The organism is Pseudomonas sp. MWU13-3659 (genome assembly GCF_023757525.1).
GTDB lineage: Bacteria > Pseudomonadota > Gammaproteobacteria > Pseudomonadales > Pseudomonadaceae > Aquipseudomonas > Aquipseudomonas entomophila_E.
Genome location: NZ_JAMSHW010000007.1, coordinates 55649 through 112147, shown reverse-complemented (window position 1 = coordinate 112147; position 56499 = coordinate 55649). Strand labels below are relative to the sequence as shown.

Sequence of the window (56499 nt, the reverse complement as noted above, 5' to 3'; positions counted from 1 at the left end):
GGATGCTCCTGGCACTGCCCGCCGCAGGGCGGTTCGGCTGGCCACTGCAAGGGGCGGCGCGGTTGCTGCTCAATGGATTGCGGGCGATCCCCGAGCTGGTCTGGGCGGCATTGACCGTGCTTGCGGCCGGCCTCGGCCCCAACGCCGGCACCCTGGCGCTGGCGCTGCACACGGCTGGCGTGCTGGGGCGGTTGTTCGCCGAAGCGTTGGAGAACGCGCCACCGGAACCGGCCGCGGCGATTCGCTTGCAGGGCGGCAGCCAGGTCACGGCATTCTGTTTCGGCACCTTGCCCAACCTCTGGCCGCAGTTGCTGGCGTACAGCTTGTATCGGTGGGAGAACAACATCCGCATGGCCAGTGTGCTGGGCTTTGTCGGCGCGGGCGGTTTGGGGCAGATGCTGTACGCGACCCTGAGCCTGTTCCAGGAGGCCCAGGCCAGTACGGTGATCATCGCCATGCTGGTGTTGGTGCTGTTGGTGGATGCGCTGAGCGATGTATTGCGCCAGCGCTTTGTCAGGGCCTAGGTGTTATCCCTGTAGGAGCCGGCCTTGCCGGCGAACACCGGCGTCAGCCGGTGCCATGCACCACGCTGCCGGCTTCGCCAGCAAGGCTGGCGCCTACGGTATGGCGTTTGCCGCAGACACCTGCTCCCCACGCTGCATCGATTCCAGATTGCGCTCGATGGTCTCGCAGATCGTATCCATCGGAATCTGATGCTCACTGAAGCGGAACGGACTCTGCAGGTCCGTGCCGATCCGTTCGATCGCCAGCAGCATGAACCCCACCACCGTCGACGCCAGCGGCGTGAACCACCCCAGCGACTCCACCAGCCCCACCGGCACGATCAGGCAAAACAGCGTGATGAACAGCCGCGGAAAGTACACATAAGGGTAGGGCAGCGGCGTGTTTGCAATCCGCTCCATACCGCCTTGGGCATTGGACAGGTCCACCAGCGTCGACTCCAACCGCGCCAGGCGGATGCTGTCCAGGCGTCCGGCCTGATACTCCCGGGCCAGCAACGCCGCCGAGCCGCCGAGGATGTCGTTGGCGAAGTTGTTCGAGCGATTGCGCCGCTCGAACTCCTGGGGCGGGATGAAGGCCATCAGTTCACCCGGGCACGGCTCCCCCTTCAAGTGAGCCGCCAGGCAGTTTACATAGGCGATATGGCGGCGCAACAACGTGGCCTTGACCGGGTTCGGCCCGTCAGCCGGATCATCGACCAGCGTCAGTACCTGGCGGGCGAAGCTGCGTGAACCGTTCACCAGCGCCCCCCACAACGTGCGCGCCTCCCACCAGCGGTTGTAGGCGCTGCTGTTGCGAAAACTCACCAACACCACCAGTGCCGAACCCAGCAGGGTGAGCGGGATCAGCGGCAGGGTGAACTTGCTGTTGAAGAACAGCATGAAGTCGATGGTGACCAGCACGTCCCAGATCAGCAGCCAGAACAGCGACCAGCCGATGTAGCCGATGGTCTTGACCACCAGGCGGTATTTGCGGGCGAGGAGGGCTTTCACGTGGGGGAACCTCGAAGGGGAGATGTAGGTTCCGACGTTGGATCAAGGGCAAGGTTCGGTGGGGGCCTTAGCAGGGTGTAACGTAAGTTTTCTGATCGAACGTCGAGAAGAGGCCTACAGCAAGCGGTACAGAGTCCCAGTTAGTGATATCTGCCACAGGTCCTGGCCGGCGGTGACGTTGAGGAATGATCCAAGCCCTTGCTCATGTTCAGGCTGCGCGTGCGCGAAACGCTGGCTCCTGGAATAAACGCGAGCCCTGTAGGAGCGGGCTTGTCCCGCGATGGGCCGCAAAGCAGCCCCAACCCATGCACCACCGAACACAGGCGATCCGCATCAACGTTAGCCCAGTATCTGCCTCATCTGCACCAACGCCACTCTGGCCCCATCTGATGTCTGCCGCTCCTCGATCCCGAATGGCACGAATCCCAGCTGTGGATAAAGCAGCAATCCCGCCGTGTTGTGGTTGAAGCACGACACCCATACCTCTCGCGCTGCGAATTGTTCACGCGCCAGCCCGATCATGCACTGCACCAGGTATCGAGCTACGCCCTGGCCCCGTGCCGCCGGTGCCACCACGACATTGCCCAGCGCGCAGATACCGCCTTGTTCAGCCTTGTAGAAGTTGGCAAAGCCAACGATCGCGCCATCGGCCTCAACTACCGTGGAACCGCTGCGTTGGGCGATGGCTTCGCTCAATTGCGCGGGTGTCAGTGGGTAGGTGGCTTTGGGGAACATGTAGAACAGCTCTTCCGGGCCTTGGGGGAAGCTGCAGATGGCGGGGATATCAGTGGCTTGTACTGGGCGAGAGGTCAGAGTCATGGCAGGCTGGATTTTTGAGGTTTTGCGCCAGCTTAGCCTTGGTGCTTGGCTTCTGGTACCTGCCGAGTTTTGCGCTGGACGGGGATCACCTATCCCTTCAAGCTCATTGAGCTGCATTGAGCTGCATTGAGCTGCATTGAGCTGCATTGAGCTGCATTGAGCTGCATTGAGCTGCATTGGTGGCCTGACCCTCCATTCGCCAGCAAGGCTGGCTCCTACAGGGGGAGGGGCGGGGGAGAAACTGCGGGCACAAAAAAACCGACCATAAGGTCGGTTTTTTCTGGATCTTGGTGCCCCGAGGGAGACTCGAACTCCCACTCCTTTCGAAAACGGATTTTGAATCCGCCGCGTCTACCAATTCCGCCATCAGGGCTTGTGGCGCCGCAGTATAGAGAGGTCGCACAAGCCGGTCAATCGGCTTTCATGGTCAATTTTCACGCATTGGGCTAAACTTCCCGGCCCTGTCGAACCGAACATCATCATGCGCGTCGCCGATTTCTCTTTCGAACTCCCTGACTCACTCATCGCCCGCCACCCACTGGCCGAGCGCCACGGCAGCCGTCTGCTCGTGCTCGACGGCCCCAGCGGCGAGCTGGCCCACAAGCAGTTCACCGACCTGCTCGAGTACCTGCGCCCGGGCGACCTGATGGTGTTCAACAACACCCGGGTGATCCCGGCGCGGCTGTTCGGCCAGAAAGCCTCCGGCGGCAAGCTGGAAGTGCTGGTCGAGCGCGTGCTCGACAGCCACCGTGTGCTGGCCCACGTGCGTGCCAGCAAGGCGCCGAAAGAGGGCGCGCAGATTCTCATCGACGGCGGTGGCGAAGCTGAAATGGTCGCTCGCCACGACACGCTGTTCGAACTGCGCTTCAGCGAAGAGGTGCTGCCGCTGCTCGAACGCGTCGGCCACATGCCGCTGCCGCCGTACATCGACCGCCCGGACGAAGGCGCCGACCGCGAGCGCTACCAGACCGTCTACGCCGAGCGCGCCGGCGCCGTGGCCGCGCCCACCGCCGGCCTGCACTTCGACGAGGCGCTGCTGGAAAAGATCGCCGCCAAGGGCGTCGAGCGCGCCTTCGTCACCCTGCACGTGGGCGCCGGCACCTTCCAGCCGGTGCGGGTCGACAAGATCGAAGACCACACCATGCATAAAGAGTGGCTCGAAGTGAGCCAGGACGTGGTCGACGCGGTCGAGGCCTGCCGCGCCCGTGGTGGCCGGGTGATCGCCGTGGGCACCACCAGCGTGCGTTCGCTGGAGAGCGCGGCGCGCGATGGCGTGCTCAAGGCCTTCAGCGGCGACACCGACATCTTCATCTTCCCGGGCCGGCCGTTCCACGTGGTCGACTGCCTGGTCACCAACTTCCACCTGCCGGAGTCCACGCTGCTGATGCTGGTCTCGGCCTTCGCCGGTTACCCCGAGACCATGGCCGCCTACGCGGCGGCGGTCGAGCAGGGCTACCGCTTCTTCAGTTACGGTGATGCCATGTTCATCACCCGCAATCCGGCGCCACGCGGCCCAGAGGATCAAGCATGAGTCGCACCTGTCGAATGTCGTTCGAACTGCTGGCCACCGACGGCAAGGCCCGTCGCGGCCGGCTGACTTTCCCCCGTGGCACCGTCGAGACCCCGGCCTTCATGCCGGTGGGCACCTACGGCACGGTCAAGGGCATGCTGCCGCGCGACATCGAGGCCATCGGCGCCGAGATCATCCTCGGCAACACCTTCCACCTGTGGCTGCGCCCAGGTACCGAGGTCATCAAGAAACACAACGGCCTGCACGACTTCATGCAATGGAAAGGCCCTATCCTCACTGATTCCGGTGGTTTCCAGGTGTTCAGCCTGGGCGCCATGCGCAAGATCAAGGAGGAAGGCGTGACCTTCGCATCGCCTGTGGATGGTTCGAAAGTGTTCATGGGCCCGGAAGAGTCCATGCAGGTGCAGCGCGACCTGGGCTCGGACATCGTGATGATCTTCGACGAGTGCACGCCGTACCCGGCCGAGCACGATGTGGCGCGCACCTCCATGGAGCTGTCGCTGCGCTGGGCCCAGCGCTCGAAGAACGCCCACGGCGACAACACCGCGGCGCTGTTCGGCATCGTCCAGGGCGGCATGTATGAAGACCTGCGCATGCGCTCGCTGGAGGCGCTGGTCAACATCGACTTCGACGGCCTGGCCATCGGCGGCCTGTCGGTGGGCGAGCCCAAGCACGAGATGATCAAGGTGCTGGACTACCTGCCCGCGCAAATGCCGGCTGACAAACCTCGTTACCTTATGGGGGTAGGCAAGCCGGAGGATCTTGTAGAGGGTGTGCGCCGCGGCGTCGACATGTTCGACTGCGTGATGCCCACGCGCAATGCGCGCAACGGCCATCTGTTCGTCGATACCGGGGTGATCAAGATCCGCAACGCGTTCCATCGCCACGATGATTCGCCGCTGGATCCGACCTGCGATTGCTACACCTGCACCAACTTCTCCCGCGCTTATCTGCACCACCTGGACAAGTGCGGCGAAATGTTGAGCAGCATGCTGAATACCATCCACAACTTGCGCCATTACCAGCGCTTGATGGCCGGTTTACGCGAGGCTATTCAACAGGGTAAATTGGCCGCCTTTGTCGACGCCTTCTACGCCAAGCGCGGGCTGCCTGTGCCGCCTTTGGACTGACTGTTCGCACCCATTATTAGAAATTCCATTAGGAGAGCCCAATGAGCTTCTTGATTCCCGCCGCCTACGCGGACGCTGCAGCCCCAGCCGCCGGCCCTGCCGGTACCGGCTTCGAGTGGATCTTCCTGGTCGGCTTCCTGGTCATCTTCTACCTGATGATCTGGCGCCCGCAGGCCAAGCGCGCCAAAGAGCAGAAGAACCTGCTGAGCAACTTGCAGAAAGGTGACGAAGTTGTCACCAACGGCGGCATCGCCGGCAAGATCGTCAAGGTTTCCGATGACTTCGTGGTCCTGGAAGTATCGGACAATGTCGAGCTGAAGTTCCAGAAGGGCGCCATTGCCGCGACCTTGCCAAAAGGTACGCTCAAGGCTATCTGAGTTACCGGTTTCATTTTTCCAGTCGGGGCGCGCAAAGCGCCCCGCGTCTTGAACGGGCGGCGTGATGCTGAACAAATACCCTCTGTGGAAATACCTGCTGATCGTGGTGGTACTGGCGGTCGGCTTCATTTATTCCGCACCCAACCTCTACCCGGATGATCCGGCGGTGCAGATCAGCGGCGCCAGTTCCGCCCTGCATGTCAGCCAGGCCGACCTCGACCGCGTCACCAAGGCGCTGACCGATGCCGGCATCGCCGTCAAAGGCGGCAGCCTGGGCGTGAAGGGCAGTGCGCTGGTGCGCCTGACCAACCAGGAAGACCAGCTGCCGGCCAAGGATGTGGCGCGCAAGGCCCTGGGAGACGACTACGTCGTGGCCCTGAACCTGGCCCAGACCACCCCGCAGTGGCTGCGCAGCCTGGGTGCCAGCCCGATGAAACTGGGCCTGGACCTGTCCGGTGGTGTGCACTTCCTGCTGGAAGTGGACATGGACAAGGCCATGACGGCCCGCATGAAAGTCTACGAAGGCGAGGTCAAGACCTTGCTGCGCAAAGAGCGCGTCCGCTACCGCAGCCTGCCCCAGCAGGACGGCGGCATCATGCTGGGCTTCGCCGATGACGCTACCCGCGAGCAGGCTCGTGCCCTGATCCGCAAGAATTTCAATGATTTCGACCTGACCACCACCGAGCGCAACGAGCTCGCCGTGCTGCGTCTGGCGCTGACTCAGGCGAAAGTCGCCGAGATCCGCGAATACTCGATCAAGCAGAACCTGACCACCGTCCGCAACCGTGTCAACGAGCTGGGCGTGGCCGAGCCGCTGGTTCAGCGCCAGGGCGCCAACCGCATCGTGGTCGAGCTGCCGGGTGTGCAGGACACCGCCGAAGCCAAGCGTATTCTCGGCAAGACCGCCAACCTGGAATTCCGCTTCGGCGCTGAACCCGGTGCGTCGAAAGCCACCACCGAGGTGTTCGAGTTCCGCGAAGGCGGCCGCTCCGCTCCGGTCGAGCGCGGCCTGATCATCACCGGTGACCAGGTCACCGACGCCCAGGCCAGCTTCGACGAGCACGGTCGCCCGCAGGTGAACATCCGCCTGGACGGCCACGGTGGCGAGCTGATGAGCCGCGCCACCCGCACCAATGTCGGGCGCAGCATGGCGGTGATCTTCATCGAGCAGAAGCCGGTCACCCGCTACGTCAAGCAGACCGTCGACGGCGTCGAGAAAGAAGTCGCGGTGCAGACCTTCCAGGAAGAGAAGAAGATCATCAGCCTGGCGACCATCCAGTCGCCGCTGGGCAGCCAGTTCCGCATCACCGGCCTGAACGGCCAGGGCGAATCGTCCGAGCTGGCCCTGCTGCTGCGTGCCGGTGGCCTGGCCGCGCCGATGTACTTCGCTGAAGAGCGCACCATCGGCCCGAGCCTGGGTGCCGACAACATCACCAAGGGTATCGATGCGTCCCTGTGGGGCATGCTGTTCGTCTCACTGTTCATCATCGCCATCTACCGTGGCTTCGGTGTCCTGGCCACTATCGCTCTGGCGGGCAACATGGTCCTGCTGCTGGCGCTGATGTCGCTGCTGGGCGCCACGCTGACCCTGCCGGGTATCGCTGGTATCGTGCTGACCATGGGTATGGCGGTGGACGCCAACGTGCTGATCTTCTCGCGTATTCGTGAAGAGATCGCCGCCGGCATGTCGGTGCAGCGCGCCATCCACGAAGGTTTCAACCGCGCCTACTCAGCGATCGTCGACGCCAACCTGACCACCCTGCTGGTCGGCGGTATCCTGTTCGCCATGGGTACCGGCCCGGTCAAGGGCTTCGCGGTCACCATGTCCCTCGGGATTTTCACCTCGATGTTCACCGCCGTCATGGTGACCCGTGCACTGGTCAACCTGACCTGTGGCGGGCGTGACATCAAGAAGCTGTGGGTTTGAGGGAGCTGCGATGAAAACCATCAACTTCATGGGCGTGCGCAATGTCGCGTTCGCCATCACCTTGCTGCTCACCGTGCTGGCGCTGTTCAGCTGGTGGCACAAGGGCCTGAACTTCGGCCTGGACTTCACCGGCGGCACGCTGATCGAGCTCACCTACGAGCGCCCGGCGGACCTGGAAAAAGTGCGTACCGAGCTGGTCAGCTCTGGCTTCCACGATGCCGTGGTGCAAAGCTTCGGCGCTACCACCGACTTGCTGGTGCGTATGCCGGGCGATGACCCGCTGCTGGGCAACAAGGTAGCCGAAGCCCTGCAGAAGGTGGGCGGCGACAACCCGGCCACCATCAAGCGGGTCGAATTCGTCGGCCCGCAGGTGGGTGAGGAGCTGCGCGACCAGGGCGGCCTGGGCATGCTGCTGGCCCTGGGCGGCATCCTGATCTACCTGGCCTTCCGCTTCCAGTGGAAGTTCGCCGTGGGTGCGATCATCTCGTTGATCCACGACGTGGTGGTCACCCTGGGTATCCTGTCGTTCTTCCAGATCACCTTCGACCTGACGGTGCTGGCGGCGGTGCTGGCGATCATCGGCTACTCGCTCAACGACACCATCGTCGTATTCGACCGGGTGCGCGAGAACTTCCGGGTCATGCGCAAGGCCTCGCTGATCGAGAACATCAACATCTCGACCACCCAGACCCTGCTGCGTACCGTCGCCACCTCGGTGTCGACCTTGCTGGCCATCGCCGCGCTGCTGTTCTTCGGTGGCGACAACCTGTTCGGCTTCTCCCTGGCGCTGTTCATCGGTGTCATGGCGGGTACCTACTCGTCGATCTACATCGCCAACGTGGTGCTGATCTGGCTGAACCTGAACAGCGAAGACCTGATCCCTCCGGTCAAGAACGAGGGTGTGGACGACCGTCCGTAAGGCTTCGTCCTACGCCATTTGGCGTAAAGAGAGGCGCGAGTGTTGAACTCGCGCCTTTTTTTTTGCTCCAAGGCTGGGAAGAAGGCGGGCCGGAGCCCGCAGGTACGATCAGGAGGTTCACGTGAACAAATCAATGCTGGTGGGTGCGGTTCTGGGTGCTGTCGGTGTAACCGCCGGAGGTGCTGTGGCGACCTACAGCTTGGTGAACAAAGGGCCTGAGTACGCCCAGGTCACCGACGTGCAGCCGATCAAGCAGCAGGTGAAAACGCCGCGTGAGGTTTGCAAGGATGTCGCCGTGACACGCCAGGCGCCGGTCAAGGATCAGCACCAGATCGCCGGTACGGTGGTCGGCGCCATCGCCGGTGGCTTGCTGGGTAACCAGATTGGCGGCGGTACCGGCAAGAAGATTGCCACCGTGGCCGGCGCGGTCGGTGGCGGCTATGCCGGCAACAAGGTGCAGGAAGGCATGCAGGAGCGTGACACCTACACCACCACGCAGACGCGCTGCAACACGGTCAACGACATCAGCGACAAGGTCGTGGGTTACAACGTGACCTATACCATCGGTGACCAGGTGGGCAAGGTGAAGATGGATCACGAGCCGGGCTCGACCATCCCGCTGGACAAGAATGGCAAGCTGGTCCTGAGCCAGAACCAGCCGGGGCAGTAAACTGCAGATTGCCTGCAAAAGACGTTTCGCGATAGTGCCAGGTAGACTTGGTACTATCGCGGGGCAACTCCCTCAAGATTCATGGGTACCTGATCGTTGGCGGGATCCTGAGTGATCGGCTCACTAATACGCAGCGTGCAAAGCGACTAGCGTCCATGTTTCTGGATTGGCTGACCAGGTCCTGGTGTCAGCGCTTTGTCCAGCACCCTCCTCGTCGTGATATCTCGCAAGTTACCTCGGTATATGTTGTCTCGGCAGACGCACTAGACGTGGCTCGGGTACGAGTTTCCTAGGGCGAAGATTGTGGTATCTATTCGGTAAAGGCGTAGAAATTCGTCTGCTGTATGCGGCTGTTCTGGTGGTGGCATGGAGGCTTTACGGACGCTTGTTAGCATTTCCTTGGTGTCTATAAAAAAATGCGACGCTAGGTTGAAGTGTGTGCTTTCTGGGTATGCTTTTATGGAGGATTACTCAGTGAGGGTGTGCGATGACATATGTAGGCAGTGAGTCAAAAAAAGTATTGGGTGGTTTTGATTTGCGTAAGGATGATCATTTTGATTCGGCTAGTAGAAAATCGGTATCAAGTGAGAAGAGTCTATTCCAGTCAAATTACAATAAGTATGGCGAGGCCTACGCAGTCAAAGAGTTGAAAAAAATTCTGGAGATGGACCGCAGTCATGTTCGGCGCGTTTGGGACCTTATCGTGAACTGCGTGCCTGGTGGGCGTGGACAGGAAAAAAGCAAGGCTGATTTTATCGATAATTTGCGAGTTGCCAATGCATTGTCTAATAAGGTTGGTTATGAGAATGCTGACCTGACGAAGATGCAGATTAAAAGTATGTCATACGTCCTTTATCACATGGATGCGACTGCTCTGGACTCGGTCGAAGTGATGAATTTCAAGGGGAAAAACCTTTTCCAGTTTAAAGGGGGGGATGGACTCGCTTGTTTCTATTTTTCGGTGGAACTGCTGGCGCTGCTCGACGATAACCTGGGGACGGAACATATAGATCCAAAGTTTATTAATGATTTGGGAGAGCGAATCGACCTGTTGAGGGCGAGGGTGACGGCCTCTGGAGATGTGTTGAATTCCAAGGTGAAGCCCGAGAAGAAAAAGACGCAGGAGTACACTAATGAGCAGATGAAGGCGTTGTTGGCGGCTCGAAGTGGCGCACCCGCAGTGCAGGAAGGGGAGTCATATTATTGGGAGCTGTCGCTGGGGGGCAGTGCTGGGAGGCGAGAGATGAACTGTCAGGTGTCAGATCATTTGGTAGAGGATGTCCAAAAGGTTGATGAGCGCACGTGGGAGGGATCATTCGCCGAGGTGTCAGGAGGCGCTGAAACGTTGGTGGAAGCATCAAAAGGTGGGTTCGGAGGGGTCAAGAGTTTCATGCATCTGGTCGCGAATGCCTCGGAAATCTATGGGGGTGCCTATCGAGATTATGTTCCAGGGGCCAATCGTCGGCGTAGTCAAGAACAGATGGCTGTTACAACCGAGGTTGAGGCGTTCTTGGGCCGACTGGCAGAAGCCGTGACCGCCAACCCCAAGCAAGAATCTTATGTGGTTCGCATCTCTGAGATGGTCGAAGGCAGCAGGGAGACGGTTGACGTGAAACGTTCTGAGTTTCACGGTGTGCTCAGGTTGTTCAGTGCGCATATAAAAAATCCGGACAAGGACTTGTTTGCCTTGTTGTCGGTCGTCACCCGGGCCTTGCCGGATGAGTGTCTTAAGCGTGAGGGGTACACGCGCGTCTGAAGTGCTTGTGCTGATAGCGCCGGCGGCTTATGCAGCCATAAAAAAACCGGTGCCTGAGAGGGCGCCGGTTTTTGTTTCAAGCACGTGTGAGGACTTTGGCTGTTAGGCTGGGGCCGCGGTGGTCAGCGCTTCATGTACTCGGGCAGGTGCGGCTGGATGGCAGTGAGCACGGCCTTGAAGCACTTGATGTTGCCCGCGACGATGTGACCCTTCTCGAGGAAGTCGTGGCCACCGTTGAAGTCGCTCACCAGGCCACCGGCTTCCTGGATCAGCAGCACGCCTGCGGCCATGTCCCAATCGGACAGGCCCGACTCCCAGAAGGCGTCGAAGCGGCCGGCGGCGACATAGGCCAGGTCCAGGCTGGCGGAGCCGGCGCGGCGGATGCCGGCGGTCTGGCCGGTCAGGGCGCGGAACATGCCCAGGTAGTTGTCCAGGTCGGCCATCTGGTTGTCACGGAACGGGAAGCCGGTGCCCAGCAATGCGCCTTCCAGGCTGGTGCGCGAGCTGACGCGGATGCGGCGGCCGTTCAGTTGGGCGCCACGGCCACGGCTGGCGGTGAATTCTTCCTGGCGAACCGGGTCGAGGACCACGGCGTGCTCGAGGCGGCCGCGATATTTGCAGGCGATGCTGACGGCGAAGTGCGGCACGCCACGCAGGAAGTTGGTGGTGCCGTCCAGCGGATCGATGATCCACAGGTAATCCTTGCCTTCTTCGCCTTTGCCAGCGTGCAGGCCGGTTTCTTCACCCTGGATCGAGTGGTTCGGGTAGGCTTTGCGCAGGGCGTCGACGATGACCTTCTCGGCGGCGCGGTCAACCTCGGACACGTAGTCCTTGGCCTGCTTTTCGTCGACTTTGATGCTGTCCAGGCGTTCGATGGAGCGGAAAATCAGTTCACTGGCGCTGCGAGCCGCGCGCAGGGCGATATTCAGCATAGGCTGCATGGGAAGGTCACCTGGAGATGTTAAAGAAGAAAGCCGACCATTCTAGCAGAAAACTTTAACGACTGAAGTGCCACATTTGCTTTCATGGCGTTACGCTGGTCGGTTCTGTAAGATCGAACCCTCATATTATCTGCATCCGAGAGCACGACACCTTGCTGCAAAATATTCGTGTTGTCCTGGTCAATACCAGCCATCCCGGCAACATCGGTGGCGCTGCGCGTGCCATGAAAAACATGGGCCTGTCGCGGCTGGTGCTGGTGCAGCCAAAGGCATTTCCCTCTGCCGAAGCCTCGGCGCGTGCCTCTGGCGCCGATGACCTGCTCGACAATGTCCAGGTGGTCGATACGCTTGAGCAGGCGTTGGTCGGCTGCAGCCTGGTCATGGGCACCAGTGCCCGCGAGCGCAGCATCCCCTGGCCGTTGATCGACCCCCGGGAGTGCGGGGCCAAGGCCGTGGCGCATGCCGTCGGTGGTGAAGAGATCGCCCTGGTGTTCGGGCGCGAGCACGCCGGCCTGACCAACGAAGAACTGCAGCGATGTCACTTTCACGTGCACATTCCCTCGAACCCCGGCTTCAGCTCGCTGAATCTGGCCGCCGCCGTCCAGGTGCTCTCTTATGAGGTGCGCATGGCCTGGCTGGCAGGGCAGGGCGCGGCGACCAAGGTCGAGAAGGTCGACGCCAGCGAGCTGGCGACCATGGACGAAATGGAGCTGTTCTATGACCACCTGGAGAAAACCCTGGTGGACATCGGCTTCCTTGACCCCGAGAAGCCCAAGCACCTGATGGCGCGCCTGCGCCGGTTGTATGGGCGAAGCTCGGTCGAGCGTCCGGAAATGAGCATTTTGCGCGGCATCCTCACCGAGACCCAGAAAGTCGCACGGGGCGAGCCGCATAAACGGAAGGACTGAACAGATGTTCGAGCGTCTGCGTGAAGATATCCAGAGCGTTTTCCATCGTGACCCGGCGGCGCGCAATGCCTTTGAAGTGCTGACCTGCTACCCGGGCATGCACGCGATCTGGCTGCACCGGCTGGGCCATGCCCTGTGGGTCCGCGATTTCAAGTGGCTGGCGCGCCTGGTGTCGAACTTCGGTCGCTGGATGACCGGTATCGAGATTCATCCCGGTGCCACCATCGGCCGGCGCTTCTTCATTGACCACGGCATGGGCATCGTCATTGGCGAGACCGCCGAGATTGGTGATGACGTCACGCTCTACCAGGGCGTGACCCTGGGTGGCACCAGCTGGAACAAGGGCAAACGCCACCCCACGCTGGAGAATGGCGTGGTGGTGGGCGCGGGCGCCAAGGTACTGGGGCCGTTCACTGTCGGTGCTGGCGCCAAGATCGGCTCCAACGCGGTGGTCACCAAGGCGGTGCCGGCCGGCGCCACCGCGGTCGGCATTCCCGGGCGGATCATCGTCAAGACCGAAGACGACGCGGTCGAGGCCAAGCGCAAGGCGATGGCCGAGAAGATCGGCTTCGACGCCTATGGCGTCAGCGGCGACATGCCCGACCCGGTGGCGCGGGCCATCGGCCAGATGCTCGACCACCTGCAGGCAGTCGACGAGCGGCTGGAGGGGATGTGTGGCGCGATGACCAGGATGGGTAGCGACTACTGTGCCAAGGAGCTGCCAGCACTGCCTGCCGACGACTTCGCTGAAGTGAAGCAGGTGGCCCGGGGCGACACTCAGTCGCATTGATTCCGCCGGCCTGACACAAGGGGCGTGTGCTTGCGCCCCTTGTCTGCTACACTCGCGCCCGCCTTCCACATGCATACCCGACTAAAGCACTAGGTCTAATAGTTGACTTAAATGCTCGGGAATCGCATACTCGCACACATCTTGTAACTCCCGTGGTAACCACACGCCATGCGACTGACTACCAAAGGCCGATACGCCGTGACCGCCATGCTCGACCTGGCGTTGCACGCGCAGCATGGGCCGGTGTCTTTGGCCGATATTTCCGAGCGCCAGGGCATTTCCCTCTCTTATCTGGAACAGCTGTTTGCCAAGCTGCGCCGCAGCAGCCTGGTTTCCAGCGTTCGCGGCCCAGGCGGCGGCTACCAGCTGTCGCGCGGCATGGAAACCATCCAGGTGGCCCAGGTCATCGACGCGGTCAACGAATCGGTCGATGCCACCCGTTGCCAGGGCCTGGGGGATTGCCATGCCGGTGATACCTGCCTGACTCACCACCTGTGGTGCGACCTGAGCCAGCAGATCCACGAATTCCTCAGCGGCATCAGCCTGGCCGACCTCGTCATGCGCCGCGAGGTGCAGGAAGTCGCCCAGCGCCAGGACTTGCGCCGTGTCGCCGGTCGAATTGCCCAGCTGGACAAGATTGAGACGTCCGCCGTCGACTGAAACTGCAGCGACGAGCGACGCCACCGCCTGATAGGAGATACTCAATGAAGTTGCCGATCTACCTCGATTACTCCGCGACCACCCCGGTCGATCCCCGTGTCGCCCAGAAGATGGCCGAGTGCCTGCTGGTCGACGGGAACTTCGGTAACCCGGCCTCGCGCTCCCACGTGTTCGGCTGGAAAGCGGAAGAAGCAGTCGAGAACGGCCGCCGCCAGGTCGCCGAGCTGATCAACGCCGACCCGCGCGAAATCGTCTGGACCAGCGGTGCCACCGAGTCCGACAACCTCGCTCTGAAAGGCGTGGCACACTTCTATCAGACCAAGGGCAAGCACATCATCACCTCCAAGATCGAGCACAAGGCGGTCCTGGACACCGCTCGCCAGCTCGAGCGTGAAGGTTTCGAGGTCACCTATCTCGAGCCGGGCGAAGACGGTATCGTCACCCCGGCCATGGTCGAAGCCGCCCTGCGCGACGACACCATCCTGGTCTCGCTGATGCATGTGAACAACGAAGTCGGCTCGATCAACGACATCGCCGCCATCGGTGAGCTGACTCGCTCCCGCGGCGTGCTGTTCCATGTCGACGCCGCCCAGTCGGCGGGCAAGGTCGAGATCGACGTGCAAAAACTGAAAGTCGACCTGATGTCGTTCTCGGCGCACAAGGTCTACGGCCCCAAAGGCATCGGCGCGCTGTACGTCAGCCGCAAGCCGCGGGTACGCCTGGAAGCCATCATTCACGGCGGTGGCCATGAGCGCGGCATGCGTTCGGGCACCCTGCCGACCCACCAGATCGTCGGCATGGGCGAAGCCTTCGCCATCGCCAAGCAGGAAATGGCCGCCGAGAACGTGCGCATCAAGGCCCTGAGCGACCGCTTCTTCAAGCAGGTCTCCGACCTCGAAGAGCTGTACGTCAACGGCAGCCAGACCGCCCGTGTACCGCACAACCTGAACCTGAGCTTCAACTACGTCGAAGGCGAGTCGCTGCTGATGTCCCTGAAGGATATCGCCGTGTCGTCCGGTTCGGCCTGTACCTCCGCTTCGCTCGAGCCGTCCTACGTCCTGCGTGCCCTGGGCCGCAACGACGAGCTGGCGCACAGCTCGATCCGCTTCTCCTTCGGCCGCTTCACCACCGAAGAAGAAGTCGACTACGCCGCGCAGGAAGTCTGCAAGGCAGTCAACAAGCTGCGTGAATTGTCGCCGCTGTGGGACATGTACAAAGACGGCGTCGACATCTCCAAGATCGAGTGGGCCGCCCACTAAGCAGTCGCCGGCAAGAGCGGCTCCCTGATGAGGAAGGAATTGCACCATGGCATACAGTGAAAAGGTCATCGACCACTACGAAAACCCGCGCAACGTCGGCAAGATGAACGCCGACGATCCGGATGTCGGCACCGGCATGGTCGGCGCCCCGGCCTGCGGTGACGTGATGCGCCTGCAGATCAAGGTCAACGAGCAAGGCATCATCGAAGACGCCAAGTTCAAGACCTACGGCTGCGGTTCGGCCATCGCCTCCAGCTCCCTCGCCACCGAGTGGATGAAGGGCAAGACCCTGGACGAGGCCGAGACCATCAAGAACACCCAGCTGGCTGAAGAGCTGGCGTTGCCGCCGGTCAAGATCCACTGCTCCGTGCTCGCCGAAGATGCCATCAAGGCCGCTGTTCGCGATTACAAGCAGAAGAAAGGCTTGATCTGAGTCGCCTGACGCAAGGTAAGGAGTTCTGATGGCTATCAGCATGACAGAAGCCGCCGCCAACCACATTCGCCGCTCCCTCGACGGGCGCGGCAAGGGTGAGGGCATTCGCCTGGGCGTGCGCACTACCGGCTGCTCGGGCCTGGCCTACGTGCTGGAGTTCGTCGATGAACTGGCAGAAGAAGACCAGGTGTTCGAGAACCATGGCGTGAAGGTCATCATCGACCCGAAGAGCCTGGTCTATCTCGATGGCACCGAGCTGGACTTCGTCAAGGAAGGGTTGAACGAAGGCTTCAAGTTCAACAACCCCAACGTGCGCGGTGAGTGTGGCTGCGGCGAAAGCTTCAATGTCTGAGGCTTGACGTGGGTACTCCTTGCCATTACGCCCTGTTCGACCTGCAGCCGGCCTTCCGCCTGGACCTCGACAAGCTGGCCGTTCGTTATCGCGAACTGGCCCGCGAGGTTCATCCTGACCGTTTCGCCGACGCCTCCGAGCGCGAGCAGCGGGTCGCCCTGGAAAAGTCCGCCGCGCTGAACGACGCCTACCAGACCTTGCGCAGCGCGCCGCGCCGCGCCCGTTACCTGCTGGCCATCGGTGGCCACGAAGTGCCCCAGGAAGTCACCGTGCACGACCCGGACTTCCTGCTGCAGCAGATGCAGTGGCGCGAAGAGCTCGAAGAGCTGCAGGACGAAGCCGACCTGGACGGTGTCGGTGTGTTCAAGAAGCGGCTCAAGGTCGCCCAGGACACATTGAACGATGACTTCGCCGACTGTTGGGATGACGCCGCCCAGCGCGACAAGGCCGAACGCCTGATGCGCCGCATGCAGTTCCTCGACAAGCTCGCCCAAGAAGTGCGCCAACTGGAAGAGCGCCTCGACGATTAATCCCGGCGTTGCCGTGACGACGCCTAAGGTACTCAGATAAGCATGGCCCTACTGCAGATCGCCGAACCCGGTCAGAGCCCCCAGCCGCACCAGCGCCGCCTGGCGGTGGGCATCGACCTGGGCACCACCAACTCCCTCGTCGCCGCTGTACGCAGCGGGCGCAGCGAACCGCTGCCCGATACGCAGGGCAACGTCATCCTGCCGTCCGCCGTGCGCTACCTCGACAACGCCGTCGAAGTTGGCCTGGCCGCGCGCGAAGCCGCTCCCAATGACCCGCTCAACAGCATCCTGTCGGTCAAGCGCCTGATGGGGCGTGGCCTGGCAGACGTCAAGCAATTGGGCGAGCAGCTGCCGTACCGCTTTGTCGGTGGCGAGTCGCACATGCCGTTCATCGACACCGTCCAGGGGCCGAAAAGCCCGGTGGAAGTGTCGGCTGACATCCTCAAGGTGCTGCGTCAGCGCGCCGAGGAAACCCTCGGCGGCGAGCTGGTCGGTGCGGTGATCACCGTGCCAGCCTATTTCGACGACGCCCAACGCCAGGCCACCAAGGACGCCGCCAAGCTGGCCGGCCTCAACGTCCTGCGCTTGCTCAACGAGCCGACCGCGGCGGCCGTGGCCTATGGCCTGGACCAGAACGCCGAAGGCGTCGTGGCGATCTTCGACCTGGGCGGCGGCACCTTCGATATCTCCATCCTGCGCCTGACCGCCGGGGTCTTCGAAGTGCTGGCCACCGGTGGGGACACGGCCCTGGGCGGTGATGACTTCGACCATGCGATCGCCGGCTGGATCATCGAGCAGGCAGGTTTGTCCGCCGACCTCGACCCGGCCACCCAGCGCCTGCTGCTGCAGACTGCCTGCGCGGCCAAGGAGGCCTTGACCGACAGTGAAGCGGTCAGCGTCCAGCATGGCACCTGGCAGGGCGAGCTGACCCGGGCCGCTTTCGAAGCCATGATCGAACCCATGATCGCCCGCAGCCTCAAGGCCTGCCGCCGCGCGGTGCGCGACAGCGGCATCGAGCTGGAGGAAGTCGGCGCGGTGGTGATGGTCGGTGGCTCGACCCGCGTGCCGCGTGTGCGCGAGGCGGTCGGTACGCTGTTCGGCCGTACCCCGCTGACCTCCATCGACCCGGACCAGGTGGTCGCCATTGGCGCCGCGATCCAGGCCGACACGCTCGCCGGCAACCGCCGCGAGGGTGGCGAACTGCTGCTGCTCGACGTCATCCCGTTGTCGCTTGGTCTGGAGACCATGGGCGGGTTGATGGAGAAGGTGATCCCGCGCAACACCACGATCCCGGTGGCGCGTGCCCAGGAGTTCACCACGTACAAAGATGGCCAGTCGGCCATGATGATTCACGTGCTGCAAGGTGAGCGCGAACTGATCAGCGACTGCCGCTCGCTGGCACGCTTCGAACTGCGCGGCATCCCGGCCATGGTGGCGGGCGCGGCGAAGATCCGCGTCACCTTCCAGGTCGACGCTGACGGCCTGCTCAGCGTTGCGGCCCGCGAACTGGGCTCGGGCGTGGAGTCGAGCATCCAGGTCAAGCCCTCCTACGGCCTGACCGACGGCGAGATAGCCCGTATGCTCAAGGATTCCTTCGAGCATGCCGGCGCCGACAAGCACGCTCGCCAGCTGCGCGAGCACCAGGTCGACGCCGAGCGCCTGCTCGAAGCGGTGCAGGGCGCGCTGGACGCCGACGGCGAGCGCCTGCTCAGCGAAGATGAGCGCGAGGCCATCGCGTTCCAGATGCAAGAATTGCGTGATTTGCTCACCGGTACCGATGGCGCCGCCATCGAGCAACAGACCAAGCGTCTGTCGCAGGTGACCGATGCATTTGCCGCCCGTCGCCTTGATTCGACGGTCAAAGCCGCACTGGCCGGGCGCAACCTGAATGAGATCGAGGAGTAACCGATGCCCCAGGTGATTTTCCTGCCGCACGAGAAGTTCTGCCCGGATGGGCTGGTGGTTGAAGTGGAGCCGGGCACCAATATCCTGGAACTGGCCCACGAGCACCATATCGAGATGGAAAGTGCCTGTGGCGGCGTGTGCGCCTGCACCACCTGCCACTGTATCGTGCGCGAAGGCTTCGACTCGCTCGAGGAAGCCGATGAGCTCGAAGAAGACATGCTGGACAAGGCCTGGGGCCTGGAAGCGCAGTCGCGCCTGGCCTGCCAGGTGATCGTCGGTGATGAGGACCTTACCATCGAGATCCCCAAATACTCGCTCAACCACGCCGCCGAAGCGCCGCACTGAGGGTATCGAGCATGAGCCTGAAATGGATTGATGTACTTGAGATCGCCATCCAGCTTGCCGAAAGCAAGCCCGAGGTCGATCCTCGTTACGTGAATTTCGTCGATCTGCACCGCTGGGTGCTGGCACTGCCCGACTTCAGCGACGATCCGTCGCGCGGCGGCGAGAAGGTGCTCGAGGCCATCCAGGCGGCCTGGATCGAAGAAGCCGACTGAGCGCACGCTGCAGGTTAGGCAATCCCCTGGAACCCGCGTATAATTCGCGGGTTTAATTTTTCGCAACACTCAATATTCTGGAGTTTTCCATGGCTGTTCAACGTACTTTCTCGATCATCAAGCCTGACGCCGTCGCCAAAAACGTCATTGGCAAGATCACCACTCGCTTCGAAGAAGCCGGCCTGAAAATCGTCGCTTCGAAAATCAAGCAACTGTCCAAGGCCGAAGCCGAAGGCTTCTACGCCGAGCACAGCGCTCGTGGCTTCTTCGGTGACCTGGTTGCCTTCATGACTTCCGGCCCGGTCGTTGTCCAGGTTCTGGAAGGCGAGAACGCCATCGCTCTGAACCGTGAGCTGATGGGCGCCACCAACCCTAAAGAAGCTGCTCCAGGCACCATCCGTGCCGACTTCGCCGAGTCGATCGACGCCAACGCCGTTCACGGTTCGGACTCCGAAGCCGCTGCCGCTCGCGAAATCGCTTACTTCTTCGCAGCTACCGAGGTAACCACTCGCTAAGCGAAAGCTTACGGGTGTGAGGGTGAATCCATGACGACATCGACTGGCAAGATCAACCTGCTGGGGCTGACCCTGGCGGAAATGGAACAGTTCTTCGACTCAATCGGGGAGAAGCGCTTCCGCGCCGGGCAGGTGATGAAATGGATTCACCATTTTGGCGTCGATGATTTCGCCGCCATGACCAATGTCGGCAAGGTCTTGCGCGAAAAGCTCGAGGCTGTTGCCGAGATTCGGGGCCCGGAAGTGGTCAGCGAAGACATTTCCGCCGACGGCACCCGCAAGTGGGTGGTTCGCGTTGCCTCCGGCAGCTGCGTCGAAACCGTCTACATCCCCACCGACGACCGCGGTACGCTGTGCGTATCGTCGCAAGCCGGCTGCGCCCTGGACTGCAGTTTCTGCTCCACCGGCAAGCAAGGCTTCAACAGCAACCTCACCGCCGCCGAAGTGATCGGCCAGGTGTGGCTTGCCAACAAATCCTTCGGGACCGTCCCCGCCAAGATCGACCGCGCCATCACCAACGTGGTCATGATGGGCATGGGCGAGCCCTTGCTGAACTTCGACAATGTCATCGCCGCCATGAAGATCATGATGGAAGATCTGGGCTATGGCATCTCGAAGCGTCGCGTCACGCTCTCCACCTCGGGTGTGGTACCGATGATCGACGAGCTGGCCAAGCACATCGACGTGTCGCTCGCGCTGTCGCTGCACGCCCCCAACGATGAGCTGCGCAACAAGCTGGTACCGATCAACAAGAAGTATCCGCTGAAGATGCTGCTGGAATCGTGCATGGGCTACATGTCCACGCTCGGCGGCAAGCGCGTGCTCACCATCGAGTACACCCTGCTCAAGGACGTCAACGACCAGCCCGAGCATGCCGCGCAGATGATCGAGCTGCTGCGCGACGTGCCGTGCAAGATCAACCTGATCCCGTTCAACCCGTTCCCGCACTCGGGCTACGAGCGACCCAGCAACAACGCCATTCGTCGCTTCCAGGACCTGCTGCACCACGGTGGTTTCAACGTCACCACCCGCACCACCCGCGGCGACGACATCGATGCCGCCTGTGGCCAGTTGGTGGGCCAGGTCAACGACCGCACCCGTCGCAGCGAGCGCTACATCGCCGTGCGCCAGCTCGCCGACGAGCCGCAAGACAACGCTGCGCGCCCCTGACGAGCATTCCGCCCATGACCCTGCGCGCCGCGCTGTCGATCCTGACGCTTTCGCTGCTGGTTGGCTGCGTGTCCGGCGGCGCGGGCGATCCCCTGGCCAATCGGCAGGGGCGTGAGGAAGCGGGGCGGGCCTACGTGCAGTTGGGGCTTGGGTATTTGCAACAAGGTTTGACCGAGCAGGCCAAGGCGCCGCTGGGCAAGGCCCTGGCCTTGAACAATAGCGATGCCGATGCCCATGCGGCATTGGCTTTGGTGTTCCAGGCAGAAGGCGAGCCTGCGCTTGCCGACCGGCACTTCGAGAAAGCGCTGGCCATACGCCCGGGCGACACACGAATCCGCAACAACTACGGCAGTTTCCTATATGCTCAGGGCCGCTTTGCCGACGCCCAGGCGATGTTCCGCCAAGCTGCCGCCGATACCCTGTATCCTGAGCGCTCCCGGGTCTACGAGAACCTGGGGCTGACGGCCCTGAAGCTGGGGCAGGGCGAACAGGCCCGCGATCATCTGGAAAAAGCCCTTCGGCTCAATCAGCGGCAACCGAGGGCTTTGCTTGAAATGGCTGAGTTGTCCTACGAAAACAGGCATTATGTGCCGGCCCGGGACTACTACGATCGATTCAGCCAGCTGAGCGACCAGAATGCCCGCAGCCTGCTGCTGGGCAGCCGCCTGGCCCGCGCCCTCGACGACCGGGGCGACGCGGCCCGCCTGGGCCAGCAATTACAACGACTTTATCCCGGTACGCCGGAATATCAGCAATACCTGTCGGAGCAACGATGAAAGCCGCGCACACTGAAGTAGCAGCAGCGACTCGCCAGAACCCCGGTGACGTCTTGCGCCAGGCCCGCGAGAAACGGGACTGGAGCCAGGCCGAGGTCGCTCGCAAGCTCAACCTCACGGTATCTTCGCTGAACAACCTGGAAAACGGCGCCTTCGACAAGCTGCCGGGGCACACCTTCGCCCGCGGTTACATCCGTGCCTACGCCAAGCTGATGGACATGGACCAGGCACCGCTGGTCGAGGCGTTCGACCAGATCACCGGCACCCACGCCAAGGGCAGCGAAGTGCATGCCCTGGGCCGCATCGAGGAGCCGGTGCGCCTGTCCCACAACATCCTGCGCGTGGTCAGCCTGTTGCTGCTGGTGGCCGTGGTCGGGGGCAGCTTCCTCTGGTGGCAGGACAACACCAGCCTGCGCGGCAAGGACCTGGCCAAGATCGCCCTGGAGCATGTCGAGGTCGAGAGCGCCGACGGCACCACCCAGATCCACCCGCTGGACGAGCCGGAAGACCAGGCCGTCAGCGAAGGCCAGCAGCCTGAAAGCGAAGCGCTGTCACTGGAACCGGCGGCCAGCGAGCAGTCACCGGCCAGCAGCGCCGAGGCTCCCGCGGCAGCTGTAGCCACACCTGCGCCGGTCGCACCGGCCGCTGCGCCACAAGCGCCGGTCGTTGCCGCTGCGCCGACCGCTCCGGCAGCGCCCGCCGCACCGGTCACTCCGGCTGCTCCCGTGGCCGCCGCGCCCGCGCCGGTGGCTCCGGCACCCGTTGTCGAAGCCGCGCCAGCCCCGGCCGGCAGCGGCAATGTACACATCCAGTTCACCGCCGATTGCTGGACCCAGGTCACAGATGGCAATGGCAAGGTGCTGTTCAGCGCCATCAAGCGCAAGGGCGACAACCTGGAACTGACCGGCAAGCCACCATTCGCGGTGCGCCTGGGCTTCGCCCGTGGCGCCCAGGTGAGCTACAACGGCCAGGCGGTCGATGTTGCCCCGTTCACCAGTGGCGAAACCGCTCGCCTGAAGTTGGGACAGTAAGTCATGCACGGCGAATCTCCGATCAAACGTCGCGAATCCCGCAAAATCTGGGTCGGCAATGTGCCGGTGGGTGGCGATGCCCCCATCGCGGTGCAGAGCATGACCAACACCGACACCAACGATGTCGCCGCCACCGTGGCGCAGATCCAGCGCCTGGTCGATGCCGGCGTGGACATCGTGCGTGTCTCGGTACCGGACATGGACGCCGCCGAGGCGTTCGGCAAGATCAAGAAGCTGGTCAGCGTGCCGCTGGTCGCCGACATCCATTTCGACTACAAGATCGCCCTGCGTGTGGCCGAACTGGGCGTTGACTGCCTGCGTATCAACCCGGGCAACATCGGCCGCGAAGACCGCGTGCGCGCGGTGGTCGACGCCGCCCGTGACCGTGGTATCCCGATCCGCATCGGCGTCAACGCCGGCTCTTTGGAAAAAGACCTGCAGAAGAAGTACGGCGAACCCACCCCCGCCGCGCTGGTCGAGTCGGCGCTGCGCCATGTCGAGCACCTGGACCGCCTGGACTTCCAGGATTTCAAGGTCAGCGTCAAGGCCTCCGACGTGTTCATGGCCGTCGAGGCCTACCGCCTGCTGGCCAAGCAGATCATCCAGCCGCTGCACCTAGGGATAACCGAAGCCGGTGGGCTGCGCTCGGGGACGGTGAAATCCGCCGTCGGCCTAGGTATGCTGCTGGCCGAAGGTATCGGTGACACCATCCGCATCTCGCTGGCGGCCGACCCGGTCGAGGAAGTGAAGGTCGGCTACGACATCCTCAAGTCGCTGCACCTGCGTTCCCGTGGGATCAACTTCATCGCCTGCCCGAGCTGCTCGCGGCAGAACTTCGATGTGGTCAAGACCATGAACGAGCTGGAAGGGCGCCTGGAAGACCTGCTGGTGCCGCTGGACGTGGCGGTGATCGGTTGCGTGGTCAACGGCCCGGGCGAAGCGAAGGAGTCGCACGTCGGCCTGACCGGCGGCACCCCGAACCTGGTCTACATCGATGGCAAGCCGTCACAGAAGCTGAACAACGACAACCTGGTCGACGAGCTGGAAAAGCTCATCCGCCAGAAAGCGGCCGAGAAGGCCGAGGCCGACGCGGCGCTGATCGCCCGTGGCTGATACACAGAATTCGTAAGGACTACTCGTGAGCAAATCGCTGCAAGCCATCCGTGGCATGAACGACATCCTGCCCGATCAGTCGCCGCTGTGGCGCTATTTCGAGGGCACCGTGGCCGGCCTGCTGGACAGCTACGGCTACAGCCAGATCCGCACGCCGATCGTCGAGTTCACCGAGCTGTTCAAGCGCTCGATCGGTGAAGTCACCGATATCGTCGAGAAGGAGATGTACACCTTCCAGGACAACAAGGACTCGCTGACCTTGCGCCCGGAAGGTACCGCCGCGTGCGTGCGCGCAGTGCTCGAGCACGGCATCATCGGTAATGGCCAAGTGCAGAAACTCTGGTACGTGGGCCCGATGTTCCGCCACGAGCGCCCGCAACTGGGACGCTACCGTCAGTTCCACCAGATCGGTGTCGAGGTGTTCAACCTGGCCGGCCCCGATATCGACGCCGAACTGATCATGCTCACCTGGCGCCTCTGGGCGTTGCTGGGTATTCAGGATGCGGTGACGCTGGAGCTCAACAGCCTGGGCACCAGCGAAGCCCGCGCGCGTTATCGCGATGCGCTGGTCGAGTTCCTCTCCCAGCGCATTGATCAGCTGGACGAAGACAGCCAGCGCCGCCTGAAGAGCAACCCGCTGCGTATCCTCGACAGCAAGAACGCAGGTACCCAGGCCGCCCTGGTGGGCGCGCCGAAGCTAGAAGAGTACCTGGACGAAGAGTCCCGCGTGCACTTCGAGGGCGTGAAGGCCCGTCTTGACGCTGCCGGCATCCCGTTCGTGATCAACACCAAGCTGGTACGCGGCCTGGATTACTACAGCAAGACGGTGTTCGAGTGGGTCACCGACAAGCTCGGTGCCCAGGGCACGGTCTGCGCCGGTGGGCGCTACGATGGCCTGGTCGAGCAGATGGGCGGCAAGCCGACTGCTGGCGTTGGCTTTGCCATGGGTATCGAGCGCCTGCTGCTGCTGATCGAAACCCTGGGCCAGGTACCTGAGTCGATCAGCCGTACCATCGACGTCTACCTGTGTGCCTTTGGTGAGCAGGCGGAGCTGGCTGGCCTGAAGATCAGCGAACAACTGCGTGATTGTCTGCCGAACCTGCGCCTGGCGGTCAACGCCGGTGGCGGCAACTTCAAGAACCAGTTCAAGAAAGCTGACAAAAGTGGCGCGCTGTTCGCCCTGATCCTCGGCGACGATGAACTGGCCAAGCAAGAGATCGGCGTCAAGCCCCTGCGTGGCCAGGGCGAACAACAGAACATTGCCTGGGATGCGCTTGCCGCGTACCTGGAAACCGCGATCGCCCAGGCGTAACGCGGTTCAACAACGAATAGGCGAATAGGAGTATTGGGGTGTCGAGTACCGATGATGAAGGCCTGGCAGCGGCCAAGGACTGGTGGAACCGCAACGGCAAGCCGCTGCTGACCGGCGCCCTGTTGGCCGGCGTGGTGGTGATGGGCTGGCAGACCTGGCACAAGTACCAGGCCAACCAGTCGCAAGGCGCCTCGGCGTTGTACCAGGCCCTGCTGGAAACCTCGCTGACCCCGAGCGGCCAGCCTGACGCAGGCAAGGTCGCCGAACTGTCCGGCAAGCTCAAGAGCGAGTTCGGCGGCAGCGCCTACGCCCAGTACGGCAGCCTGTTCGTCGCCAAAGTAGCGGTGGACAGCGGCAAGCTGGACGACGCGGCCAGCGAGCTGAAAGGCGTGATGGACAAGCCGGCCGACGCCACCCTGGGCGAGATCTCGCGCCAGCGCCTGGCCCGTGTACTGGCTGCCCAGGACAAGGCCGAAGACGCACTGAAGCTGCTCGACGGCGACACTGACAAGGCCTTCCTCGCCAGCCGCGAGGAACTCAAGGGCGACCTGCTGGTACAGCTGGGCCGCGCCGACGACGCGCACAGCGCCTACGAAAAAGCCAAGGCCGCGCTGTCCGACGACGCCGCGATCGGTGGCCTGCAACTGAAGCTGGATGACCTGGCCAAAGGGGACGCCTGAAGTGAAGGGTTGGAAACAAGCAGCAGTGCTCACCCTCGCCGTGTTGGCGGCGGGTTGCAGCAGCAACAGCAAGAAGGAACTGCCCCCGGCCGAGCTGACCAAGTTCACCGAGGAAGTGGTGCTGAAGAAGCAGTGGAGCCGTTCGATCGGTGACGGCCAGGGCGAGACGTACAACACCCTGGTACCGGCCATCGAGAACGACCGTATCTACGCGGCTGATGTCACCGGCAAGGTCTTCGCGCTTAACCGCCTCGACGGTGACGTGGTGTGGAAGAAGGACCTCGAGCTGCCGGTTTCCGGGGCCGTGGGCGTCGGCTACGGCCTGGTCATGCTGGGCACGCTGAAGGGCGAGGTCATCGCCCTGGACTCCAGCACCGGTGAGGAACGCTGGCGTTCCCGCGTCACCAGTGAAGTGCTGGCACCGCCCGCCAACAACGGCGACGTGGTGGTGGTACAAACCCAGGACGACCGTCTGATCGGCCTTGACGCCGCCACTGGCGACCGTCGCTGGATCTACGAGAACACCCCGGCCGTACTGACCCTGCGCGGTACCGGTGCCCCCGTGGTGACCAACCGCCTGGCCGTGGCCGGCCTGTCCACCGGCAAGGTGGTGGCGGTCGATATCAGCAACGGCGTGCCGGTGTGGGAGAGCCGCGTGGCCATCCCGCAGGGCCGTTCCGAGCTGGACCGCGTGGTGGACATCGACGGCGGCTTGCTGCTGTCCGGTGGCACCCTCTACGTGAGCACCTACCAGGGCCGCGTCGCGGGCCTGGATGTGGAGAGCGGCCGTGTGATGTGGCAGCGCGATGCCTCCAGCTACGTGGGTGTCGCCCAGGGCTTCGGCAACGTCTACGTGAGCGAGGCGTCGGGCACCGTCGAGGGTATTGACGAGCGTTCGTCCAGCGCCCTGTGGAGCAACGACACCATGGCTCGCCGTCAGCTGTCGGCGCCGGAAGTGTTCTCCAGCTATGTGGCTGTGGGTGACTTCGAGGGTTACCTGCACCTGCTCAGCCAGGTCGATGGCCGCTTCGTCGGCCGTGAGCGTATCGACAGTGATGGCCTGCGCGCCCGCCCCCTGGTGGTCGGCGACACCATCTATGTCTTCGGCAACAGCGGCAAGCTCGAGGCACTGACCATCCGCTGAAGCTAAGCTTGAGACCGTCAACGGCTCAGGCCGCGGCGTAGGAAACGCCGCCCGAACACCGGCCGCTGCTCTGCAGCGGCCTTTGCATTTTCAAGAATTCAAGAGTGGAGAGCCGCATGGTTCCCGTAATCGCCCTGGTGGGCCGGCCGAACGTCGGTAAATCCACCATGTTCAACCGCCTGACCAAGACCCGCGATGCCATCGTCGGCGACCTGTCGGGCCTGACCCGTGACCGCCAGTACGGCGACGCCAGCTGGCAGGGTCGTTCCTACATCCTCATCGATACCGGTGGTATCACCGGTGACGAAGTGGGCATGGACGAGAAGATGGCCGAGCAGTCGCTGATGGCCATCGAAGAAGCCGACTACGTGTTGTTCCTGGTTGATGCCCGTGCCGGCATGACCGCCGCCGACCAGATGATCGCCGAGCACCTGCGCAAGCGGAACAAGGAAGCGATCCTGGTTGCCAACAAGATCGACAACATCGACGCCGATGTCGCCCGCGCCGAGTTCTCGCCGCTGGGCATGGGCAACGCCATTCCGGTGGCCGGCTCGCAAGGTCGCGGCATCAACGCGCTGATGGAAGCCGTGCTCGGCCATATTCCGCGTGATCCGGTCGAGGACGCCCTCGACGAGGACGTCGCCGAAGGCGAGGAAGCGACGCGCATCCCCGGCCCGAGCGAGAAAGATGGCATCAAGATCGCCATCATCGGCCGCCCCAACGTGGGCAAGTCGACCCTGGTCAACCGCATGCTCGGTGAAGAGCGCGTGGTGGTGTACGACCAGCCGGGCACCACCCGCGACAGTATCTACATCCCGTTCGAGCGCGATGGCGAGAAGTACACCTTCATCGACACCGCAGGTGTGCGCAAGCGCGGCAAGATCCACGAGGAAGTCGAGAAGTTCTCGGTGGTGAAGACGCTGCAGGCGATCAAGGACGCCAACGTGGTGATCTTCGTCATGGACGCCCGCGAAGGCGTGGTCGACCATGACCTCAACCTGCTGGGCTTCGCCCTGGACGCCGGCCGCGCCGTGGTCATCGCCCTGAACAAGTGGGATGGCATGGAGCCGGGCGAGCGCGACTACGTGAAGACCGAGCTGGAGCGCCGGCTGTTCTTCGTCGACTTCGCCGACATCCACTTCATCTCGGCGCTGCACGGCACCGGCGTGGGCCACCTGTACAAGTCGGTGCAGGCCGCGTTCATGTCGGCGGTCACCCGCTGGCCGACCAGCCGCCTGACGCAGATCCTGGAAGACGCCATCAGCGTGCACCAGCCGCCGCTGGTCAATGGCCGCCGCATCAAGCTGCGCTACGCCCACCTGGGCGGCGCCAACCCGCCGCTGATCGTGATCCACGGCAACCAGACCGACAAGATCCCCAACTCGTATTCGCGTTACCTGGAGAACACCTACCGCCGGGTGCTGAAGCTGGTCGGCACGCCGATCCGCATCGAGTACAAGGGCGGTGACAACCCGTTCGAGGGCAAGAAGAACACCCTCACTGATCGCCAGGTCAACAAGAAGCGCCGTTTGATGTCGCACCACAAGAAGGCCGAGAAGAAGCGCCGCGACAAGCGGAAATAAGCGGCAAGCTGTAAGCTGCAAGCCGCAAGAAAAAGCAGGCGCTGATCCCTGCCGCTTTTTCTTGTCGCTTGGAGCTTGTAGCTTATAGCTCTCAGTCCCCCAGGAAAGAGGGCTCCATGATCCGCAGCAAACTGCCGAATGTCGGCACGACCATCTTTACCACCATGTCGCAACTGGCCATGCAGACCGGTGCGCTCAACCTCTCCCAGGGTTTCCCTGACTTCAACGGCCCCCAGGCCTTGCTCGATGCCGTTGGCCGCCATGTGGCCGCCGGGCACAACCAGTATTCGCCCATGACCGGCCTGCCGGCCTTGCGTCAGCAGGTCGCTGCGAAGGTCGCTCGGTTGTATGGCGTGAGCGTCGACGCTGACCATGAAGTGACCATCACTCCAGGTGCCACCGAGGCGATCTTCTGCGCCATCCAGGCGGTGGTCCACGCCGGTGACGAGGTGATCGTCTTCGACCCCAGCTACGACAGCTACGAGCCGTCGGTGGAACTGGCCGGTGGACGCTGCTTGCATGTGCCGCTCAGCGACGGCAGCTTCAGCATCGACTGGCAGAAGTTCAGCGACGCGCTCAGCCCGCGCACGCGCATGGTCATTCTCAACTCGCCGCACAACCCCAGCGGCGCGCTGATCAGCCGGGACGACCTGGACCAGTTGGCGAAGTTGATCGCCGACCGCGATATCTACCTGGTCAGCGACGAAGTCTACGAACACCTGGTCTACGACGGTGTGCGCCACGCCAGTGTGCTGGCCCATCCGCAGCTCTACGCCCGGGCGTTCGTCGTCAGTTCGTTCGGCAAGACCTACCACGTCACTGGCTGGAAGACCGGCTACGTGATCGCGCCACCGACGTTGAGCGCTGAGTTGCGCAAGGTGCACCAGTACGTCAACTTTTGCGGTGTGACGCCTCTGCAATGCGCCTTGGCCGACTTCATGGCCGAACACCCCGAGCACATTGATGAACTGCCGGCCTTCTACCAGGCCAAGCGCGACCTGTTCTGCGACCTGTTGCAGGGGGCGCGTTTCACCTTTACCCGCACGCCGGGCACCTATTTCCAGCTGGTGGACTACTCGCAGATCCGGCCCGACCTGAACGATGTCGACATGGCCCTGTGGCTGACCCGCGAACATGGCGTGGCCAGTATCCCGGTATCGGTGTTCTACCAGCAGCCCATTCCCGAGCAACGCCTGGTCCGCCTGTGCTTTGCCAAACGTGAGGAGACGCTGCGCCAGGCAGCGGAGAAACTATGCGCGATCTGAGCGAACTGCCGAACCTGAAAATCGCCCTGGTGCAGACCACCCTGGCCTGGCACGACCGCGAGGCGAACTACGCGCATTTCGAGGAACTGATCGGCCAGGCCGGCGAGGTGGACCTGGTGGTCCTGCCGGAGATGTTCACCACCGGTTTCTCGATGGAGTCCGAACGCCTCGCCGAGCCGGAGAACGGCCCCACCTACAAGTGGCTCAAGGCCCAGGCGAAGAAGGCTAACGCGGTGATCACCGGCAGCGTGATCATCCAGGCCGCCGATGGCAGCCACCGCAACCGCTTGCTATGGGCGCGGCCCGATGGCGAGATCCTGCATTACGACAAGCGTCATCTGTTCCGCATGGCCGGCGAGCACAAGCACTACACCCCCGGTGAACGCCAGGTGCAGTTCGAGATCAAGGGGTGGCGAGTACGCCCGCTGATCTGCTACGACCTGCGCTTCCCGGTGTGGAGCCGCGACGCCCAGGACACCGACCTGCTGCTGTACACGGCCAACTGGCCGGCGGCGCGGCGCCTGCACTGGAACCGCTTGTTACCGGCGCGGGGCATCGAGAACCTGTGCTTCGTGGCGGCGGTGAACCGGGTGGGCACCGATGGCAAGGGCTTCGCCTATTCCGGCGACAGCCAGGTGCTGGACTTCCAGGGAGAGAGCCTGTTGAGCGCGGGGGAAGCGGATGGGGTGTTCACCGTGGTACTGCGTGCGGCGGAACTGGCGGCGTATCGTGCCCGATTCCCGGCGAACCTGGATGCCGATACCTTCGAATTGCATTATTGAGGCAGTTCGCCGGCAAGCCGGCTCCTACAAAGGCATATGACCTGTAGGAGCCGGCTTGCCGGCGAACATTCACGCTCTCAGTAAACGTCCCGCCGATACCGCCCATCTTCTATCAGTTGCTCCACGGCAGCTTCACCCAGGATCCCCTGCAATGCCGCATCCACCCCTGCGGCCATCCCTTGCAGGCTGCCGCAAACATAAACACACGCGCCCTCGTCGACCCAGCGCTTGAACGTTGCGGCGTGCTGCAGCAGCACATCCTGCACATAGACCTTCTCCGCCTGGTCCCGCGAAAACGCCAGGTCCAGTCGTTGCAGGTCGCCATCGCGCAGCCAGTGTTGCAGTTCGTCGCCGCACAGCAGGTCATGGGCCTGGTTGCGTTCACCGAACAGCAGCCAGTTGCGTTGCTCGCCGGCCGCGATGCGTGCCCTGAGCAGGCTGCGCAGCCCGGCCAGGCCAGTACCGTTGCCGATCAGCACCATGGGGGCGGGAGCTCCGGGCAGGTGGAAACCGCTGTTGCGCCGCAGGCGCAGGCTCACCGTGCCGTCCAACGGCAGGTACTCCGTCAGCCAGCCAGAACCCAGGCCCAGGCTGCCGTCGGGGTGGCGCTCCTGGCGCACGATCAGTTCCAGCACGCCATCGCTGGCAATGGAGGCGATCGAGTACTCACGCGCTGTCAGCGGGATCAGCGCATCGACCAACGCCTGGGCGTGCAGGCCGACCAAATGCTCGCGACTCTGCGGCAACTGGCGGCTAGCCAGGGCCTGGGCAAGGGTTTCGTTTAGTCCTTCCAGTTGCACAGGGCTTTCTGGAGGCAGTCCGAGCCCGGCGAGGAAGGTGTCGACACTTACCTGGCTGTGGCGAGGCAGGATTTCCACCAGGTCTCCGGCCTCCCAGGTTGCGGGGGCGGGGGGTAGCAGCCCCAGCAGGTACACGGGGGCGCCCTGGCTGCCAGGGTTGAGCAGCGCTCGTCGGGTAAGGCGCCAGTTGTCGAAGCTCGGCGGCTGCCAGGCGGCCACCGGGCGGGCGCCGGTCAGTTGGGCCAGTTCCTGCTGCCATCGTTGCAGCGCGGCGGGGTCGGCGTTGTCCACTTCAACCGTGGCGAAAGAGCTGCTGGCGCCACGTTCACCGAGCCAGGCCTGCAGGCGCCGGGCGAAGCCACAGAAGTGCGGGTACTGACGGTCGCCCAGGGCAAGCAGGGCATAGTCCAGGTGCCCCAGCACCCAAGGCTGGCCCAGCACCTTGCGCTCGAAGGCGCGGGCGCTGTCCGGCGCTTCGCCGTCACCGAAGGTGCTGACCACGAACAGCGCGCGGTTGGCCTGACGCAGTTGCGCCTCGCCCAGTTCCGCCAGCGGGCGTACCTGCACCGGCAGCCCGGAAGCCTGTAACTGGCCCGCGCTCTGCCAGGCCAATTGCTCGGCGAAGCCGCTCTGGCTGGCGAAGCCGATCAGCCAGCTGTCGCCACTGTTCGCGGTGGTGTCCACAGCACCGCGGGCGGCACGGACCTGGCGCTTCTTGCGGCGGCGGTCGAGGTACAGCAGCCAGCCGGTGACGAAGAACAGCGGCATGGTCAGGCTGGCAATGGTGACGATGATCCGCCCCGGCAGGCCAAAATAGCTACCTACGTGCAGGGCATAGACACTCTGTAGCAGCTGGGCCTTGAACGATTTGTCGGTGTAGCGATCGTGACGCTTGACCTGGCCGGTGGCCGGGTCGAGGGTGAGGGTGTTGAACGCACGCTCATGGTCGGCGCCGTCGAGCAGATAGAACAAGGTCGCCGGTTGCCCGCCTGCGGGTGGAAGACGCAAGTTGTAGGTCAGAAGGTGAGGGCCAGCGGCTTCCTTCAGGTTGGCCCAGATGGCGTCGTAGTCGACTACCAGCGGTGGCGCCTTCTTGTCGACCTTGGGCGGGCCATGGCGGCCTCCACGGCCTTCACCGCGTTTCTGCTCACCGGCGGCCGGCTTGTCGGCCAACAGTGTGTTCAGGCCTTCACGGTACCACTCATAGGACCAGAACAGCCCGGTCAGGGCGAACAGCAGGTAGAACAGCAGGCACCAAGTGCCGAACACCGCGTGCAGGTCCCAGTTGAACGCGCGGCCTTTCTTCGCCCAGTCCAGGGTCAGCCAGGCTCGCCAGTTCAGCGCTTGGCGCGGCCAGCGCAGGTACAGGCCGGACAGGCAGAAGAAGATCAGCATCAGGGTGCAGGCACCGGTGATCTGCCGGCCAGTGTCACCCATGGCCAGGAAGCGGTGCAGGTTGAGCACGAAGTCGAAGAAGCCCAACCCCGCGACGTCGCCCTTGAGTTCGCCGGTGTACGGGTCGGCATAGCGCAATTCGCCTCGGCGCTTGCCGGGAGGCGGGGTGAAGAAGATCCGCGCGGCGTTGCCTTCGCGGGTGTCCACCCAGAGCATCGAGACGGTGTCACCGTGCGCGCGCTCCACCCGGCGTACCAGCTCGGCCGGTGGCAGCACGCCCTCCTGGCGCACCTCGACCTTGAGCACGTCGGCGTTGAATGCGCGCAGCAGTTCTTCCTGGAACGACCAGATGGCGCCGGTGATGCCCATCAGCGCCAGCACCAGGCCTGCGGTGATGCCAAAGAACCAGTGCAATTGGAACAGTGTCTTCTTCACCACGTCGATCACCTTGTGTTGCCGCCAGAGCCCGCGCGGCGTGCATTATGCCTTGATACGCAAAAGCCCCGTCCATGACCATGGACGGGGCTTGGGGGCGACCTTTAGAAGTGCACGCTGGTGGTCAGCAGTGCGGTCCGGCCCGCCGCCTGGTTGGCGAAGTGGGTGGAGAAGGCCTTGTCGTAGTAGACCTCGTTGGTGAGGTTCTGCACGTTCAGCTGCAGGTCGATGTTCTTGGTCAGCTTGTAGGCGGCCATGGCGTCGTAGCGCACGTAGCTGTCGACCATGGTGGTGTTGGCCACGCTGCCGTACACGTCATCCACGTAGAAGGCACCGCCACCGATGGTGAACTTCGGCGTGACCTGGTAGGTGGTCCACAGGCTGGCGCTGTTGTTCGGCGTGTTCGGCAGCTGGTTGCCGTCGTTGGCCTTGCCCAGCGCACCACCGTCGATCTGGCGGGCCTGCATGTAGGTGTAACCGGCGAACACCTGCCACTTCTCGGTGATCTTGCCACTGGCCGACAGCTCGATACCCTGCACGCGGGTTTCGCCGACGTTCTCGTAGGTGGTGGTACCCACTTGCACACGGGCGTTTTCTTTCTCGGTGCGGAACAGCGCGGCGGTCAGGGCCAGGCGTTCGTCGAGCAAGTCCCACTTGGTGCCGATTTCGTAGTTGGTGGTTTCTTCCGGCTCCATGTCGCTGCTCAGCAGGTTGCCGGAGCGGTCGGTGGTGTTGCCCAGCGGGTTGCCTTCCATGCCTTCGCCCAGCGAGGCGCCTGGCGGGGTGGCGGAGGTGGCGTAGGATACATAGATGCTGCCGTTGTCGGCCGGCTTCCAGACCACGCCCAGTTGGCCGGTGATGAACTCGCTGGTGTCGCTGCCTTTGGAAGCAACGCCCTGCTTGTTGACCACGGTGGCACCGGAGGCGTCGTAGCCACGGTACTGGGTGTCGAAGTGGTCATAGCGCAGGCCCATGTTCACCAGCCACTGCGGGGTCAGCTCCAGGGTGTCGAACACGTACAGCGCACGGGTGTTGCTCTTGGTGTCGGTACCGGCGTAGTTGCGGGTGATGGAACCGTTCCACGGATCGTCCGGGTTCGGGTTGCTCAGCGAGGTGCAGTTGTAGCCGCTGTTGGCGCCGATCAGGCCTGGGTTGCAGGTCGTGGCCGTTGCACCGCGGGTATTGGTGTCGACATCGTAAGTGGAGCGCTTGCTTTCTTCACGGCTCAGCTCGATACCGGTGGAGAAGCTGTTCTTCAGGCCGCCCAGGTAGAACTCGCCGAACAGGTCGGTCTGGTTGGTGGTGGTGGCGGTGTTGCCCACGCGGGTGTTGGCCCGGCGCCAGACGCTGCCGTTGTTGACGTTGCCCTTGCTGTCGTCGGGCTGCGTGAGGATGTAGTCCTGCATGCTGTTGCCGTGGCGCAGGGTGTTCTTGACGGTCAGCGTGTCGGTCAGGTCGTGCTCGATGGCGAAGGTGGCGATGTCCACGCGCGACTTGCGGAAGTCGCGGCCGGTCAGGCCGTAGAAGTTGTCGTGGTCGCCACCGGCGTACGGCTTGCTCGGGTGAGCCGAGGTACGGTTGCCGGTGCCACCTGCTGGCACGGTGTAAGGGATGCCCGAGTCCGGCAGGTCGTCGCTTTCCAGGTGGTAGTAGTCGAGGTTGACGCGGGTCGGCGTGCCCAGGCCGAAGGCCAGGGACGGGGCGATGCCCCAGCGGTCGTAGTTGACCTTGTCGCGGCCGGCCACGTTGCTCTCGTGGGTCATCAGGTTGAGGCGCCCGGCCACGCTGTCGCTGAACTGGTAGTTGCCGTCGAAGGTGTAGCGCTGGGTCTGGTCGCTGCCCCAGGTCCAGGCGCCGTCCAGCGAGTTGCCCAGGTGCGCGCGCTTGCTCACCAGGTTGATGGTGCCGCCGGCGGCGCCGCGGCCACCGATGGCCGAGTTCGGGCCCTTGGCCACTTCCACCGATTCGATGGCGAAGATTTCACGGGTCTGCGCACCGGTGTCGCGCACGCCGTCCAGGTAAGTGTCGCCTTGGGCGTCGAAGCCGCGGATGAAGGGGCGGTCGCCCTGCGGGTTGCCGCCTTCACCGGCGCCGAAGGTGATGCCCGGCACGGTGCGCAGGGCGTCCTGCAGGTTAAGGGCGTTGGTGTCCTTGATCACCTGCTGCGGGATCACGGTGACCGAACGCGGCGTGTCCACCAGTGGCGCGGTGTACTTCTGCGACGCCGCCTTCTCGACCTTGTACTCGGTGCTTGCCTGCTCGGCCTTGCCGTTGATGCTGGTGGCATCGAGGGTGACGGCATTGCTGGCGGCAGGATCGGCGGCATAGGCGGAGGTGGCGGTGATCGCCAGGCCGATGGCAGAAACGAGCAGACGTGGTGAACTCACAGCGGTTGGCACGTGGCGCATTGTTGTAGACCTTCCCCAAGGTATGAAGGCCGCGGATGTTAATGTAAGCGAATGTAAGGAACAATTGAGAAGCGTTACCATTCGACAGAAATTTACATTCTTTACAATTTCACCTTACGGTTTTTACGGGCTCATACGTCGCGGTGGGATCAAGGGGGCTTGTGATTCGTAAAAGGTAATCAATATCATTGGCGGATCTCTTTCCGCATCAGGTGCCATTGCCATGTTGCTTCACATTCCCGGGCTGTTCGATGCCGACGAAATCTCGCGTATCCGCGAGGCCCTGGAGCAGGCTGACTGGGCCGATGGCAAAGTCACGGCCGGCTATCAGTCGGCCAAGGCCAAGCACAACCTGCAGTTGCCCGAGGGGCATGCCCTGGCCAAGGAAATCGGCAACGCGTTGATCGACCGCTTGTGGCGCAACCCGTTGTTCATGTCGGCAGCGCTGCCGCACAAGGTGTTCCCGCCGCTGGTCAACTGCTACCGCGAGGGCGGCAACTTCGGTTTCCACATCGACAATGCCTTGCGCCAGCCCAAGGGCAGCCCGGAGCGCATCCGTACCGACCTGTCCTCGACCCTGTTTCTCAGCGACCCGGACAGCTACGACGGCGGCGAGCTGGTGATCCAGGACACCTTCGGTGTACAGCAGGTCAAGCTGGCGGCCGGTGACATGGTGCTGTACCCGGGCACCAGCCTGCACAAGGTCAACCCGGTCACCCGAGGCGCGCGCTATGCCGCGTTCTTCTGGACCCAGAGCCTGGTGCGCGAGGACAGCCAACGCACCCTGCTGTTCGAGATGGACAACGCCATCCGCCAGCTCACCGCCGATGTACCGGAGCATCCGTCGTTGCTGCAGCTCACCGGCACCTACCACAACCTGTTGCGCCGCTGGGCCGAGGTCTGAGCCGTGGCCTATCAGTTACGCCGTGAAGAGGTGGTGGATGTCGCCGGGCTGCAGGCGATGCTCGAGCACAGCCCTGGCCAGGCCGCCCAGGCGATCCTGGCGGCGGCGGGGCAGGGTGTGGTCGAGGCGCAGTTGTTGCTGGGGCAGATCCTGCTGGATGGGCGGGGGATCGAGCAGGATGCGGCGGTCGCCAGGCGCTGGTTCGCCATCGCCGCTCAAGCGGGAAGTGCGATGGCGCACAACATGCTTGGCCGGTGCCTGGAGCATGGCTGGGGTGGCGATGTGAGCCTGGCGCAGTCGGCCATACACTATGCGCGTGCGGCTGATGCCGGGTTGGACTGGGGCCTGTACAACCTGGGCAACCTGTTGGCCACCGGGCGCGGGGTTCCGGCCAACCAGGCCCAGGCGCTGGCGTGCTATGAAAAGGCGGCGCACATGGGGCATGCCAAGTCGATGAACCTCTACGGGCGCTATCTGGAACAGGGTATTGCCACTGCCGCCAGCCCGGCTCGTGGCGTGCGCTGGTACCGACGTTCCGCAGAGTCGGGGGACTTCCGCGGGATGTTCAGCCTGGCGATGGTGCTGGTGGAGCGAGGCGAGTTGGCGCAGGCCGGCCTTTGGCTGGAGCGTGCGAGGGCTGAGGGCAACCTGGCGTTCCTACGCAGTAGTGTGGCCACATTGCTTGCCGTGGGTCCCTTATTGTCGGACCAGGCTTTAAAGTACAAGGCTGAAATCACGAGGCGAGAGGAAATAGCGGCGACTTAAGCTGCAAGAAAGATACGTGGATAGTTGGCTTTTCTTCATACCCTTGAGGGCAAAGCCATGCGTTATGTTCAAGTGCGTTCTTTTCTGGCAACGCTGACTTCCGTGACACCTGAATATCCGGGGAACCTCGACTCGGTCGAAGGAACACCCCAGACACGTCGTAATCGTTGGCTGACCATCGCGCCGTCCGGGCAGATCGAAAGCCAGCAGCGATTCTGGTTCGGTTACTTCGAGGGCATCGATGCTGGCTATCAGGTCCGCACGGTGGAGTCGTCATCCGGTGGATCGCATTACGCGATCTGGGATCTGGACTTCCAGAACTACATCGGGTTCTACCTGACCAGCAAGAAACCAATACTTTGGCGGGTAAGGATTGACGGTGCCAAGTTGGGCAGGCCTGAGCAGCGAGTCTATGACGGGGTCACGCTGGCGGCACCTGGCCTGGCGACACTCGGCGTGGCCAACAGGGCATCCTGGGATGACCACTATGTAGGCGTGAATAAACCGAATCCATTGAGTTTGCGCATGAATATACTGCAGGTAGGCGTGGCGTTGTTCGACAGTCCGTTGAAGTTTCGCCAACGTTGAGGCGGTCTGCCTGCCAGGAGGGCGCCGGCAAGCCTTGGAAGGGACAGCTTACCTGCTTATGACCTGCTGAAGTGAGGGGCATCCTGTATCGACCCATACTCAGGAGTGCTCCATGGCAAATGCATACAACATAGAAAAATCCTTTCTTGCTCGTTTGAGTGTCGCCAACACCCAATACCCGGGACCGGTGGGGTATTGGGAGTACAGCCCTGGTCTTAACGGCAGGAAGGCATGGCATTCGAGCGGATGGCTGACGACATCGCGTCCGGACATCCAGCCTTTGGCGCTGTGGTTCGGGGCTGTCGAGCAGCCGGGGGAGGCTGCGCCGGTCTATGAAATTCGCTTATGGACTGGGAGCGTCGCGCATTCCACTGCCAACCAGCGCGTTGATATCAGTACCAACGGCTATCTGGGGCTCTATGGGCACAGTTCGAAGGTTGGCCCATTGTGGCGCATCGAGCCCGTTGCCGCGTCGCGGGTACACCTCAAGACGCTCGATAACAAAGGAGTTGGCGTTGATTGGGAGCAGGCGTTCTGGACATCTGCGCGCAAGGGCAGTTATCTGTGTGTCGGGGCTGCGCCGGCCGCGGTGTTTGAGATGGAACTCGTTCGAATGGGCGTTCCCGCTCCTGCATGAGTGAGAGCCAACCACGCTTCAGTTGGCCTTCACAGGAGGAATTCTGATAAGTATTTGAGAAAGTGCTCCGACAGGTTCGGAGCATTTTTTTGCCGTGAAGCCTGCCCCTCGGTTCCCCTTGCTTTTCAACAGTGCCGATCACGGCACGTCGTGTTAGTAGCCATTTCGCTTTCCGCCTTTCCTCACCCCCCCACTCCCAACGCCATGCAGGGTGTTGATCACCTCAGCGTGGTACCTGCCTGCGCAGACAATACGTGACAGCGGCGCAATCATCGCTCACCCAATAGGCACGATTATTTTGGAAAAGCATGGCCTGCGCCACGACAGGGTTGGCCGGCCTTATAGAGTCAGTGCTTGTTATTCGTGGGAATCTTCATGTGTCACAGGGGGAAATGGTTCGATATTACTGCGTTGTGAAATCTATCTCATGATGGGTTTGCCTGTTTCCTACGTGCGATTACCGTTTGGTTGAAGAGCCGGAAGCTGGATTTTACGAATCATAAAATGAGGATGGTTTGATGTTTAATAATGAAATGTTCAGTTCTAGTGTTTATTTTTTTGATGAAAATGATAAGCCGCAGCCGGTCAGGTTTATCACTGGGACCCAGCATCATATGCCGGGTGAGACCGGCTGGCTAACGTCTGCAAAAAGTTCGTCTACTGTCAAAACTGCTCATCTTAGCTTGAAGTTTCACGTCATTGATAATTATATGGAGTACCTGCACGCCTACGTGACGTGCAATCTGGATTACATGTTCTATCTGGATGATTTTCTCTGTATTGACAGCGACGGAGATGCCTATATAGGGAATGACTGGTTCCGTGGGCATGAGCAAAACTTCAATCAGTGGAAGCTTCATCATACGGGAGACATTTACGAGGGGGTTGACGGGAAACAATCGATATTTACCATGCAGAACCATCCGCAAGAAGGGTATTTGCAGCTGAGGAAAAGAAACGCCCATATGCGGTTTTATCAGACCACCACTGGCCAACCAACCCGCTTTGTCATGGGGCCGCATGTTCACGATTAAGGGTAACGGTATGAAACCGTCAGCCGAAGCTCAACGGTTTTGATGCGGCAGGCGGGGCAAGCGGATATTACGTCTTGCCAAGCGTCAGGGGCGCGCATAGCTTCATGCGTGCCCCTGGCTTGTATCAGAGGTAGTACGCTTTCAGCGGCGGGAAACCATTGAACTCCACCGCGCTGTAGCTGGTGGTGTAAGCCCCGGTCGACAACCAGTATAGGCGATCGCCGATCGCGAGGTTCAGCGGCAGGCCGTACTTGTAGTTCTCGTACATGATGTCGGCGCTGTCGCAGGTCGGGCCGGCAATCACCACTTCTTCCGCTTCGCCGTTTTTTTCGGTCCAGATCGGGAACTTGATGGCTTCATCCATGGTTTCGATCAGGCCGGAGAACTTGCCCACGTCGGTGTAGATCCAGCGCTCGACGGCGGTACGCGACTTGCGCGCCACCAGCACCACTTCACTGACCAGGATGCCGGCGTTGGCAATCAGCGAGCGGCCGGGTTCGAGGATGATTTCCGGCAGGTCGTCGCCAAAGTCTTCCTTGAGGAAGCGGATGATCTCTTCGGCGTAGGTTTCCAGGCTGTTGGTGCGGGTGATGTAGTTGGCGGGGAAGCCGCCGCCCATGTTGATCAGCTTCAGTTCGATGCCGTCTTCTTCCTTCAGGCGCTCGAAGATCACCTTGACCTTGGCGATGGCCGCGTCCCACACGCTGATGTCACGCTGTTGCGAACCGACGTGGAAGGAAATGCCGTAAGGCACCAGGCCCAGGTCGCGGGCGAGGATCAGCAGGTCCATGGCCATGTCGGTCTGGCAGCCGAACTTGCGCGACAATGGCCAGTCGGCGGTGGTGGAGCCTTCGGTGAGTATGCGCACATAGACTTTCGAGCCCGGCGCGGCCTTGGCGATGTTGCGCAGGTCGGCTTCGGAGTCGGTGGCGTACAGGCGCACGCCCTTCTCGTAGAAGTAGCGGATATCCTTGGATTTCTTGATGGTGTTGCCGTAGCTGATGCGGTCGGCGCTGACGCCACGGCCCATCACTTTGTCCAGCTCGTAGATCGAGGCGATGTCGAAGCTCGAGCCTTTCTCCTTCAGCAGGTCGATGATCTCGACCGCCGGGTTGGCCTTGACCGCGTAGTACACCTTGGCGAACTCGAAACCGGCGCGCAGGTCGTCATAGGCCTGGCTGATCATCTGGGTGTCGATGAGTACGAACGGGGTTTCCTGCTTGTCGGCGAACGCCTTCATTTTCTGGAAGGTGTCGCGTGCGAAATAGTCTTCGACCTGGATCGACATGCTCAAGGGCTCCATGGGCAAACTGAAAAGATAAGTGGCAGCAAACTGAACGCCCTCCGTATCCCCACTTTGGTTCGCCTACTTCCCAAGGCATGTCGCCGAAAGCAAAAAGGTCAACCGTGCCAGGGAAGGGCGGCGGGTGACCTTGCTGTCTCGTCGTCAGTACTTGAGCCGGATGGATCGTTTCCAGCATGGACGTTCGGCGCGCACTTTAGGGCGTGAAAACCGCAAGATCAACAGGCAAACCCGGTGGTTTCGCCGTGGATCGATGAGCTGTCACCTGAATAACCGACCCACATGACCGGCATATGTTCCCAGGCCTTGCGCAAGCGTAAAAAATAGTGGAATGGACCGTGTTGACCCCTTCGCGGGTAAACCCGCTCCTACAGGGATCCAGCGCTTTTCTGTAGGAGCGGGTTCACCCGCGATGGGCCCAGCAGTGTTCATATTTATGGCCACGGAACACGCGCCTCCCCCGAGCATGAAATCAGCAAAAAAAATTGTCATCGCACCCGCTGCTAGCCCTTGGTCGGACTGACAATGCACCGATTGCCGTTGTTGATGAGAAACATTACTATTCGCGACCTCGCCCTGCCTCCCTGATGAACACACCCGTGTCCGGACACAAAGGCTTCCTCGACCACTACCAAGAGCTGATCGGCACCTGGACGCGCAAATTGCGCAGTCGCCAGCAGGCCGAGGACCTCACCCATGACGCTTTTGTGCGGGTTCTGGAGAACCCGAACGAGCAGGTCGAGCAGCCGCGTGCCTACCTGCACCAGACGGCTCGCAACATCGCCGTCGATGGTTTCCGCCGCGAGGACCGCCGTCAGGCCCTGGAACTGGGAGCGTTCGACGAAGGCTCGGCAGGCGGTGACCCGGAGGCCTATGTACATGCCCTGGAGCTGGCCGACAGCGTCGAGCGGGCACTGGCCGAGTTGCCCCTCAACTGTCGGCGGGTGTTCGTCTGGCAGAAACTGGAGGGCCTGACCCAGGCCGAAATCGCCGAGCGCATGGGCTTGAGCAAGAACATGGTCGAAAAGTATATGATCCGCACGCTCCGACATCTGCGTGAGCACCTGGATGTGTCGGCCAGATGAGTCAGGAGACGCCATTGATGAAACAGCACGTGCGCGAGCAGGCGGCCGAATGGTTCGCCCGGCTTCAGGACGCGCCGCGCGACGGTGAGCTGCAGGCCGGTTTTGGCCAGTGGCTGGCACAGCACCCGCAGCACCGCGAGGAGTATGAGCGGCTGGCGCAACTGTGGCGCGCCACCGACTTCATTCCACGTCAACGCCTCCAGGCACTTTGTGAGCCCGACCTTGTACGCCAGTTGCCGCGCCGTCGCGTGCTGCGCCAGGCATTGGCGGCCAGCGTGGCGCTCGTTGCCCTCGGCCTGGGTTGGGCAGGTTGGCAGTATCAGCAACTGAACCATCAGGGCACCCTGCAAACCGCCTTGGGTGAGCGCCGCCAGGTCGAGTTGCCCGACGGCTCGCGGCTGGAGCTCAACAGCGCCACCCGGTTGCGGGTCGACTTTTCTCCCGGCCGCCGTCACGTGCGGTTGAGCCAGGGCGAGGCGATGTTCATCGTCGCCCATGACAGCGGCCGGCCATTCGTGGTGAGCACTGCCCAGGGGGATGTGACCGTGACGGGCACTCGCTTCGATGTGCGTCAGGACCGGGACAGCACGCGTGTCGCGGTCGAGCAGGGCTCGGTACGGGTCCAGGGCGCGGGCAAATCGCTGGCGCTGCTCGGTGCAGGCCAGGGTTCGCGCATCGACCCGCACGGCCAGGTCGCCGCGCCCTATGCCATCGATGCCAGTGCGCTGACGGCCTGGCGCCAGGGCAAGCTGGTGTTCGACAACGCACCACTCAGCGAAGTGGTTACCGAAGTCTCGCGTTATCGTGCCCAACCCCTGCGTGTCGCCCCGGGCAAAGTGGCGAACCTGCGCCTGTCCAGCACCTTCAGCAGCGACGACCCCGATGCGTTGCTGCGCGCCTTGCCGAACATCCTGCCGGTGGCGATCAAGCAGCACGCGGATGGCTCCAGCGAAATTATTTCGAAATAGATTCAGGTTTTTTTTCGCTCGTTCGTCTTCCCCGCCAGCTGCAACTGCCTAGCATTTTCATTTGCATGCAGTTGGCGTTTATTCCGACTTTCAGGACCCATCGAAGACGTGAACAACAATAAGCCCCTTCTCCAGCTGCGCCGCCTGGCGCTGGCCCTGGCGGTCAGCGCCGCCGCTGGCAACAGCTATGCCGACGTTATCCAGATCCAGGCGCAGCCGCTGGGCGCCGCCCTCAAGCAACTCGGTCAACAGACTCAGCTTCAGCTGTTCTTCAGCCCCGAACTGGTGGCCGGCAAGCAGGCTCCGGCCGTGTCGGGCAACCTGGCGCCGGAGCAGGCGCTGGAGCAGCTGTTGCAGGGCAGTGGGCTGACCTACGAGCAGTCCGCCGACACCGTGGTGGTCAAGCCGGCCCAGGCGGCCGGCACCCTGACCACCGGCAGCCTGGAGCTGGCGCCCACCGATGTGAAAGTGGTCGGCGACTGGCTGGGCGACGCCCAGCAGAGCGTGGTGCAGAACCACCCCGGCGCGCGGACAGTGGTGCGTCGCGAGGCGATGGTGGAGCAGGGCGCGATGAACGTGCGCGATGTGCTGCGTGGTATCCCCGGCGTGCAGGTGCAGGACTCCAACGGTACCGGTGGCAGCGACCTGTCGCTGAACGTCGGTGTTCGCGGCCTGACTTCGCGCCTGTCGCCGCGCTCGACCGTGCTGATCGATGGCATCCCGGCCGCCTTTGCCCCTTACGGCCAGCCACAGCTGTCGATGGCACCGATTTCCTCGGGCAACCTCGACAGCATCGATGTGGTGCGCGGTGCCGGTTCCGTGCGCTACGGCCCGCAGAACGTCGGTGGGGTGATCAACTTCGTGACCCGGGCGATCCCCGAGAAAGCCTCGGCGGAACTCTCCACCACCCTGGAAACCTCCCAGCACGGTGGCTGGAAGCACACCGAGTCGGCGTTCGCCGGTGGCACCGCCGACAACGGCATGGGCGTGGCCTTGCTGTACACCGGGGTGAATGGCAACGGCTACCGCGAAAGCAACAACGGCAACGACATCGATGACGTCATGCTCAAGACCCACTGGGCGCCCACCGACGTCGACGAGTTCTGGCTCAACTTCCACTACTACGATGGCCGTGCCGACATGCCCGGTGGCCTGACCCAGGCGCAGTACGACAGCAACCCATACCAGTCGCTGCGTGACTACGACTACTTCTCCGGTCGACGCAAGGACGTGTCGTTCAAATGGCAGCGCCAGCTCGACGATGCCACCCAGTTCGAAGTGCTGACCTACTACACCGACAGCTTCCGCGGCAGCGCCATCGCCGCGCGCGACATGAAGACCCTGTCGTCGTACCCGCGCAACTACCACACCTTCGCCATCGAGCCGCGGGTGTCGCGGATCTTCTTCGCCGGCCCGACCACCCAGGAAGTCAGCGTCGGTTATCGCTACCTGAAAGAAGCGATGCGTGAGCAATCGACGCGCCTGGCGCTGATCGACAACGTACCGACCGTCACCCCGACCTCCGACGGCCATGTGTTCCAGGACCGCAGCGGCGGTACCGAGGCCAGCGCCTACTACATTGACGACAAGATCGATATCGGCAACTGGACCATCACCCCGGGCATCCGTTTCGAGCACATCAATACCGACTGGCGCGACCGCCCGGTGCTGGACGCCAACTACCGGCCGGTGCCGGAGAAGAACCGCAGCATCACCAGCAACGAGCCGCTGCCGGCGCTGAGCGTGATGTACCACATTTCCGATGCCTGGAAAGTGTTCGCCAACTACGAGACGTCGTTCGGCAGCCTGCAGTACTTCCAGCTGGGCCAGGGCGGTACCGGCAACAACACGGCCAATGGCCTGGAGCCGGAGAAGGCCAAGACCTACGAAGTGGGCACGCGCTATGACAACGGTGGTTTCGCCGGCGAGCTGACCGCGTTCTACATCGACTTCGATGACGAGCTGCAGTACATCAGCAACGACATCGGCTGGACCAACCTGGGGGCCACCAAGCACCAGGGGATCGAGGCTTCGGTGCGCTATGACCTGGCGGGGCTCGATCCGCGTCTGCAAGGTTTGTCGGTCAATGGCGGCTACACCTATACCCGCGCCACCTACGAAGGCGAGATTCCTGGGTTCAAGGGCCGTGACCTGCCGTTCTACTCACGTACGGTGGCCACGGCCGGCTTGCGCTACGAGATCAACCACTGGACCTGGAACCTGGATGCCTACGCTCAATCCAAGCAGCGTGCGCCGGGCACTGGCATGAATGCCGATGGCAGTTTCAACGGCAACTACATCACCGAGCCGAGTGCCGATGGGCAGTATGGCGACATCCCGGGTTACGTGACCTGGCATGCGCGCGGCGGCTATGCGTTCGGGCCGCAGCTGTCGAACCTGAAGCTGGCGGCGGGGGTGAAGAACCTCTTCGACAAGCAGTACTTCACCCGCTCCAGCGACAACAATGCCGGGCTCTATGTGGGTGAGCCGCGCACGTTCTATGTACAGGCCAGTGTAGGGTTCTGATAGCGCGTCGCCTTTATCGCGGATAAATCCGCTCCTACAGGACGTGCGTTAATCCTGTAGGAGCGGATTCATCCGCGATGAGGCCGGCTCAGGAAACCACGGCCTCAGCCGGCGATACGATCGAGGTCTTCGCCCCACGCGAGCGCCCCGAGCTCAGGTACGCCGCAATCGACTCCTGCGTCACCTCCCCCAGAAACACGCCTTCGTTATCCAGCACCGGCAACCACGCCCGGTTGAACTCGTACATCCGCGACAACAGGATGCGCAGGTGCTCGTCATGGGCCGCGGTGGCATTGAACGATCTCAGGAAGTCCGCGCACGCCCCTTGCTGGCGGTGCATGTCGCGCCTGCGCACATACCCCAGTGCCTTGTTCTGCCTGTCGGTGACCACCACATAACGCCGGTCATGCTCATCCAGCAGCTCCAGCGCATCGCTCACCGGTGTTTCCGGGCTCACCGATGGCGCGTTGTCCGCCGCATCTTCCGCCCGCACCAGCAGCAGGCGCTTGAGCGTGCTGTCCTGGCCGACGAAGTTGCTGACGAACTCATCCACCGGATGGGCCAGCAGCGTGTCCGGATGGTCCAGCTGCAACAGCTTGCCGGCACGGAAGATAGCGATCTTGTCGCCCAGCTTGATCGCCTCGTCGATGTCATGGCTGACCATGATCACGGTCTTGTTCAACGCCCGTTGCATCTCGAAGAACTCGTGCTGGATCAGCTCGCGGTTGATCGGGTCGACTGCGCCGAACGGCTCGTCCATCAGCAGTACCGGGGCTTCGGCGGCCAGGGCGCGGATCACGCCGATACGCTGCTGTTGGCCACCGGACAGCTCACGGGGGTAGCGTTGCAGGTACTGCTTGGGCTCGAGCTTGATCATGTGCATCAGCTCGCGGGCGCGGTCGTGGCATTTCTGCTTGTCCCAGCCGAGCAGGCGCGGGACCACGGTGATGTTCTCCTCGATGGTCATGTTGGGGAACAGGCCGATTTGCTGGATCACATAACCGATATGGCGGCGCAGGGTGACTTCGTCCAGGGCGCTGGTGTCTTCGCCATTGATGAACACCTGGCCGGAGGTGGGGGTGATCAGGCGGTTGATCATCTTCAGCGTGGTGCTCTTGCCGCAGCCCGAGGGGCCGAGGAACACGCAGATCTCGCCCTCGTTGACGGTGAGGCTTACCGCGTCGACGGCTTTGACGTCCTTGCCGTTGGCGTTGAAGGTCTTGCTGAGGTTCTTCAGTTCGATCATGGGCGCAGTCCTTCCGGAGTCAGGGCACGTTGCAGGGTTTGCAGGAGCAGGTCGGCGATGATCGCCAGCAAGCTGACCAGCACGGCGCCGACCAGCAGCATCGACATGTCGCTGCGGCTGATGGCGGTGAGGATGAGCACACCGAGGCCGCCGGCACCGATGGTGGCGGCGATGGTCATCACGCCGATGTTCATCACCACGGCGGTGCGCACGCCGGCGAGGATGACCGGCACGGCGATGGGCAGCTCGACCATGCGCAGGCGCTGGCCGAAGGTCATGCCGATGCCGCGTGCGGCTTCACGGATACCGGGCTCGACGTTGGTCAGGGCCAGGTAGGTGTTGCGCAGGATCGGCAGCAGCGAATAAAGGAACACGGCGGTGATCGCTGGCAGCGGGCCGAGGCCCTGGCCGAACTTCGAGTAGAACGGCAGCAGCAGGCCGAACAGGGCGATGGAGGGGATGGTCAGCAGCACCGTGGCACTGGCTTGCAGCGGGCCGGCGAACGCTGGGAAACGAGTCATCAGGATGCCCAACGGTACGCCGACAACAATGGCCAGCCCCACGGCGATGCCGACCAGGGTGATGTGCTGCCCGGTCAGTTGCAGGACCTGGGCCCAGTCGAGGTGGGCAAAGGTATCGAGCAGGTTCATGGTTGCACCTCGCCGAGTGAGTGCTCACGCAGGAATGCCGCGGCGACCACGGTCGGGCTCTGGTGCTCGACGTCGACCATGGCGTTGAGCCGGCGCATGGTTGCGTCGTCAAGCTGATCGGCCAGCGGCTGGAGCAGGGTGGCCAGTCGCGGGTGGGCGTCGAGCACCGCTTGGCGCAGCACGGGCGCTGCGGTGTAGTCGGGGAAGTAGTGCTTGTCGTCTTCCAGCAGCTTGAGATCGAAGGCGTCCAGGCGCCCGTCGGTGGTGTAGACCAAGCCGGCGAACACCTGGTTGTTGCGCATCGCGGTGTACACCAGGCCGCCATCCATCTGGCGGATATTGCGGCGGTCCAGGGGCAGGCCGTACACCTCGCGCAGGCCGACCAGGCCATCGGCGCGGTTGGCGAACTCGGTGTCCAGGGCCACCAGGTGGTTGTGGGTGTGCTCGTCGCGCAACACCTGATTGAGATCGCTGATGGTGTTGATCTGCGGGTAGGCCGCGGCGACCTGCTTGGGCAGCCCCAGGGCGTAGGTGTTGCTGAATTTCGACGGGCTCAGCCAGACCAGGCCCTTCTTCGCATCGAGTTCTTTCACTCGGGCGTAGGTGGCTGCAGCGTTGGGCATGCGTTCGTCGATATGGTTGTAGGACACCAGCGAGACGCCGGTGTATTCCCACATCAGGTCGAGCTGCCCGGTTTCCTGGGCCTGACGAGCGATGTTGCTGCCAAGGCCCGAGGTGACCCGCACATCGAAGCCGTTGGCGCGCAGGTACTGGGCGGTGATTTCGGCGAGCACGGTCTGTTCGGTGAACACCCGGGCACCGATGCGAATCAGCGCTTTGTCCGCCGCCTGGGCAAAGCCTGCGCAAAGCAGTGCCGCGCCCAGGAGCAAGGCGATTGTCTTCTTCATGGTTTCCCTCTTCTTATTGGGCCAGGCCGCGTTCCAGCCAGCGTTTGCTGGAGCAACTCACCAGCGTGTCGAGCGCCAGGGCCAGCAACGCTGTGCACACGGCGCCGAGCAACAGCTGCGGCTGGTTGTTCAGGGCAATGCCGGGGAAAATCAGGCTGCCCAGGCTGTTGGCGCCGATCAGGAAGGCCAGTGGTGCGGTACCCACGTTCAGCGCCAGGGCCACGCGCACGCCGCCGACGATGATCGGCACGGCGTTGGGCAGTTCCACTTGCCACAGCTGCTGGCGCGGAGTCATGCCGATGCCGGTGGCGGCTTCCTTGAGCGAGGCGGGGACGTTTTTCAGGCCCTCGTAGGTGTTGCGCACGATGGGCAGGAGGGAGGCGAGGAACAACGCGAAGATCGCAGGACCGGCGCCGATGCCCAGGATACTCAGGGCAATGGCCAGGACGGCCAGGGGAGGGATGGTGTTGCCAACATTGAAAAACTGCATGAAGCGCTCGGCCTTGTCGACCCTGTGCGGTCGACTCAAGGCAATGCCGGCGGGGATGCCCACGGCCAGCGCCGCCGCCATCGAAGCCAGCACCAGGACCAGGTGCGCTTGCAGGTAGAACCCAAGATCGTCGCGGTAGCGGGCGATCGTGTCGATGCCGATCCAGTGGACCAGCAGGGCCAGGATGACGAGCACGGCGGCCCATCCCAACAGCCCTTTTCCGTAGCGTGCAGCCACAGGCGGACTCCTTTTTTGTAGTCGGCGATCACACCCCCGTGCGGCCGGCCATTCCTGGCGGCGGGCAGCGTGGTCGCGAGCAGCAGCCCGATGCGTGGCATCAGGCCATGAGCCGAACCCCGTCGGGCTCGTGAAGCGGGTGAAACCAGCCCTGAACCGCAGCGGGTTGCAGGGGAGTGGACGTCTCCGTGAAGGGAAAGGTTCCCATCCGAGGCGGCATTTGGCCAGTGTTAATTACTGGGAGTAGTGATTTTTCGTACGAGAAAACAACGTGATTCCTACCTGGCGGCGATGGTTTACCTGCTATCGATCCTCTTGTGCCGATGGACAAAATTCCTTTCTCGATTTTCACAGTATTTACTTGAGGGAATATTCCTCTGGAGGTATTTTGCTGGTGTGGACGATCAGATTCTGTGAGGAGTTCATGAGCGACTTCGAAGCGTTGGATGACGTTGTGCAAGAACGAATGCTTGGTCACCTGCGGTTGTTGCAATCCTCGGGTCCTGCGCTTGGGCGTCCTCATGTAGATACGTTGAACGGATCTCGGTATTCGAACATGAAGGAGTTGAGATTTACCGAGCGTAATGCGGTCTGGCGCGTTGCATTTGCATTTGACCCTGTCCGCCAGGCAGTGATCCTGGTAGCAGGTGACAAGGCCGGGGTGAGGGAAAACAGGTTTTATCAGAGGTTGATCAAGCAGGCAGATGCTCGCTTTGAAAACCACCTGTCGAGAGGAGAGAACGATGTCCAAGACACTTGATGAGGTCATCAATGGATTGTCCCCAGAACGCAAGGAGCGAGTGGAGCAACTGGGGCGTCAATTGATTCGCGAAGAAATCACACTTCAGGGATTACGAAAGCAACTCGAATTCACTCAGGAAGGTTTGGCGGAGCGCCTGGAGATTCGTCAGGGCAACATTTCAAAAGTGGAGAAGCGCAGTGACATGTTGATTTCGACCCTGCGCAGCTACGTGGAAGCATTGGGCGGTACGCTGGAACTCGTTGTTCATATGCCTGGTCGTTCACCTATCACGCTTGACGGATTTTCTGAGGATCAGGCAAAGCGCGCCTGATAGACCATCATTGACCAGTGGCCGGGATCAGACTTTGGTCCCCGCCTAAGTTCAGGTATCATATCGCCCCTTTTTGAATCTCCAGTCAGGCGATTTCCCATGACCAACCAGGCCGCCGAAGTCGCGAAGCGCCGCACTTTCGCCATCATTTCCCACCCCGACGCCGGTAAGACCACCATCACCGAGAAGCTCCTGCTGATGGGCAAGGCGATCTCCGTCGCGGGTACCGTTAAGTCGCGCAAGTCCGACCGCCACGCCACCTCCGACTGGATGGAAATGGAGAAGCAGCGCGGCATCTCCATCACCACCTCGGTGATGCAGTTCCCCTACCGCGAGCACATGATCAACCTGCTCGACACCCCCGGCCACGAGGACTTCTCGGAAGACACCTACCGCACCCTGACCGCGGTGGACTCGGCGCTGATGGTGCTCGACGGCGGTAAGGGCGTCGAGCCGCGTACCATCGCCCTGATGGATGTCTGCCGGCTGCGCGACACACCCATCGTCAGCTTCATCAACAAACTCGACCGTGACATCCGCGACCCGATCGAACTGCTCGACGAAATCGAGGCGGTACTGAAGATCAAGGCCGCGCCGATCACCTGGCCGATTGGGTGCTACCGCGACTTCAAGGGCGTGTACCACCTCACCGGCGACTACATCATCGTCTACACCCCGGGCCACGGCCACGAGCGCACCGAGGCCAAGATCATCCAGAAGCTGGATTCGGACGAAGCCCGTGCCCACCTGGGTGACCAGTACGATTCGTTCGTCGACCAGCTGGAACTGGTGCAGGGCGCTTGCCACGAGTTCAACCAGGACGAGTTCATCAATGGCCAGCTGACCCCAGTGTTCTTCGGTACCGCGCTGGGCAACTTTGGTGTCGACCACGTGCTCGACGCGGTCGTCGACTGGGCGCCGCGCCCGCTGGGCCGTGTCGCCCATGAGCGTACCGTCGAGCCTGTCGAGGAGAAATTCACCGGCTTCGTGTTCAAGATCCAGGCGAACATGGACCCGAAACACCGCGACCGCATCGCGTTCATGCGCATCTGCTCGGGCAAGTACGAGAAGGGCATGAAGATGCGTCACGTGCGGCTGAACAAGGACCTGCGCATCGGCGACGCGCTGACCTTCTTCTCGTCCGAGCGCGAGCAACTGGAAGAGGCGTTTGCCGGCGACATCATCGGCCTGCACAACCATGGCACCATCCAGATCGGCGACACCTTCACCGAAGGCGAGGCGCTGGGCTTCACCGGTATCCCGCACTTCGCCCCGGAGCTGTTCCGCCGTGTGCGCCTGAAGGACCCGCTGAAATCCAAGCAGCTGCGCCAGGGCCTGCAGCAGCTGGCCGAAGAGGGCGCCACGCAGGTGTTCTTCCCCGAGCGCAGCAACGACATCATCCTCGGTGCGGTCGGTGTGCTGCAGTTCGACGTGGTCGCCAGCCGCCTGAAGGAAGAGTACAAGGTCGAGTGCGCCTACGAGCCGATCACCGTCTGGTCGGCGCGCTGGATCAGCTGCGATGACAAGAAGAAGCTGGAGGAATTCCAGAACAAGGCCATGGAGAACCTGGCCATCGACGGTGGCGGTCACCTGACCTACCTGGCCCCGACCCGGGTCAACCTGTCGCTGATGGAAGAGCGCTGGCCAGACATCAAGTTCCGCGCGACCCGCGAGCATCACTGATCGTACAGGCTTTCACCTGACCCTGTAGGAGCGGCCTTGAGCCGCGAAAGGGCCGCAAAGCGGCCCCGGCGATCTTTGTTGAACACTGAATCCCGGGGCCGCTACGCAGCCCTTTCGCGGCTCAAGGCCGCTCCTACAGGGGTAAGCGTAAATCCCGCAGTTAATTTCCCGCTTTTATACTGGTCCAGATCCGCGTACGAATGCGGTCGATCTTCGCCGGCATCGCCTCCAGCGCATACAGCTTGCCCATCACGTCTTCGCTTGGGTAGATCATCGTGTTGCCCTTCATCGCCGGGTCCACCAGCGCGTCAGCCTGCTGGTTGCCATTGGCGTACTGCACGAAATTGCTGATCCCCGCCATCACCTCAGGTTGCAGCAGGTAGTTCATGTAGGCATAGCCCGCCTTCTCGTTGGGCGCATCGGCCGGCATGGCCACCATGTCGAACCACATCGGCGCGCCTTCCTTCGGAATCGAGTACCCCACCTTCACCCCGTTCTTCGCCTCTTCGGCGCGGTTCTTCGCTTGCAGCACATCGCCCGAGAAGCCCACCACCAGGCACACATCGCCATTGGCCAGGTCGCCGGTGTACTTCGACGAATGGAAGTAGCTGATGTAAGGCCGCACTTTCATCAACAGCGCCTTGGCCTTGTCGTAGTCGGCCGGGTTCTGGCTGTGGTGTGGCAACCCTAGATAGTGCAGGGCAATTGGCAGCAGCTCGGGGCCGTTGTCCAGCACCGCCACACCGCAGCGCTTGAGTTTGGAGAGGTACTCGGGTTTGAAGAACAGGTCCCACGAGTCGATGGGCGCGTTTTCACCGAGCACCGCCTTGACCTTGTCGATGTTGTAGCCGATGCCGGTGCTGCCCCACAGGTAAGGGAAACCGTACTGGTTACCCGGGTCATTCACCTCCAGCGCCTTGAGCAGCACCGGATTGAGGTTCTTCCAGTTCGGCAACTGCGACTTGTCCAGTTGCTTCAGGGCCTTGCCCTGGATCTGCCGGGCCATGAAATGGTTGGAGGGGAACACCACGTCGTAGCCGGAATTGCCGGTCATCAGCTTGCCATCGAGGGTCTCGTTGCTGTCGAACACGTCGTAGGTCGGCACGATGCCGCTGGCCTGCTGGAAGTTCTTCAGCGTATCCGGGGCAATGTAGCTCGACCAGTTGTAGATCTTCACCGAGTCGGAGGCGCCGGCAACGCTTGCGGCCAGCATCAGGGGAGCGAGAAGGAGCGTGCGCATGTCGGGGTTACCTTGCTTTGTCTGTTGTTATCGAAGGCAGGCGATCAGCGGATCAGAAAATCAGTACGTAGGTCTTGCGCACGGTCTCCTGGATATCCCAGGTGCCGAGGCTGTTGGCCGGTAGCATCAGTGCGTCTCCGGCTTCTATGACAAGCGGCTCGCCACCGTCGGGGGTGAAGGTGCAGCGGCCCTTGATGAAATGGCAGAACTCCTGCTGCACGATTTGCCGTCGCCAGCGGCCTGGGGTGCACTCCCAGATACCGGTCTCGACACCGTCGCTGCGTTCGACGCAGGTGACCGAGGTGACCGCGACCGGCTCGCCCAGGGGCACGGCGACCGGGTTGGAGCTGTCCAGGATGGCGCTGTCGGTGTGCTTGAACTGGGTGATGCGCATGACCGGAGGAATCCTCTGTGGTGATGAAGGGAAGTCAGTGCATGAAGCCTTCCATGAAGTCGGCCAACCCGCTGGCCAGGCGCCGCCGCCAAGGGGCGCTGGCCGGGTTGGCGAGGGTCCGGTCCTCGTGGATGAAGCTCTGGATGATCGCGTTGTAGCCCAGCCAGCGGCAGGGCTCGGGTGGCCAACTGGCCAGGCTCGACAGCGGACGGTTGTCGTGTACCCAGGGTTGGGCGGTCAGCTCGTTGTGCTGGCCCAGGATCAACGAGGCGAGGGTGCGCCCGCCCAGGTTGGTGGCGCCGACGCCTTCGCCGCCGTAGCCACCGGACAAGGCGATGCCGCGTTGCCGGTCGCACAGCATGTGCGGGCGGAAGCGTCGGGCCATGCCCAGGTTGCCGCCCCAGGAATGGGTGATGCGCACGTGCTTGAGCTGCGGGAACAGTTCGCCGAACAGGTAGCGGCGCAGCTCGACTTCGTTGTCGGTGAGGGTGAAGTCCTCGCGCAAGCGGCCACCGAAGCGGTAGCCGCCACGGGCACCGAACACCAGGCGGTTGTCGGCGCTGCGCTGGCCGTAGGTGACCTGGCGGCTGCTTTCGCTGAAGGCCTGGCCCTGGCCCAGGCCGATCTGTTCCCAGGTCGACTCGGGCAGCGGTTCGGTGGCCACCAGCAGGCTCTGCACCGGCAACTGGTGACGCCCGAGCGGTGGCAGGCTGGCGGCGTAGCCTTCGACGGCGGGCACCACCCAATGGCTGCGGATGCGTGCCAGCGGGGTGCGCACTTCGCCGGTCTGCCAGTCGATGGCCGGAGTGTTCTCATAGATCGGCACGCCCATGGCCTCGACCGTACGGGCCAGGCCGCGCACCAGCTTGGCCGGCTGGATCGTGGCGACATGGGGGCTGTAGATGGCGCCGTAGGGGTTGCTCACCTTCAACTGGGCATCCAGTTGTTCGGGGCGCAGCCAGCGGTAGTCGTCTTCGCTCATGCCCTGGCGGTAGAGGTCGTCGAGCCAGGCGCGCAGGCTGCGCTCCTGCTCCGGGTAACGGGCCGCGCAATACAACACGCCACCTTTGCGGTAGTCGCAGTCGATGCCTTCGCGCAGGAGCACGTTGTGGACTTCGTCAGGGATGCCATGCAGCAGGTTGATACTTTCCTGACGCTGTTGTGGAGAGAGGGTGGCGAGCAGGCGGTCCTCGCCCAGCAGGTTGCCCATCAGCCAGCCGCCATTGCGGCCGGACGCGCCGAAGCCGGCAATGTTGGCTTCGATCACCACGATATTGAGCTGGGGTGCCTGGCGCTTGAGGTAATAGGCGGTCCACAGGCCGGTGTAGCCGGCGCCAATGATGCACACGTCGATGTCCAGATCGGTGCGCAGGGCCGGGCGCGCGCACAGCGGCTCGTCGAGCTGGTCCATCCACAGGCTGATCGTGCGCAGGGGTTGCATCGGGGCGGGCTCCACATCCGGTAAAGGTCTGTGGGCGATCCTAGTGAAGCGTGGGGAGGGCTGTCTTACGTGCGTGCACGCAGGGAAATTTGCTTGAGATACGCCTTTGGCGAGAGTCCGGTGTGCTCGCGAAAGCACTTGTAGAAGGCAGACAGCGAGTTGAAACCGGCGTTGAACGCCAGTTCGTCGATGGGCGTGCGTACGCTGCCGTCGCCCAGGCTGGTCATCAGGTGTTGCAGGCGCGCCTGGTTGACGTAGCGGTAGAAGCTCTGCCCCAGCACCTGGTTGAGCAGGTAGGAGATCTGGTTGCGGCTGTAGCCGCTTGCATCGGCGACCTGCTGCAGGTCCAGCTCCGGGTCGAGGTAGGGGCGCAGGCCCTGGAAGTAGTGCTCCAGGTCCTGGGCCATGGTCGACAGTTGGCGTGGTGACAGGCCTAGCCTGCTGGTGGCCGGGCGCGGCCCCCCCGGATGGCTGGCGCTGCTTCCCTGGCGCACCAGCGTGGCGTACTCGTTGACCCGCCAGATCAGCCCATCCTTGACCGTGATCGCTTCACTGGACTGGAATGCCGCCAACCCGTCGCCACCTTGAACCGTGACCTGGTACTGGATGAACGCGGTGCAGCCGTCGACGCGGATGCGGTCGCTGTGGACGATGTCCTCGCCAGCCTCATGGGGCAGGCAGGCGCGCACGTAGTCGCGCAAGTCGTCGAAGCCGAGCACGCGGTTCTGGAAAAAATCGTGGTATTGGATATCCGGATGGTAGAGCGCCATTACCCCGTCGAGGTCGCGATGCTTCCAGCACAGGTGGTAGCGCATGACGGTGTCGGCGGTGAGCGGGGTTTGCCCGGGGCCGTCGGGGAGAGGTGTGGCGGTCATGGGCCTGATAGTGCATTGCAGAAAACCCAGGCGCAAGGGCGTGGATCTGGCATTTTGCACGGCTTCGCCAAGCGGTTACCGGCTAACGCTTTGATTCTTATATATGTAATTTTTCGATACAGCTGGCATGGCCGCTGCATTTCTTTTGTTCAACACTGAACGAGGAGAACGGCCATGCGCTCGATACTGCTGTGGATGATTGGGGTGCCGATCCCGGTGATCATCCTGATCTGGTTCTTCATGCATTGAGATCCTGGGGCCGCTACACGGCCCTTTCGCGGCACAAGGCCGCTCCTACAGGGCAACGCGATTCCCTGTAGGAGCGGCCTTGTGCCGCGAAAGGGCTGCGAAGCAGCCCCAGCTTTCTAAAGCCTAAAGAAATTGCTCGGCGTAGTGACAGGCCACCTGCCGCGTACTCACCTGGCGCAACGCCGGCACTTCCTTGGCGCAACGCTCGGTGGCATGCGGGCAGCGTTTATGGAACGCGCAACCATCCGGCGGATTCAACGGGTTGGGCAGCTCACCGGCAATGCGGATCTTCGGCTTCAGCGGATCCGGGTGGATCGCCGGGGTCGCCGACAGCAGCGCTTGCGTGTACGGATGCAGCGGCTTCTCGTAGATATCCTCCTTCGGCCCCATCTCCGCCGGCCGGCCCAGGTACATCACCAGCACCTGGTCCGCCACATGGCGCACCACCGCCAGGTTGTGGGAGATGAACACGTAGGCGGTGTTGAACTCCTTTTGCAGGTCCATGAACAGGTTCAGCACCTGGGCCTGGATCGACACGTCGAGGGCGGAAGTCGGTTCGTCCGCCACCAGTACCTTGGGCTGCAGCATCATCGCCCGGGCCAGGGCGATACGCTGGCGCTGGCCACCGGAGAACATGTGCGGATAGCGCTGGTAGTGCTCGGGGCGCAGGCCCACCTGCTCCATCATCTTCTGCACTTTCTCGCGGCGTTCGGCCTTGCTCAGCGAGGTGTTGATCAGCAGCGGTTCGGCAAGCTGGTCGCCGATCTTCTGCCGCGGGTTGAGCGACGCGTAGGGGCTCTGGAACACCATCTGCAC

General features: G+C 62.6%; 55 protein-coding genes and 1 tRNA gene (2 of these 56 only partly in view). 40 read left to right on the top strand and 16 right to left on the bottom strand.

Annotation, left to right across the window (positions count from 1 at the left end; all coding sequences use genetic code 11):
• Positions 1–524, top strand: the 3' portion of a protein-coding gene (phnE, locus tag NGM28_RS11400; protein ID WP_252090171.1) for a phosphonate ABC transporter, permease protein PhnE. Its footprint begins 244 nt before the window's first position; the window shows 524 of its 768 coding nt (coding positions 245–768); its start codon lies beyond the left edge, outside the window; its stop codon occupies positions 522–524.
• Positions 525–617: 93 nt separating this feature from the next.
• Here phnE and NGM28_RS11395 read toward each other — a convergent pair whose 3' ends face one another.
• The 3 genes from NGM28_RS11395 to NGM28_RS11385 form a co-directional block, all read right to left on the bottom strand.
• Positions 618–1514 (bottom strand): bestrophin family protein, encoded by an 897-nt coding sequence (locus tag NGM28_RS11395; protein ID WP_240066664.1) that lies wholly within the window; start codon positions 1512–1514, stop codon positions 618–620.
• Between the two features lie 339 nt (positions 1515–1853).
• Positions 1854–2333: a GNAT family N-acetyltransferase gene (locus tag NGM28_RS11390; protein ID WP_252090290.1), complete on the bottom strand. Its 480-nt coding sequence runs from the start codon at positions 2331–2333 to the stop codon at positions 1854–1856.
• Positions 2334–2621: 288 nt separating this feature from the next.
• A tRNA-Leu gene (locus NGM28_RS11385) sits at positions 2622–2706 on the bottom strand.
• 108 nt (positions 2707–2814) lie between these two features.
• Between NGM28_RS11385 and queA the strand changes: the two genes are divergently transcribed.
• From queA to NGM28_RS11350, 7 genes are all read left to right on the top strand, one after another.
• On the top strand, positions 2815–3864 hold the full coding sequence (gene queA / locus NGM28_RS11380; RefSeq protein WP_213659685.1) for a tRNA preQ1(34) S-adenosylmethionine ribosyltransferase-isomerase QueA: 1050 nt from the start codon (positions 2815–2817) through the stop codon (positions 3862–3864).
• Between the two features lie 14 nt (positions 3865–3878).
• Positions 3879–4994: a tRNA guanosine(34) transglycosylase Tgt gene (gene tgt / locus NGM28_RS11375; protein WP_162042942.1), complete on the top strand. Its 1116-nt coding sequence runs from the start codon at positions 3879–3881 to the stop codon at positions 4992–4994.
• A 41-nt stretch (positions 4995–5035) separates the two neighbouring features.
• The gene (yajC, locus tag NGM28_RS11370) at positions 5036–5371 is read left to right on the top strand and encodes a preprotein translocase subunit YajC (RefSeq protein WP_003259111.1); all 336 of its coding nucleotides are present in this window, start codon (positions 5036–5038) and stop codon (positions 5369–5371) included.
• Between the two features lie 64 nt (positions 5372–5435).
• The gene (secD, locus tag NGM28_RS11365; RefSeq protein ID WP_240066662.1) at positions 5436–7298 is read left to right on the top strand and encodes a protein translocase subunit SecD; all 1863 of its coding nucleotides are present in this window, start codon (positions 5436–5438) and stop codon (positions 7296–7298) included.
• A 10-nt stretch (positions 7299–7308) separates the two neighbouring features.
• Positions 7309–8217 (top strand): protein translocase subunit SecF, encoded by a 909-nt coding sequence (secF, locus tag NGM28_RS11360; protein WP_240066661.1) that lies wholly within the window; start codon positions 7309–7311, stop codon positions 8215–8217.
• Positions 8218–8338: 121 nt separating this feature from the next.
• The gene (locus NGM28_RS11355) at positions 8339–8887 is read left to right on the top strand and encodes a glycine zipper 2TM domain-containing protein (RefSeq protein WP_240066660.1); all 549 of its coding nucleotides are present in this window, start codon (positions 8339–8341) and stop codon (positions 8885–8887) included.
• A gap of 487 nt (positions 8888–9374) precedes the next feature.
• Complete coding sequence (locus NGM28_RS11350) at positions 9375–10643, top strand: hypothetical protein (protein WP_252090168.1); 1269 nt, start codon at positions 9375–9377, stop codon at positions 10641–10643.
• Between the two features lie 122 nt (positions 10644–10765).
• On the opposite strand, the gene suhB is transcribed toward NGM28_RS11350, so the two are convergent.
• Positions 10766–11584: a type III secretion system regulator SuhB gene (suhB, locus tag NGM28_RS11345; protein ID WP_011532332.1), complete on the bottom strand. Its 819-nt coding sequence runs from the start codon at positions 11582–11584 to the stop codon at positions 10766–10768.
• 152 nt (positions 11585–11736) lie between these two features.
• On the opposite strand from suhB, the gene trmJ reads away from it, so the two are divergent.
• From trmJ to NGM28_RS11240, 21 genes are all read left to right on the top strand, one after another.
• Positions 11737–12492 carry a tRNA (cytosine(32)/uridine(32)-2'-O)-methyltransferase TrmJ gene (gene trmJ, locus NGM28_RS11340; protein ID WP_252090167.1) on the top strand — a complete coding sequence of 252 codons (756 nt, stop codon included), beginning with the start codon at positions 11737–11739 and terminating at the stop codon, positions 12490–12492.
• Between the two features lie 4 nt (positions 12493–12496).
• Positions 12497–13282: a serine O-acetyltransferase gene (gene cysE, locus NGM28_RS11335; RefSeq protein WP_240066657.1), complete on the top strand. Its 786-nt coding sequence runs from the start codon at positions 12497–12499 to the stop codon at positions 13280–13282.
• 168 nt (positions 13283–13450) lie between these two features.
• Positions 13451–13942, top strand: coding sequence for a Fe-S cluster assembly transcriptional regulator IscR (gene iscR, locus NGM28_RS11330; RefSeq protein ID WP_240066656.1), 492 nt, complete (start codon positions 13451–13453; stop codon positions 13940–13942).
• Positions 13943–13986: 44 nt separating this feature from the next.
• Positions 13987–15201, top strand: a complete 1215-nt coding sequence (locus NGM28_RS11325) for an IscS subfamily cysteine desulfurase (protein WP_011532336.1) — start codon at positions 13987–13989, stop codon at positions 15199–15201.
• 46 nt (positions 15202–15247) lie between these two features.
• Positions 15248–15634 carry a Fe-S cluster assembly scaffold IscU gene (gene iscU, locus NGM28_RS11320; protein WP_252090166.1) on the top strand — a complete coding sequence of 129 codons (387 nt, stop codon included), beginning with the start codon at positions 15248–15250 and terminating at the stop codon, positions 15632–15634.
• Positions 15635–15662: 28 nt separating this feature from the next.
• Positions 15663–15986, top strand: coding sequence for an iron-sulfur cluster assembly protein IscA (gene iscA / locus NGM28_RS11315; protein WP_011532338.1), 324 nt, complete (start codon positions 15663–15665; stop codon positions 15984–15986).
• An 8-nt stretch (positions 15987–15994) separates the two neighbouring features.
• Positions 15995–16516 (top strand): co-chaperone HscB, encoded by a 522-nt coding sequence (gene hscB / locus NGM28_RS11310; RefSeq protein ID WP_011532339.1) that lies wholly within the window; start codon positions 15995–15997, stop codon positions 16514–16516.
• Positions 16517–16558: 42 nt separating this feature from the next.
• Entirely contained in the window at positions 16559–18421 is a 1863-nt protein-coding gene (gene hscA / locus NGM28_RS11305; protein ID WP_252090165.1) for a Fe-S protein assembly chaperone HscA, read from the top strand.
• A gap of 3 nt (positions 18422–18424) precedes the next feature.
• Positions 18425–18766 carry an ISC system 2Fe-2S type ferredoxin gene (gene fdx / locus NGM28_RS11300; protein ID WP_134689986.1) on the top strand — a complete coding sequence of 114 codons (342 nt, stop codon included), beginning with the start codon at positions 18425–18427 and terminating at the stop codon, positions 18764–18766.
• An 11-nt stretch (positions 18767–18777) separates the two neighbouring features.
• A complete protein-coding gene (iscX, locus tag NGM28_RS11295; RefSeq protein WP_011532342.1) occupies positions 18778–18978 on the top strand; it encodes a Fe-S cluster assembly protein IscX in 201 nt (66 codons plus the stop codon).
• A gap of 89 nt (positions 18979–19067) precedes the next feature.
• Positions 19068–19493, top strand: coding sequence for a nucleoside-diphosphate kinase (gene ndk, locus NGM28_RS11290; RefSeq protein WP_011532343.1), 426 nt, complete (start codon positions 19068–19070; stop codon positions 19491–19493).
• Positions 19494–19523: 30 nt separating this feature from the next.
• Positions 19524–20663 (top strand): dual-specificity RNA methyltransferase RlmN, encoded by a 1140-nt coding sequence (rlmN, locus tag NGM28_RS11285; RefSeq protein WP_213659692.1) that lies wholly within the window; start codon positions 19524–19526, stop codon positions 20661–20663.
• Between the two features lie 14 nt (positions 20664–20677).
• Entirely contained in the window at positions 20678–21439 is a 762-nt protein-coding gene (pilW, locus tag NGM28_RS11280; RefSeq protein ID WP_240066654.1) for a type IV pilus biogenesis/stability protein PilW, read from the top strand.
• Entirely contained in the window at positions 21436–22470 is a 1035-nt protein-coding gene (locus tag NGM28_RS11275; RefSeq protein ID WP_252090162.1) for a RodZ domain-containing protein, read from the top strand. Before pilW ends, NGM28_RS11275 begins: the two co-directional genes overlap by 4 nt.
• A gap of 3 nt (positions 22471–22473) precedes the next feature.
• Complete coding sequence (ispG, locus tag NGM28_RS11270) at positions 22474–23583, top strand: flavodoxin-dependent (E)-4-hydroxy-3-methylbut-2-enyl-diphosphate synthase (protein ID WP_011532347.1); 1110 nt, start codon at positions 22474–22476, stop codon at positions 23581–23583.
• A gap of 25 nt (positions 23584–23608) precedes the next feature.
• Positions 23609–24895 (top strand): histidine--tRNA ligase, encoded by a 1287-nt coding sequence (gene hisS / locus NGM28_RS11265; protein ID WP_252090161.1) that lies wholly within the window; start codon positions 23609–23611, stop codon positions 24893–24895.
• A gap of 38 nt (positions 24896–24933) precedes the next feature.
• Positions 24934–25575: a tetratricopeptide repeat protein gene (locus NGM28_RS11260; RefSeq protein ID WP_011532349.1), complete on the top strand. Its 642-nt coding sequence runs from the start codon at positions 24934–24936 to the stop codon at positions 25573–25575.
• Positions 25550–26719, top strand: a complete 1170-nt coding sequence (bamB, locus tag NGM28_RS11255) for an outer membrane protein assembly factor BamB (protein WP_086009437.1) — start codon at positions 25550–25552, stop codon at positions 26717–26719. The genes NGM28_RS11260 and bamB overlap by 26 nt, the downstream gene beginning before the upstream one ends.
• A 116-nt stretch (positions 26720–26835) precedes the next feature.
• Positions 26836–28302 (top strand): ribosome biogenesis GTPase Der, encoded by a 1467-nt coding sequence (gene der, locus NGM28_RS11250; protein WP_011532351.1) that lies wholly within the window; start codon positions 26836–26838, stop codon positions 28300–28302.
• 116 nt (positions 28303–28418) lie between these two features.
• Positions 28419–29567, top strand: a complete 1149-nt coding sequence (locus NGM28_RS11245; RefSeq protein ID WP_252090160.1) for a pyridoxal phosphate-dependent aminotransferase — start codon at positions 28419–28421, stop codon at positions 29565–29567.
• Positions 29555–30349 carry an amidohydrolase gene (locus tag NGM28_RS11240; protein WP_240066650.1) on the top strand — a complete coding sequence of 265 codons (795 nt, stop codon included), beginning with the start codon at positions 29555–29557 and terminating at the stop codon, positions 30347–30349. Before NGM28_RS11245 ends, NGM28_RS11240 begins: the two co-directional genes overlap by 13 nt.
• Before the next feature lie 77 nt (positions 30350–30426).
• Here the strand turns inward: NGM28_RS11240 and NGM28_RS11235 are convergent, their stop codons facing one another.
• Positions 30427–32982 (bottom strand): PepSY domain-containing protein, encoded by a 2556-nt coding sequence (locus NGM28_RS11235; protein WP_252090159.1) that lies wholly within the window; start codon positions 32980–32982, stop codon positions 30427–30429.
• A gap of 101 nt (positions 32983–33083) precedes the next feature.
• Positions 33084–35387 carry a TonB-dependent receptor gene (locus NGM28_RS11230; protein ID WP_240065576.1) on the bottom strand — a complete coding sequence of 768 codons (2304 nt, stop codon included), beginning with the start codon at positions 35385–35387 and terminating at the stop codon, positions 33084–33086.
• Between the two features lie 223 nt (positions 35388–35610).
• On the opposite strand from NGM28_RS11230, the gene NGM28_RS11225 reads away from it, so the two are divergent.
• The 5 genes from NGM28_RS11225 to NGM28_RS11205 all read left to right on the top strand — a co-directional run bounded on the left by NGM28_RS11225 (position 35611) and on the right by NGM28_RS11205 (position 39315).
• A complete protein-coding gene (locus NGM28_RS11225; RefSeq protein WP_213659701.1) occupies positions 35611–36291 on the top strand; it encodes a Fe2+-dependent dioxygenase in 681 nt (226 codons plus the stop codon).
• A gap of 3 nt (positions 36292–36294) precedes the next feature.
• On the top strand, positions 36295–37056 hold the full coding sequence (locus NGM28_RS11220) for a tetratricopeptide repeat protein (protein ID WP_252090158.1): 762 nt from the start codon (positions 36295–36297) through the stop codon (positions 37054–37056).
• Positions 37057–37113: 57 nt separating this feature from the next.
• Entirely contained in the window at positions 37114–37644 is a 531-nt protein-coding gene (locus tag NGM28_RS11215) for a hypothetical protein (RefSeq protein WP_252090157.1), read from the top strand.
• A gap of 112 nt (positions 37645–37756) precedes the next feature.
• On the top strand, positions 37757–38281 hold the full coding sequence (locus tag NGM28_RS11210; RefSeq protein ID WP_252090156.1) for a hypothetical protein: 525 nt from the start codon (positions 37757–37759) through the stop codon (positions 38279–38281).
• Positions 38282–38799: 518 nt separating this feature from the next.
• A complete protein-coding gene (locus tag NGM28_RS11205) occupies positions 38800–39315 on the top strand; it encodes a hypothetical protein (protein WP_252090155.1) in 516 nt (171 codons plus the stop codon).
• A 124-nt stretch (positions 39316–39439) separates the two neighbouring features.
• Here the strand turns inward: NGM28_RS11205 and NGM28_RS11200 are convergent, their stop codons facing one another.
• Complete coding sequence (locus tag NGM28_RS11200; protein WP_011532360.1) at positions 39440–40603, bottom strand: type III PLP-dependent enzyme; 1164 nt, start codon at positions 40601–40603, stop codon at positions 39440–39442.
• A 602-nt stretch (positions 40604–41205) separates the two neighbouring features.
• On the opposite strand from NGM28_RS11200, the gene NGM28_RS11195 reads away from it, so the two are divergent.
• The 3 genes from NGM28_RS11195 to NGM28_RS11185 all read left to right on the top strand — a co-directional run bounded on the left by NGM28_RS11195 (position 41206) and on the right by NGM28_RS11185 (position 45197).
• On the top strand, positions 41206–41703 hold the full coding sequence (locus NGM28_RS11195; RefSeq protein WP_240065581.1) for a sigma-70 family RNA polymerase sigma factor: 498 nt from the start codon (positions 41206–41208) through the stop codon (positions 41701–41703).
• Between the two features lie 17 nt (positions 41704–41720).
• A complete protein-coding gene (locus tag NGM28_RS11190; protein WP_252090154.1) occupies positions 41721–42671 on the top strand; it encodes a FecR family protein in 951 nt (316 codons plus the stop codon).
• A gap of 108 nt (positions 42672–42779) precedes the next feature.
• The gene (locus NGM28_RS11185; RefSeq protein WP_240065583.1) at positions 42780–45197 is read left to right on the top strand and encodes a TonB-dependent siderophore receptor; all 2418 of its coding nucleotides are present in this window, start codon (positions 42780–42782) and stop codon (positions 45195–45197) included.
• A gap of 88 nt (positions 45198–45285) precedes the next feature.
• On the opposite strand, the gene NGM28_RS11180 is transcribed toward NGM28_RS11185, so the two are convergent.
• From NGM28_RS11180 to NGM28_RS11165, 4 genes are read right to left on the bottom strand one after another with little or no spacing between them, the layout of a single operon-like run.
• Positions 45286–46443, bottom strand: a complete 1158-nt coding sequence (locus tag NGM28_RS11180) for an osmoprotectant ABC transporter ATP-binding protein OsmV (RefSeq protein ID WP_252090153.1) — start codon at positions 46441–46443, stop codon at positions 45286–45288.
• Positions 46440–47093: an ABC transporter permease gene (locus NGM28_RS11175; protein ID WP_240065585.1), complete on the bottom strand. Its 654-nt coding sequence runs from the start codon at positions 47091–47093 to the stop codon at positions 46440–46442. Before NGM28_RS11175 ends, NGM28_RS11180 begins: the two co-directional genes overlap by 4 nt.
• The gene (locus NGM28_RS11170; protein WP_252090152.1) at positions 47090–48001 is read right to left on the bottom strand and encodes a glycine betaine ABC transporter substrate-binding protein; all 912 of its coding nucleotides are present in this window, start codon (positions 47999–48001) and stop codon (positions 47090–47092) included. Before NGM28_RS11170 ends, NGM28_RS11175 begins: the two co-directional genes overlap by 4 nt.
• A gap of 13 nt (positions 48002–48014) precedes the next feature.
• Positions 48015–48728 (bottom strand): ABC transporter permease, encoded by a 714-nt coding sequence (locus tag NGM28_RS11165; protein WP_240065587.1) that lies wholly within the window; start codon positions 48726–48728, stop codon positions 48015–48017.
• Positions 48729–49152: 424 nt separating this feature from the next.
• On the opposite strand from NGM28_RS11165, the gene NGM28_RS11160 reads away from it, so the two are divergent.
• The 3 genes from NGM28_RS11160 to NGM28_RS11150 all read left to right on the top strand — a co-directional run bounded on the left by NGM28_RS11160 (position 49153) and on the right by NGM28_RS11150 (position 51484).
• On the top strand, positions 49153–49488 hold the full coding sequence (locus tag NGM28_RS11160) for a type II toxin-antitoxin system RelE/ParE family toxin (protein WP_240065588.1): 336 nt from the start codon (positions 49153–49155) through the stop codon (positions 49486–49488).
• Entirely contained in the window at positions 49472–49801 is a 330-nt protein-coding gene (locus tag NGM28_RS11155; protein ID WP_011532370.1) for a helix-turn-helix domain-containing protein, read from the top strand. The genes NGM28_RS11160 and NGM28_RS11155 overlap by 17 nt, the downstream gene beginning before the upstream one ends.
• A gap of 99 nt (positions 49802–49900) precedes the next feature.
• The gene (locus NGM28_RS11150; RefSeq protein ID WP_011532371.1) at positions 49901–51484 is read left to right on the top strand and encodes a peptide chain release factor 3; all 1584 of its coding nucleotides are present in this window, start codon (positions 49901–49903) and stop codon (positions 51482–51484) included.
• 160 nt (positions 51485–51644) lie between these two features.
• Here the strand turns inward: NGM28_RS11150 and NGM28_RS11145 are convergent, their stop codons facing one another.
• The 5 genes from NGM28_RS11145 to NGM28_RS11125 form a co-directional block, all read right to left on the bottom strand.
• Positions 51645–52724, bottom strand: a complete 1080-nt coding sequence (locus tag NGM28_RS11145; protein ID WP_252090151.1) for a polyamine ABC transporter substrate-binding protein — start codon at positions 52722–52724, stop codon at positions 51645–51647.
• A gap of 52 nt (positions 52725–52776) precedes the next feature.
• Positions 52777–53118: a cupin domain-containing protein gene (locus NGM28_RS11140; RefSeq protein WP_252090150.1), complete on the bottom strand. Its 342-nt coding sequence runs from the start codon at positions 53116–53118 to the stop codon at positions 52777–52779.
• Between the two features lie 34 nt (positions 53119–53152).
• Positions 53153–54559 (bottom strand): NAD(P)/FAD-dependent oxidoreductase, encoded by a 1407-nt coding sequence (locus NGM28_RS11135; protein WP_252090149.1) that lies wholly within the window; start codon positions 54557–54559, stop codon positions 53153–53155.
• Positions 54560–54624: 65 nt separating this feature from the next.
• Positions 54625–55434, bottom strand: a complete 810-nt coding sequence (locus tag NGM28_RS11130) for a helix-turn-helix domain-containing protein (protein ID WP_252090147.1) — start codon at positions 55432–55434, stop codon at positions 54625–54627.
• A gap of 372 nt (positions 55435–55806) precedes the next feature.
• A protein-coding gene (locus tag NGM28_RS11125) for a peptide ABC transporter ATP-binding protein (protein ID WP_240065593.1) crosses the window boundary here: on the bottom strand, positions 55807–56499 show its 3' portion. It continues 276 nt past the right edge of the window; the window shows 693 of its 969 coding nt (coding positions 277–969); its start codon lies beyond the right edge, outside the window; its stop codon occupies positions 55807–55809.

Coding starts and splice junctions, on each gene's coding strand:
- NGM28_RS11390 (WP_252090290.1), bottom strand. CDS start 2,333: ATGACTCTGACCTCTCGCCCAGTACAAGCCACTGATATCCCCGCCATC.
- queA (WP_213659685.1), top strand. CDS start 2,815: ATGCGCGTCGCCGATTTCTCTTTCGAACTCCCTGACTCACTCATCGCC.
- tgt (WP_162042942.1), top strand. CDS start 3,879: ATGTCGTTCGAACTGCTGGCCACCGACGGCAAGGCCCGTCGCGGCCGG.
- yajC (WP_003259111.1), top strand. CDS start 5,036: ATGAGCTTCTTGATTCCCGCCGCCTACGCGGACGCTGCAGCCCCAGCC.
- secD (WP_240066662.1), top strand. CDS start 5,436: ATGCTGAACAAATACCCTCTGTGGAAATACCTGCTGATCGTGGTGGTA.
- secF (WP_240066661.1), top strand. CDS start 7,309: ATGAAAACCATCAACTTCATGGGCGTGCGCAATGTCGCGTTCGCCATC.
- NGM28_RS11350 (WP_252090168.1), top strand. CDS start 9,375: ATGACATATGTAGGCAGTGAGTCAAAAAAAGTATTGGGTGGTTTTGAT.
- suhB (WP_011532332.1), bottom strand. CDS start 11,584: ATGCAGCCTATGCTGAATATCGCCCTGCGCGCGGCTCGCAGCGCCAGT.
- cysE (WP_240066657.1), top strand. CDS start 12,497: ATGTTCGAGCGTCTGCGTGAAGATATCCAGAGCGTTTTCCATCGTGAC.
- iscR (WP_240066656.1), top strand. CDS start 13,451: ATGCGACTGACTACCAAAGGCCGATACGCCGTGACCGCCATGCTCGAC.
- NGM28_RS11325 (WP_011532336.1), top strand. CDS start 13,987: ATGAAGTTGCCGATCTACCTCGATTACTCCGCGACCACCCCGGTCGAT.
- iscU (WP_252090166.1), top strand. CDS start 15,248: ATGGCATACAGTGAAAAGGTCATCGACCACTACGAAAACCCGCGCAAC.
- iscA (WP_011532338.1), top strand. CDS start 15,663: ATGGCTATCAGCATGACAGAAGCCGCCGCCAACCACATTCGCCGCTCC.
- hscA (WP_252090165.1), top strand. CDS start 16,559: ATGGCCCTACTGCAGATCGCCGAACCCGGTCAGAGCCCCCAGCCGCAC.
- fdx (WP_134689986.1), top strand. CDS start 18,425: ATGCCCCAGGTGATTTTCCTGCCGCACGAGAAGTTCTGCCCGGATGGG.
- iscX (WP_011532342.1), top strand. CDS start 18,778: ATGAGCCTGAAATGGATTGATGTACTTGAGATCGCCATCCAGCTTGCC.
- ndk (WP_011532343.1), top strand. CDS start 19,068: ATGGCTGTTCAACGTACTTTCTCGATCATCAAGCCTGACGCCGTCGCC.
- rlmN (WP_213659692.1), top strand. CDS start 19,524: ATGACGACATCGACTGGCAAGATCAACCTGCTGGGGCTGACCCTGGCG.
- pilW (WP_240066654.1), top strand. CDS start 20,678: ATGACCCTGCGCGCCGCGCTGTCGATCCTGACGCTTTCGCTGCTGGTT.
- NGM28_RS11275 (WP_252090162.1), top strand. CDS start 21,436: ATGAAAGCCGCGCACACTGAAGTAGCAGCAGCGACTCGCCAGAACCCC.
- ispG (WP_011532347.1), top strand. CDS start 22,474: ATGCACGGCGAATCTCCGATCAAACGTCGCGAATCCCGCAAAATCTGG.
- bamB (WP_086009437.1), top strand. CDS start 25,550: ATGACCTGGCCAAAGGGGACGCCTGAAGTGAAGGGTTGGAAACAAGCA.
- der (WP_011532351.1), top strand. CDS start 26,836: ATGGTTCCCGTAATCGCCCTGGTGGGCCGGCCGAACGTCGGTAAATCC.
- NGM28_RS11245 (WP_252090160.1), top strand. CDS start 28,419: ATGATCCGCAGCAAACTGCCGAATGTCGGCACGACCATCTTTACCACC.
- NGM28_RS11240 (WP_240066650.1), top strand. CDS start 29,555: ATGCGCGATCTGAGCGAACTGCCGAACCTGAAAATCGCCCTGGTGCAG.
- NGM28_RS11230 (WP_240065576.1), bottom strand. CDS start 35,387: ATGCGCCACGTGCCAACCGCTGTGAGTTCACCACGTCTGCTCGTTTCT.
- NGM28_RS11225 (WP_213659701.1), top strand. CDS start 35,611: ATGTTGCTTCACATTCCCGGGCTGTTCGATGCCGACGAAATCTCGCGT.
- NGM28_RS11215 (WP_252090157.1), top strand. CDS start 37,114: ATGCGTTATGTTCAAGTGCGTTCTTTTCTGGCAACGCTGACTTCCGTG.
- NGM28_RS11210 (WP_252090156.1), top strand. CDS start 37,757: ATGGCAAATGCATACAACATAGAAAAATCCTTTCTTGCTCGTTTGAGT.
- NGM28_RS11205 (WP_252090155.1), top strand. CDS start 38,800: ATGTTTAATAATGAAATGTTCAGTTCTAGTGTTTATTTTTTTGATGAA.
- NGM28_RS11200 (WP_011532360.1), bottom strand. CDS start 40,603: ATGTCGATCCAGGTCGAAGACTATTTCGCACGCGACACCTTCCAGAAA.
- NGM28_RS11195 (WP_240065581.1), top strand. CDS start 41,206: ATGAACACACCCGTGTCCGGACACAAAGGCTTCCTCGACCACTACCAA.
- NGM28_RS11190 (WP_252090154.1), top strand. CDS start 41,721: ATGAAACAGCACGTGCGCGAGCAGGCGGCCGAATGGTTCGCCCGGCTT.
- NGM28_RS11180 (WP_252090153.1), bottom strand. CDS start 46,443: ATGATCGAACTGAAGAACCTCAGCAAGACCTTCAACGCCAACGGCAAG.
- NGM28_RS11175 (WP_240065585.1), bottom strand. CDS start 47,093: ATGAACCTGCTCGATACCTTTGCCCACCTCGACTGGGCCCAGGTCCTG.
- NGM28_RS11170 (WP_252090152.1), bottom strand. CDS start 48,001: ATGAAGAAGACAATCGCCTTGCTCCTGGGCGCGGCACTGCTTTGCGCA.
- NGM28_RS11160 (WP_240065588.1), top strand. CDS start 49,153: ATGAGCGACTTCGAAGCGTTGGATGACGTTGTGCAAGAACGAATGCTT.
- NGM28_RS11155 (WP_011532370.1), top strand. CDS start 49,472: ATGTCCAAGACACTTGATGAGGTCATCAATGGATTGTCCCCAGAACGC.
- NGM28_RS11150 (WP_011532371.1), top strand. CDS start 49,901: ATGACCAACCAGGCCGCCGAAGTCGCGAAGCGCCGCACTTTCGCCATC.
- NGM28_RS11145 (WP_252090151.1), bottom strand. CDS start 52,724: ATGCGCACGCTCCTTCTCGCTCCCCTGATGCTGGCCGCAAGCGTTGCC.
- NGM28_RS11140 (WP_252090150.1), bottom strand. CDS start 53,118: ATGCGCATCACCCAGTTCAAGCACACCGACAGCGCCATCCTGGACAGC.
- NGM28_RS11135 (WP_252090149.1), bottom strand. CDS start 54,559: ATGCAACCCCTGCGCACGATCAGCCTGTGGATGGACCAGCTCGACGAG.
- NGM28_RS11130 (WP_252090147.1), bottom strand. CDS start 55,434: ATGACCGCCACACCTCTCCCCGACGGCCCCGGGCAAACCCCGCTCACC.